At 67.4% G+C, this 55,309-nt stretch carries 55 protein-coding genes (1 of these 55 cut by a window edge); 21 read left to right on the top strand and 34 right to left on the bottom strand.

The genetic code is table 11. The features are described from left to right. Positions 1–118 carry the end of a TetR/AcrR family transcriptional regulator gene (locus tag HMPREF2886_RS23485; protein WP_003087183.1) on the top strand. It extends 533 nt beyond the left edge of the window, so 118 of the gene's 651 nt are visible here — the last part of the coding sequence; the start codon falls outside the window, past its left edge; the stop codon is at positions 116–118. A 383-nt stretch (positions 119–501) separates the two neighbouring features. Here the strand turns inward: HMPREF2886_RS23485 and HMPREF2886_RS23480 are convergent, their stop codons facing one another. Beyond that, positions 502–933, bottom strand: a complete 432-nt coding sequence (locus HMPREF2886_RS23480) for a GlcG/HbpS family heme-binding protein (protein ID WP_003083199.1) — start codon at positions 931–933, stop codon at positions 502–504. Positions 934–1,260: 327 nt separating this feature from the next. Between HMPREF2886_RS23480 and gcl the strand changes: the two genes are divergently transcribed. From gcl to HMPREF2886_RS23430, 10 genes are all read left to right on the top strand, one after another. After that, entirely contained in the window at positions 1,261–3,036 is a 1,776-nt protein-coding gene (gene gcl, locus HMPREF2886_RS23475; protein ID WP_033976263.1) for a glyoxylate carboligase, read from the top strand. Positions 3,037–3,131: 95 nt separating this feature from the next. Then, the gene (gene hyi / locus HMPREF2886_RS23470; RefSeq protein WP_042169389.1) at positions 3,132–3,914 is read left to right on the top strand and encodes a hydroxypyruvate isomerase; all 783 of its coding nucleotides are present in this window, start codon (positions 3,132–3,134) and stop codon (positions 3,912–3,914) included. A 74-nt stretch (positions 3,915–3,988) separates the two neighbouring features. Next, positions 3,989–4,879, top strand: coding sequence for a 2-hydroxy-3-oxopropionate reductase (locus HMPREF2886_RS23465; protein WP_003087180.1), 891 nt, complete (start codon positions 3,989–3,991; stop codon positions 4,877–4,879). A gap of 296 nt (positions 4,880–5,175) precedes the next feature. Next, positions 5,176–6,441 (top strand): glycerate kinase type-2 family protein, encoded by a 1,266-nt coding sequence (locus tag HMPREF2886_RS23460; protein WP_070748484.1) that lies wholly within the window; start codon positions 5,176–5,178, stop codon positions 6,439–6,441. Between the two features lies 1 nt (position 6,442). Further along, entirely contained in the window at positions 6,443–7,876 is a 1,434-nt protein-coding gene (pyk, locus tag HMPREF2886_RS23455; RefSeq protein ID WP_003110700.1) for a pyruvate kinase, read from the top strand. A gap of 366 nt (positions 7,877–8,242) precedes the next feature. Further along, entirely contained in the window at positions 8,243–9,157 is a 915-nt protein-coding gene (locus HMPREF2886_RS23450; RefSeq protein ID WP_070748482.1) for an urea transporter, read from the top strand. A gap of 65 nt (positions 9,158–9,222) precedes the next feature. Continuing rightward, positions 9,223–10,074 carry an ion transporter gene (locus tag HMPREF2886_RS23445; RefSeq protein ID WP_033972740.1) on the top strand — a complete coding sequence of 284 codons (852 nt, stop codon included), beginning with the start codon at positions 9,223–9,225 and terminating at the stop codon, positions 10,072–10,074. Further along, positions 10,061–10,687 carry an HD domain-containing protein gene (locus HMPREF2886_RS23440; RefSeq protein ID WP_033976259.1) on the top strand — a complete coding sequence of 209 codons (627 nt, stop codon included), beginning with the start codon at positions 10,061–10,063 and terminating at the stop codon, positions 10,685–10,687. The genes HMPREF2886_RS23445 and HMPREF2886_RS23440 overlap by 14 nt, the downstream gene beginning before the upstream one ends. 123 nt (positions 10,688–10,810) lie before the next feature. Continuing rightward, positions 10,811–12,466 carry a mucoidy inhibitor MuiA gene (gene muiA / locus HMPREF2886_RS23435; protein ID WP_070748480.1) on the top strand — a complete coding sequence of 552 codons (1,656 nt, stop codon included), beginning with the start codon at positions 10,811–10,813 and terminating at the stop codon, positions 12,464–12,466. Between the two features lie 128 nt (positions 12,467–12,594). Continuing rightward, the gene (locus HMPREF2886_RS23430) at positions 12,595–13,593 is read left to right on the top strand and encodes a sulfate ABC transporter substrate-binding protein (RefSeq protein WP_003087175.1); all 999 of its coding nucleotides are present in this window, start codon (positions 12,595–12,597) and stop codon (positions 13,591–13,593) included. An 81-nt stretch (positions 13,594–13,674) separates the two neighbouring features. On the opposite strand, the gene HMPREF2886_RS23425 is transcribed toward HMPREF2886_RS23430, so the two are convergent. Then, a complete protein-coding gene (locus HMPREF2886_RS23425) occupies positions 13,675–14,031 on the bottom strand; it encodes a DUF1937 family protein (RefSeq protein WP_033972743.1) in 357 nt (118 codons plus the stop codon). Positions 14,032–14,091: 60 nt separating this feature from the next. Next, a complete protein-coding gene (gene eutH, locus HMPREF2886_RS23420) occupies positions 14,092–15,321 on the bottom strand; it encodes an ethanolamine utilization protein EutH (RefSeq protein ID WP_034007623.1) in 1,230 nt (409 codons plus the stop codon). 346 nt (positions 15,322–15,667) lie between these two features. Between eutH and HMPREF2886_RS23415 the strand changes: the two genes are divergently transcribed. The 4 genes from HMPREF2886_RS23415 (at position 15,668) to HMPREF2886_RS23400 (ending at position 20,699) form a co-directional block, all read left to right on the top strand. Continuing rightward, complete coding sequence (locus tag HMPREF2886_RS23415) at positions 15,668–16,444, top strand: DeoR/GlpR family DNA-binding transcription regulator (RefSeq protein ID WP_033972746.1); 777 nt, start codon at positions 15,668–15,670, stop codon at positions 16,442–16,444. A 184-nt stretch (positions 16,445–16,628) separates the two neighbouring features. Further along, positions 16,629–18,038, top strand: coding sequence for an NAD(P)/FAD-dependent oxidoreductase (locus HMPREF2886_RS23410; RefSeq protein WP_033972748.1), 1,410 nt, complete (start codon positions 16,629–16,631; stop codon positions 18,036–18,038). After that, the gene (locus tag HMPREF2886_RS23405; RefSeq protein ID WP_070748478.1) at positions 18,025–19,263 is read left to right on the top strand and encodes an NAD(P)/FAD-dependent oxidoreductase; all 1,239 of its coding nucleotides are present in this window, start codon (positions 18,025–18,027) and stop codon (positions 19,261–19,263) included. The genes HMPREF2886_RS23410 and HMPREF2886_RS23405 overlap by 14 nt, the downstream gene beginning before the upstream one ends. A gap of 20 nt (positions 19,264–19,283) precedes the next feature. Continuing rightward, positions 19,284–20,699 carry a glycerol kinase gene (locus HMPREF2886_RS23400; RefSeq protein ID WP_033972752.1) on the top strand — a complete coding sequence of 472 codons (1,416 nt, stop codon included), beginning with the start codon at positions 19,284–19,286 and terminating at the stop codon, positions 20,697–20,699. A gap of 7 nt (positions 20,700–20,706) precedes the next feature. Here HMPREF2886_RS23400 and HMPREF2886_RS23395 read toward each other — a convergent pair whose 3' ends face one another. Next, entirely contained in the window at positions 20,707–21,807 is a 1,101-nt protein-coding gene (locus tag HMPREF2886_RS23395) for a DmpA family aminopeptidase (protein WP_042169405.1), read from the bottom strand. A 13-nt stretch (positions 21,808–21,820) separates the two neighbouring features. Then, positions 21,821–23,188, bottom strand: coding sequence for an APC family permease (locus HMPREF2886_RS23390; RefSeq protein ID WP_003110692.1), 1,368 nt, complete (start codon positions 23,186–23,188; stop codon positions 21,821–21,823). 200 nt (positions 23,189–23,388) lie between these two features. Between HMPREF2886_RS23390 and HMPREF2886_RS23385 the strand changes: the two genes are divergently transcribed. After that, a complete protein-coding gene (locus HMPREF2886_RS23385) occupies positions 23,389–24,195 on the top strand; it encodes a helix-turn-helix transcriptional regulator (RefSeq protein ID WP_003083150.1) in 807 nt (268 codons plus the stop codon). Between the two features lie 3 nt (positions 24,196–24,198). On the opposite strand, the gene HMPREF2886_RS23380 is transcribed toward HMPREF2886_RS23385, so the two are convergent. The 10 genes from HMPREF2886_RS23380 to ccmA form a co-directional block, all read right to left on the bottom strand. Then, positions 24,199–24,615: a hypothetical protein gene (locus HMPREF2886_RS23380; RefSeq protein ID WP_070748476.1), complete on the bottom strand. Its 417-nt coding sequence runs from the start codon at positions 24,613–24,615 to the stop codon at positions 24,199–24,201. 26 nt (positions 24,616–24,641) lie between these two features. Beyond that, on the bottom strand, positions 24,642–25,865 hold the full coding sequence (ccmI, locus tag HMPREF2886_RS23375; protein WP_070748474.1) for a c-type cytochrome biogenesis protein CcmI: 1,224 nt from the start codon (positions 25,863–25,865) through the stop codon (positions 24,642–24,644). Next, complete coding sequence (gene ccmH / locus HMPREF2886_RS23370; RefSeq protein ID WP_003114292.1) at positions 25,862–26,329, bottom strand: cytochrome c maturation protein CcmH; 468 nt, start codon at positions 26,327–26,329, stop codon at positions 25,862–25,864. The genes ccmI and ccmH overlap by 4 nt, the downstream gene beginning before the upstream one ends. Further along, positions 26,326–26,868: a thiol:disulfide interchange protein DsbE gene (gene dsbE, locus HMPREF2886_RS23365; RefSeq protein WP_023086437.1), complete on the bottom strand. Its 543-nt coding sequence runs from the start codon at positions 26,866–26,868 to the stop codon at positions 26,326–26,328. The genes ccmH and dsbE overlap by 4 nt, the downstream gene beginning before the upstream one ends. Before the next feature lie 3 nt (positions 26,869–26,871). Continuing rightward, positions 26,872–28,845: a heme lyase CcmF/NrfE family subunit gene (locus tag HMPREF2886_RS23360; protein ID WP_003107324.1), complete on the bottom strand. Its 1,974-nt coding sequence runs from the start codon at positions 28,843–28,845 to the stop codon at positions 26,872–26,874. Then, a complete protein-coding gene (gene ccmE / locus HMPREF2886_RS23355) occupies positions 28,846–29,334 on the bottom strand; it encodes a cytochrome c maturation protein CcmE (RefSeq protein ID WP_003083137.1) in 489 nt (162 codons plus the stop codon). It abuts the gene before it with no gap. Beyond that, positions 29,331–29,507, bottom strand: a complete 177-nt coding sequence (gene ccmD, locus HMPREF2886_RS23350; RefSeq protein ID WP_003083136.1) for a heme exporter protein CcmD — start codon at positions 29,505–29,507, stop codon at positions 29,331–29,333. The genes ccmE and ccmD overlap by 4 nt, the downstream gene beginning before the upstream one ends. Further along, positions 29,504–30,262 (bottom strand): heme ABC transporter permease, encoded by a 759-nt coding sequence (locus tag HMPREF2886_RS23345; protein WP_003083135.1) that lies wholly within the window; start codon positions 30,260–30,262, stop codon positions 29,504–29,506. The genes ccmD and HMPREF2886_RS23345 overlap by 4 nt, the downstream gene beginning before the upstream one ends. Before the next feature lie 122 nt (positions 30,263–30,384). Beyond that, positions 30,385–31,056: a heme exporter protein CcmB gene (ccmB, locus tag HMPREF2886_RS23340; RefSeq protein WP_024917065.1), complete on the bottom strand. Its 672-nt coding sequence runs from the start codon at positions 31,054–31,056 to the stop codon at positions 30,385–30,387. After that, entirely contained in the window at positions 31,053–31,757 is a 705-nt protein-coding gene (gene ccmA, locus HMPREF2886_RS23335) for a cytochrome c biogenesis heme-transporting ATPase CcmA (RefSeq protein WP_033972759.1), read from the bottom strand. Before ccmA ends, ccmB begins: the two co-directional genes overlap by 4 nt. A gap of 285 nt (positions 31,758–32,042) precedes the next feature. On the opposite strand from ccmA, the gene HMPREF2886_RS23330 reads away from it, so the two are divergent. From HMPREF2886_RS23330 to HMPREF2886_RS23315, 4 genes are all read left to right on the top strand, one after another. Then, positions 32,043–33,521: a flagellar hook-length control protein FliK gene (locus tag HMPREF2886_RS23330; RefSeq protein ID WP_003083123.1), complete on the top strand. Its 1,479-nt coding sequence runs from the start codon at positions 32,043–32,045 to the stop codon at positions 33,519–33,521. Then, positions 33,518–33,853 (top strand): EscU/YscU/HrcU family type III secretion system export apparatus switch protein, encoded by a 336-nt coding sequence (locus HMPREF2886_RS23325; RefSeq protein ID WP_070748472.1) that lies wholly within the window; start codon positions 33,518–33,520, stop codon positions 33,851–33,853. The genes HMPREF2886_RS23330 and HMPREF2886_RS23325 overlap by 4 nt, the downstream gene beginning before the upstream one ends. Positions 33,854–33,953: 100 nt before the next feature. Beyond that, complete coding sequence (locus tag HMPREF2886_RS23320; protein WP_033972761.1) at positions 33,954–34,508, top strand: GNAT family N-acetyltransferase; 555 nt, start codon at positions 33,954–33,956, stop codon at positions 34,506–34,508. 107 nt (positions 34,509–34,615) lie between these two features. After that, complete coding sequence (locus HMPREF2886_RS23315) at positions 34,616–34,969, top strand: hypothetical protein (protein ID WP_023464436.1); 354 nt, start codon at positions 34,616–34,618, stop codon at positions 34,967–34,969. Positions 34,970–35,034: 65 nt separating this feature from the next. Here HMPREF2886_RS23315 and HMPREF2886_RS23310 read toward each other — a convergent pair whose 3' ends face one another. From HMPREF2886_RS23310 to HMPREF2886_RS23295, 4 genes are all read right to left on the bottom strand, one after another. Further along, the gene (locus tag HMPREF2886_RS23310; protein WP_057388112.1) at positions 35,035–35,772 is read right to left on the bottom strand and encodes an SDR family oxidoreductase; all 738 of its coding nucleotides are present in this window, start codon (positions 35,770–35,772) and stop codon (positions 35,035–35,037) included. A gap of 133 nt (positions 35,773–35,905) precedes the next feature. After that, a complete protein-coding gene (locus HMPREF2886_RS23305) occupies positions 35,906–36,634 on the bottom strand; it encodes a purine nucleoside phosphorylase YfiH/LACC1 family protein (protein WP_070748470.1) in 729 nt (242 codons plus the stop codon). A gap of 59 nt (positions 36,635–36,693) precedes the next feature. Then, on the bottom strand, positions 36,694–37,110 hold the full coding sequence (locus HMPREF2886_RS23300; RefSeq protein ID WP_033972765.1) for a hypothetical protein: 417 nt from the start codon (positions 37,108–37,110) through the stop codon (positions 36,694–36,696). Between the two features lie 90 nt (positions 37,111–37,200). Next, the gene (locus HMPREF2886_RS23295) at positions 37,201–38,172 is read right to left on the bottom strand and encodes a helix-turn-helix transcriptional regulator (RefSeq protein ID WP_033972767.1); all 972 of its coding nucleotides are present in this window, start codon (positions 38,170–38,172) and stop codon (positions 37,201–37,203) included. Positions 38,173–38,280: 108 nt separating this feature from the next. Here HMPREF2886_RS23295 and HMPREF2886_RS23290 point away from each other — a divergent pair, with 108 nt between their 5' ends. Continuing rightward, a complete protein-coding gene (locus tag HMPREF2886_RS23290) occupies positions 38,281–38,967 on the top strand; it encodes a glutathione S-transferase family protein (RefSeq protein WP_033976252.1) in 687 nt (228 codons plus the stop codon). Between the two features lie 27 nt (positions 38,968–38,994). Here HMPREF2886_RS23290 and HMPREF2886_RS23285 read toward each other — a convergent pair whose 3' ends face one another. From HMPREF2886_RS23285 to HMPREF2886_RS23215, 15 genes are all read right to left on the bottom strand, one after another. After that, a complete protein-coding gene (locus HMPREF2886_RS23285; RefSeq protein ID WP_017001822.1) occupies positions 38,995–39,402 on the bottom strand; it encodes a DUF2802 domain-containing protein in 408 nt (135 codons plus the stop codon). 30 nt (positions 39,403–39,432) lie between these two features. After that, positions 39,433–39,912 (bottom strand): chemotaxis protein CheW, encoded by a 480-nt coding sequence (locus HMPREF2886_RS23280; RefSeq protein WP_003083098.1) that lies wholly within the window; start codon positions 39,910–39,912, stop codon positions 39,433–39,435. Between the two features lie 45 nt (positions 39,913–39,957). Beyond that, entirely contained in the window at positions 39,958–40,854 is an 897-nt protein-coding gene (locus HMPREF2886_RS23275) for a CheW domain-containing protein (protein ID WP_033976251.1), read from the bottom strand. Positions 40,855–40,945: 91 nt separating this feature from the next. Then, on the bottom strand, positions 40,946–41,734 hold the full coding sequence (locus HMPREF2886_RS23270; RefSeq protein WP_003083092.1) for a ParA family protein: 789 nt from the start codon (positions 41,732–41,734) through the stop codon (positions 40,946–40,948). A gap of 94 nt (positions 41,735–41,828) precedes the next feature. Then, positions 41,829–42,719: a flagellar motor protein MotD gene (gene motD, locus HMPREF2886_RS23265; RefSeq protein WP_033976249.1), complete on the bottom strand. Its 891-nt coding sequence runs from the start codon at positions 42,717–42,719 to the stop codon at positions 41,829–41,831. A 12-nt stretch (positions 42,720–42,731) separates the two neighbouring features. Then, complete coding sequence (locus HMPREF2886_RS23260; protein WP_033972774.1) at positions 42,732–43,472, bottom strand: flagellar motor protein; 741 nt, start codon at positions 43,470–43,472, stop codon at positions 42,732–42,734. Between the two features lie 88 nt (positions 43,473–43,560). Further along, positions 43,561–44,667 carry a protein-glutamate methylesterase/protein-glutamine glutaminase gene (locus HMPREF2886_RS23255; protein WP_042169432.1) on the bottom strand — a complete coding sequence of 369 codons (1,107 nt, stop codon included), beginning with the start codon at positions 44,665–44,667 and terminating at the stop codon, positions 43,561–43,563. A gap of 53 nt (positions 44,668–44,720) precedes the next feature. Next, the gene (locus HMPREF2886_RS23250; protein ID WP_070748466.1) at positions 44,721–46,982 is read right to left on the bottom strand and encodes a chemotaxis protein CheA; all 2,262 of its coding nucleotides are present in this window, start codon (positions 46,980–46,982) and stop codon (positions 44,721–44,723) included. A 201-nt stretch (positions 46,983–47,183) separates the two neighbouring features. Then, entirely contained in the window at positions 47,184–47,972 is a 789-nt protein-coding gene (locus tag HMPREF2886_RS23245; RefSeq protein ID WP_033972777.1) for a protein phosphatase CheZ, read from the bottom strand. Positions 47,973–47,991: 19 nt separating this feature from the next. Continuing rightward, on the bottom strand, positions 47,992–48,366 hold the full coding sequence (locus tag HMPREF2886_RS23240) for a chemotaxis response regulator CheY (RefSeq protein WP_003083073.1): 375 nt from the start codon (positions 48,364–48,366) through the stop codon (positions 47,992–47,994). 101 nt (positions 48,367–48,467) lie between these two features. Continuing rightward, entirely contained in the window at positions 48,468–49,211 is a 744-nt protein-coding gene (fliA, locus tag HMPREF2886_RS23235) for an RNA polymerase sigma factor FliA (RefSeq protein ID WP_003083070.1), read from the bottom strand. Further along, positions 49,208–50,050 (bottom strand): flagellar synthesis regulator FleN, encoded by an 843-nt coding sequence (fleN, locus tag HMPREF2886_RS23230; RefSeq protein ID WP_003083064.1) that lies wholly within the window; start codon positions 50,048–50,050, stop codon positions 49,208–49,210. Before fleN ends, fliA begins: the two co-directional genes overlap by 4 nt. Before the next feature lie 137 nt (positions 50,051–50,187). Beyond that, positions 50,188–51,477, bottom strand: coding sequence for a flagellar biosynthesis GTPase FlhF (gene flhF, locus HMPREF2886_RS23225; protein ID WP_023099769.1), 1,290 nt, complete (start codon positions 51,475–51,477; stop codon positions 50,188–50,190). A gap of 83 nt (positions 51,478–51,560) precedes the next feature. Beyond that, positions 51,561–53,684, bottom strand: coding sequence for a flagellar biosynthesis protein FlhA (gene flhA / locus HMPREF2886_RS23220; protein WP_033972778.1), 2,124 nt, complete (start codon positions 53,682–53,684; stop codon positions 51,561–51,563). 139 nt (positions 53,685–53,823) lie between these two features. After that, positions 53,824–55,176 carry a TPM domain-containing protein gene (locus tag HMPREF2886_RS23215; RefSeq protein WP_070748464.1) on the bottom strand — a complete coding sequence of 451 codons (1,353 nt, stop codon included), beginning with the start codon at positions 55,174–55,176 and terminating at the stop codon, positions 53,824–53,826. Positions 55,177–55,309 lie beyond the last annotated feature (133 nt).

The raw sequence follows: 55,309 nt of genomic DNA, 5'->3' as shown, positions 1-55,309 counted from the left end.
CAGCGACGCCGACTACGACGCTGCGGTGGAAACCATCACCCGCCTGGTCCTGAAAGGCTGCACGCCCGACGGGCAATCCGGCAAGAGCGCCGGCCGGCTTCGGCCGCTGCCGCTCTGACCCGCCGCGGCGCGCTCAATCGCGTGCCGCCCCCCTGCGCCGGCCTCGCACCGAGCGGCGTGAGGCGGTATTCGACCCGCGGCGGCAGCTCCGCATACACCTCGCCTGGACGCTATCGGCGGAGTTGCTCGAGCGCGTTATCCGGGTCAACGCCCTGAGCCCGGGGCCGGCCCGGACGCCAGCGCTGGACAAGGCCGCTACCGATCTCGAGGGCGCCCAGGCGCTGAGGGAGAAGATTGGCCGGGACGCCTGGGGGAACCGCTGGAGATCGCCAGTACCGCGGCATTCCTGGCCTCGGACGAGCCCCGCTGCGGTATGGGATGGCGGCGTACGCCACCTGAAGAAGGGAGCGAAGGCCCGGTCCTGGTGAGCGGGCCGCAAGCTCAACCGGCGTCGGGCACCAGCCCGACCGCCAGCACGCCCTGGATCGCGCATTGCTCGTCGATATCCGATGTGTCGCCGCTGATACCGACCGCGCCGACCACCTCTGCCTTGTCGTTGCGAATCAGCACCCCGCCCGGCGCCGGAACCAGATTGCCATGGGCCAGGGTGTTCACCGCGGAAATGAACGAAGGCCGCTGCTGCGCATCCGCCGCCAGCAGCCGCGACGACTTGCCCAGGGCCACCGCGCCCCAGGCCTTGCCGATGGCGATCTGCGGTCGCAGCATGCTGGCGCCGTCCTCGCGCTGCAGCGCCACCAGGTGGCCGCCAGCATCGAGCACCGCGATGGTCAGGGGCGCGGTGGACAGCTCGCGCCCCACCGCCAGCGCCTGGCGGGTAATGCCCAGCGCGGTTTCCAGACTGATGGTGGTCATGGTCGTTCCTCTCGAGTTGTTAAGGCTGAAATCGGGAAACCACCCGCGAGGCGGGCGCGTTCGAAAATTTGTACCCAATCTAGTAGCCGACCGGCCCTACGAAAGCAACATTCCAGAACAATATGAACATAATTTTGTATACATTTTTTCAAACGCTGGTTTTATAAGCCTGCTAACAAGCATTTCAACTAATTGTTTTTATTATGAAAAAATGAATTTCAGCGGCTTTTTCCAGCGTATACAACCCATCTTGACCTTGCGCTCCCCCTCTGCCTAGAATCGCTCCAACTTTTGTACACAATTAGTATAAGAACGAGGAACAAAACGATGGCCAGAATGAGAGCAATCGAAGCCGCCGTGCTGGTGATGCGCCGCGAAGGCGTGGATACCGCGTTCGGCGTCCCCGGTGCCGCGATCAACCCCATGTACGCCGCGCTGAAGAAGATCGGCGGCATCGACCATGTCCTGGCCCGTCACGTCGAAGGCGCCTCGCACATGGCCGAGGGCTACACCCGTACCAAGGCCGGCAACATCGGCGTCTGCATCGGCACCTCCGGCCCTGCCGGCACCGACATGATCACCGGCCTCTACTCCGCCTCCGCCGACTCCATCCCGATTCTCTGCATCACCGGCCAGGCCCCGCGCGCGCGCCTGCACAAGGAAGACTTCCAGGCGGTCGACATCTCCAGCATCGCCGCGCCGGTGGCCAAGTGGGCGACCACCGTGCTGGAACCGGCCCAGGTCCCCTACGTATTCCAGAAGGCCTTCCAGCTGATGCGCAGCGACCGGCCCGGCCCGGTACTGATCGACCTGCCGTTCGACGTACAGATGGCCGAGATCGAGTTCGACATCGACGCCTACGAGCCCCTCCCGGTGAGCAAGCCGAAGGCCACCCGGGTCCAGGCCGAGAAGGTCCTGGCCATGCTCGACGAAGCCGAGCGCCCGCTGCTGGTGGCCGGCGGCGGCATCTTCAACGCCGACGCCGCCGAGCGCTTCCGCGAATTCGCCGAGCTGACCGGCATCCCGGTGATCCCGACCCTGATGGGCTGGGGCGTAATCCCCGACGACCATCCGCAGATGGCCGGCATGGTCGGCCTGCAGACCTCGCACCGCTACGGCAACGCCACCCTGCTGGAATCCGACCTGGTGCTCGGCATCGGCAACCGCTGGGCCAACCGCCACACCGGCAGCGTCGAGGTCTATACCGAAGGTCGCCGCTTCATCCATGTCGACATCGAACCGACCCAGATCGGCCGGGTGTTCATGCCCGACCTGGGCATCGTCTCCGACGCCGGCGCCGCCCTCGACGCATTCCTCGAAGTGGCCCGCGAGTGGAAGGCCGCCGGCAAGCTGAAGTCGCGCGCCGCCTGGCTGGAAAGCTGCCAGCAGCGCAAACGCACGCTGCAGCGCAAGACCCACTTCGACAACGTGCCGGTGAAACCGCAGCGCGTCTACGAAGAGATGAACGAGTTCTTCGGCAAGGATGCCTGCTACGTCAGCACCATCGGCCTGTCGCAGATCGCCGGCGCCCAGTTCCTCCATGTCTACCAACCGCGCCACTGGATCAACTGCGGCCAGGCCGGTCCGCTGGGCTGGACCATTCCCGCCGCGCTGGGAGTGGTCAAGGCCGACCCGAGCCGCCAGGTGGTGGCGCTCTCCGGCGACTACGACTTCCAGTTCATGATCGAGGAACTGGCGGTCGGCGCGCAGTTCAAGCTGCCCTATATCCACGTACTGGTGAACAACTCCTACCTGGGCCTGATCCGCCAGGCGCAGCGCGGCTTCGACATGGACTATTGCGTGCAGCTGGCCTTCGACAACATCAACGCCCCCGAGCTGGAAGGCTACGGCGTCGACCACGTCGCGGTGGTCGAGGGCCTGGGCTGCAAGGCGATCCGGGTGTTCGACCCGAACGAGATCGGCGCCGCCCTGGCCAAGGCCCGCGAACTGATGCAACAGCACCGGGTGCCGGTGGTAGTCGAGGTGATCCTGGAGCGCGTCACCAACATCTCCATGGGTACCGAGATCAACGCCATCAACGAGTTCGAGGAACTGGCCGAGAAAGGCGCCGACGCGCCGACCGCCATCTCGCTGCTCGACTGATCGCCGGCCTTTCCCGGAGGCGCGGACGGTGCGTGCGGCACCCCGCCCCCGGCGAAAGGCCTCCCGAACGTTTGACCGAACGATAGGAGCAAGACATGCCCCGTTTCTGCGCCAACCTGTCCATGCTGTTCACCGAGGTGGATTTCCTCGATCGCTTCGACGCCGCCGCCAAGGCCGGCTTCGCCGGCGTCGAGTACCTCTTCCCCTATGACGTCGAGGCCGAGGCGATCAAGGCCCGCCTGGAAGCCAACGGCCTGGAGCAGGTGCTGTTCAACCTGCCGGCCGGCGACTGGGCCAAGGGCGAGCGCGGCATCGCCTGCCACCCGGATCGGGTCCAGGAGTTCCGCGAGGGGGTCGACAAGGCCATCGCCTACGCCAGGGTGCTGGGCAACCGCCAGGTGAACTGCCTCGCCGGGATCCGGCCGCAGGGGCACGACTGCGCCAGCGTCGAGAAGACCTTCGTCGACAACCTGCGCTACGCCGCCGACAAGCTGGAAGCCGCAGGCATCCGCCTGGTCATGGAGATGATCAACACCCTCGACATCCCCGGTTTCTACCTGCAGAACACCCGCCAGGCCCTGGAGATCCGCGACAAGGTGGGCAGCGCCAACCTGTTCCTGCAATACGACATCTATCACATGCAGATCATGGAAGGCGACCTGGCCCGCACCCTGGAAAACCAGTTGGCGGCGATCAACCACGTGCAACTCGCCGACAACCCCGGCCGCCACGAACCGGGCACCGGCGAGATCAACTACCGCTTCCTCTTCGAGCACCTGGACCGCATCGGCTACCAGGGCTGGATCGGCTGCGAGTACAAGCCGGCCACCACCACCGAAGCCGGTCTCGGCTGGATGAAGACGCACAACGTCGTCTGATCCGCACCCACGAACAAGACGCTCCCGCCTCCCTGCGCGGAGCCACTCGACAGACAGAACCAGGAGACACTCTCATGGCCAAGATCGGATTCATCGGCACCGGAATCATGGGCAAGCCCATGGCGCAGAACCTGCAGAAGGCCGGCCACAGCCTGTTCCTTTCCACCCACCACGACGCCGCTCCGGCCGACCTGCTGGAGGCCGGCGCCATTGCCCTGGCCAACCCGAAGGAAGTGGCCCAGGAAGCCGAGTTCATCATCGTCATGGTGCCGGACACCCCGCAGGTCGAGGATGTGCTGTTCCGCAAGGACGGTATCGCCGAGGGCGTCGGCCCGAACAAGGTGGTGATCGACATGAGTTCGATCTCCCCCACCGCCACCAAGGGCTTCGCCGAGAAGATCAAGGCTACCGGCGCGCAGTACCTGGACGCCCCGGTCTCCGGCGGCGAGGTCGGCGCCAAGGCGGCGACCCTGAGCATCATGGTCGGCGGCTGCCCGAACACCTTCGAACGCGCCCTGCCGCTGTTCCAGGCGATGGGCAAGAACATCACCCGCGTCGGCGGCAACGGCGACGGCCAGACCGCCAAGGTGGCCAACCAGATCATCGTCGCGCTGAACATCCAGGCGGTCGCCGAGGCCCTGCTGTTCGCCGCCCGCAACGGCGCCGACCCGGCCAAGGTGCGCGAGGCGCTGATGGGCGGCTTCGCCTCCTCGCGGATCCTCGAGGTACATGGCGAACGCATGGTCAAGGGCACCTTCGACCCGGGCTTCCGCATCAGCCTGCACCAGAAGGACCTCAACCTGGCCCTGGCCGGCGCCCGCGAGCTGAACCTGAACCTGCCCAACACCGCCAACGCCCAGCAGGTGTTCAGCACCTGCGCGGCCATCGGCGGCAGTAACTGGGACCACTCGGCGCTGATCAAGGGCCTGGAGCACATGGCCAACTTCTCGATCCGCGACGAGTGATCCGCAGTCCGCGCGGGCCGTCACCCCGCGCGGAGCGACGAACCCCTTTTCGAAGGGCTCGGGGAGAGGAACGGTCGGCGAACTCCGGTGTTCGCCGCCGCCCTCTTCCTTCCCCGCCCACAAGGCGGGGTAAAGGAAGCGAACGCCCGGCCGGGAGATTCACGGCCTCTGCGTCCGGGCGCCTCGCTTCCATTCCGTAGCTCCCGCCGGCGCGGGTGCTGCGGAATGGAAGCGTCGACGACGCTGCGACCGCCGGCCCGACCGGCGGCACGACAACAAGAAATTCGGAGCCTGTCATGAGTACCGATCCACGCGCCTTTCTCACCGAGCTGTTCAATACCGCGGTGGCAGCCGGCCATCCCTACCAGGTGCTGGCCGACCACCTGCCGGAAGATCGCAGCGGGCGCGCCATCGTCATCGGTGCCGGCAAGGCCGCCGGAGCCATGGCCGAAGTGGTGGAGAAGCACTGGCAGGGCGAGATCCAGGGCCTGGTAGTGGCGCCTTACCGCTACGGCGCGCAATGCAGTCGCATCGAGGTGGTGGAAGCCTCCCATCCGGTGCCCGACGACGCCGGCGAGCGCGTCGCCCGTCGCGTGCTGGAACTGATCGGCGGCCTGAACGAGAACGACCGGGTGATCTTCCTTCTCTCCGGCGGCGGTTCCGCACTGCTTTCGCTGCCTGCCGAAGGCATCGGCCTGGCGGACAAGCAGGCGGTGAACAAGGCGCTGCTCAAGTCCGGCGCAGCCATCGGCGAGATGAACTGCGTGCGCAAGCACCTCTCGGCGATCAAGGGCGGTCGCCTGGCCAAGGCCTGCTGGCCGGCCAGCGTCTATACCTACGCGATTTCCGACGTTCCCGGCGATGAGGCCACGGTGATCGCCTCCGGTCCCAGCGTCGGCGACCCGACCACCTCCGCCGATGCCCTGGCGATCCTCAAGCGCTACGCCATCGACGTGCCGCAGAACGTCCTCGACTGGCTCGCCGACCCGCGCTCGGAAACCGTCAAGCCCGACGACCCGTGCCTGGCGCGCAGCCACTTCCAGTTGATCGCCACGCCACAGAACGCCCTCGACGCGGCAGCGGTGAAGTGCCGCGCGGCCGGTTTCTCGACGCTGATCCTCGGCGACCTGGAGGGCGAGGCGCGGGAAGTCGCCAAGGTCCACGCCGGCATCGCCCGGCAGATCCGCAAGCACGGCCAGCCGCTGGCGGCGCCCTGCGTGATCCTCTCCGGCGGCGAGACCACCGTCACCGTGCGCGGCAACGGTCGCGGCGGACGCAACGCCGAGTTTCTCCTCAGCCTCACCGCCGAGCTCAAGGGCGAACCGAACATCTGGGCCCTGGCCGGCGACACCGACGGCATCGACGGCTCGGAAGACAACGCCGGCGCGCTGATGACGCCCTGCTCCCATGCGCGCGGCGAAAAGGCCGGGCTGAAGATTCGCGACGAGCTCGACGACAACAACGGCTACGGCTATTTCCAGGCCCTCGGCGACCTGCTGGTGACCGGACCGACCCGCACCAACGTGAACGACTTCCGCGCCATTCTCATCCTCGAGTCCTGACATGACAGCCGACAAGAAAGCCAAGATCCTCGCCACCCTCGGCCCGGCCACCCGCAGCCGCGACGATATCCGTGCCCTGGTGGAGGCCGGCGCCAACCTGTTCCGCCTGAACTTCAGCCATGGCGACTACGCCGATCACGCGCAGCGCTTCGCCTGGGTGCGCGAGGTGGAAGCCGAACTGAACTACCCGATCGGCGTGCTCATGGACCTGCAGGGTCCGAAGCTGCGGGTCGGTCGCTTCGCCGCCGGTGCCGTGCAATTGCAGCGCGGGCAGACCTTCACCCTCGACCTCAGCGACGTCCCCGGCGACGAGCGGCGGGTCAACCTGCCGCATCCGGAGATCATCCATGCCCTGGAACCGGGCATGAGCCTGCTGCTGGACGACGGCAAGATCCGCCTGGAAGTGGTCAACTGCCACAGCGACGCCATCGAGACCCGCGTGGCGGTGGGTGGCGAGCTATCCGATCGCAAGGGCGTCAACGTGCCAGAAGCGGTGCTGCAGCTCAGCCCGCTGACCGACAAGGACCGCCGCGACCTGGCCTTCGGCCTGGAACTGGGGGTCGACTGGGTGGCGCTGTCCTTCGTGCAACGCCCGGAGGACATCGACGAGGCCCGTGGGCTGATCGGCGACAAGGCCTTCCTCATGGCCAAGATCGAGAAGCCCAGCGCGGTGAGCGCCATCGAGGCGATCGCCGAGCGCGCCGACGCGATCATGGTGGCGCGCGGCGACCTCGGCGTAGAGGTGCCGGCGGAGAGCGTGCCGGGCATCCAGAAACGCATCGTCCAGGTCTGCCGCCAGCTCGGCAAGCCGGTGGTGGTGGCCACCCAGATGCTCGAGTCGATGCGCTTCTCCCCCGCCCCGACCCGCGCCGAGGTGACCGACGTAGCCACCGCGGTGGGCGCCGGCGCCGACGCGGTGATGCTCTCGGCGGAAACCGCCTCCGGACAATACCCTCGCGAGGCGGTAGAGATGATGGCGAAGATCGTCCGCCAGGTGGAGGCCGAGCCGGACTACCACGTCCAGCTCGAGGTCAACCGTCCGCAGCCCGACGCTACCGTCTCCGATGCGATCAGCTGCGCGATCCGCCGGGTCAGCCGGATCCTCCCGGTGGCGGTGCTGGTGAACTACACCGAGTCGGGCAACTCGACCCTGCGCGCCGCCCGCGAGCGGCCCAAGGCGCCGATCCTCAGCCTGACCCCGAACCTGCGTACCGCGCGGCGACTGACCGTGGCCTGGGGCGTGTATTCGGTGGTCAACGAGCAACTGGCGCACGTCGACGAGATCTGCTCGACCGCCCTCGACATCGCCCTGGCCCAGCGCATGGCGCGCCGCGGCGACACCGTGGTGGTCACCGCCGGCGTGCCGTTCGGTCGCCCCGGCTCGACCAACATGCTGCGCATCGAGACCGTGGCGCCGCCGCTGGGAGATCTCTGAAGCAACGAGTTCGGTCCGGCTCGCGCCGTCCCCCCGGGCATGCGGGTCGGGCCACCCTTGTCTCTCTCGGATGGATGGGGCCGGAAATACGGGGCCGCGTCTCCATCCATCCGGGAAAGACCTTCTTGTCGGACCATGGCCTCCCTCGCGCACTCCCATGCAGGCCATGGACATTCAAGGCCTCCGGTTCAACTCCTGCCGGAGGTCTTTTTTTCTTCCCGGGACACCCTGCATGCATGACCCTCGCCTGGCCCCCTCGTCCGGGATGCACCGCCTCCGCTACCGGCCGTACAATGACCACCCCCGCCCCTCGCGCAGGCCTGGCATCCCCGTGCCTGCCGAGCGGCCCCTGCCGCGCTGACCGCCATGCCCCTGCAATCTCTCCTCAATGCAACCCGAATCCTCCTGCGCGGCATCAGCCAGGTGTTCCTCCAGGGCGACCCATGCCTGGGCCTGGCCTGCCTGCTGGCGATCGCCGTCGGCGCGCCGCCGCTGCTCGCCGGCGCCCTCCTTGGCGGCGCCCTCGGCCCGTTGCTGGCGCGCCTGTTGCGCTGCGCCGACAGCGACATCGAGGCCGGGCTGTATGGCTACAACGCCGTGCTGATCGGCATGCTGCTGGCATTCCGCTTCGCCTGGTCGCCGGGGCTGGTGTCGCTGGTAGCGCTCGGTTGCCTGGCCAGCGTGGCGTTGCAGCGCCTGTTCCTGCATGGGCTGCGTCGACGCCGCTGGCTACCGCCCTATACCCTGGGCTTCGTCCTCAACGGCTGGTGGCTGGTGCCCCTCGGCGCCTGGCTAGGCCTGGCCCCGGCGACCCATGGCAGTTGCTTCAGCTGCGCCTGGAGCGGTACGGCGGAGCTGGCGGCGCTAGCGCGGGGGATCGGCGAGGTCATCTTCCTCGGTGAACCGCTGGCAGGGCTGCTGGTCTGGCTCGGCCTGCTGCTGGTCTCGCGTCCCTCCGCCGCCTGGGCCCTCGCCGGCGCCGCGGCCAGCCTGCCGCTGGCCTGGCTGCTGGGCTACGACTGGGCGAACGCGCTCGCCGGGCTCTACGGCCTGAACGCCGCCCTTGCCGGGCTGGCCCTGGCCTTGCGCTACCGCAGCGCCTGGCCGCCACTGCTCGGCATGGGCCTGGCGGTGGCGCTGCAACCGCTGTTCGGCCTGCTCGGCCTGCCGGCGCTGACCGCACCATTCATCCTCGCCTGCCTGCTTTGCATCGGCGGCGAGCGCCTGTACCTGCGCCTGGCCGGCAGCCTCGGTCCGCGCCTCGGCCGGCGACGCTCCTGAGCGGGGGAACGCTGGCGCCGGCGGGCTAGTCTGGTAAGGTGCCGCATCCATCATCAGGAGCCACGATGAGCGCACCCGACAGCTGGCGCGAACGCCTCTACATCGTCATCTTCCAGACCGACACCCGCGACGGCCGGCGCTTCGACAGCGCGCTGCTGCTGGTGATCCTGGCCAGCCTGCTGGTAGTGATGATCGACAGCATCGACGAGATCCACCAGGACTACGGCGACCTGCTGGCCTACATCGAATGGGGCTTCACCGGTATCTTCCTGGTGGAATACCTGCTGCGCCTGTACTGCTCGCCCAAGCCGCTGCGCTATGCCTTCAGCTTCTACGGCCTGGTCGACCTGCTGGCGATCCTCCCCGGCTTCCTCGCCCTGCTCTACCCCGACGCCCAGTACCTGCTGATCGTCCGGGTGATACGCATGCTGCGGATCTTCCGCGTACTCAAGCTGCGCCAGTACCTGAGCCAGGCCAATTTCCTGCTCACCGCCCTGCGCGGCAGCAGGCAGAAGATCATCGTGTTCTTCCTCACCGTGATGACCCTGGTCACCGTGTTCGGCGCGCTGATGTACGTGGTAGAAGGCCCGCAGCACGGTTTCACCAGCATCCCCCGCGGCATCTACTGGGCGATCGTCACCCTGACCACGGTCGGCTTCGGCGACATCACCCCGAAGACCCCGCTCGGCCAGGCCATCGCCAGCCTGGTGATGCTCACCGGCTACTCGATCATCGCGGTGCCCACCGGGATCTTCACCGCCGAACTCGCCACCGCGATGCGCCAGGACCCGGCCAACCTGTTACAGCGGGATTGCCCGGTGTGCCGCAAGGCGACCCACGAAGCGCAGGCGGCATTCTGCTGCCGGTGCGGCAACCCGCTGTTCCCTCGCGAGGAAGGCAACCATGGGAAGTCTTGACCGGCAGCGCTGGGACGCCCTCTGGCAGCGACTCGGCGGCAACCCGCCGGCGGATGCCTTCGACGCGCTGCTGGCGGCCTATGGCGGGGCCGACCGGCACTACCACAGCGATCGCCACATCCTCGCCTGCCTGGAGCACTTCGACCGCTGGCGCCAACTGGCGCGGCGGCCGGACCTGGTGGAGCTGGCGTTGTGGACCCACGACCTGGTCTACGACACCCGGCGCCAGGACAACGAGGCCGCAAGCGCCGCCAGGACCGAGCACTGGCTCGACCAGGCCGGGCTGGCGGCGCTGCGGCCGGCCCTGCGCGAACTGATCATGGCCACCTGTCACCAAGCGCCGCCGGGAGACGCCGACGCAGCCCTGGTGGTGGATCTCGACCTCGCCATCCTCGCCGCGCCGGCGCCGGTCTACGCGCGCTACGAGGCGGACGTCCGCGCCGAATACGCCTGGGTGCCGGAGCCACTGTTCCGCGCCGGGCGCGGCAAGCTGCTGCGCCAGTTGCTGGGGCAACCGGCGCTGTATCACTGCGAACCGCTGCGACAGCGCTGGGAGACCGCCGCCCGCGCCAACCTGCGCGTTGCCGTGGAGCGCCTGGAACAGCCGGCCTGAGCCGCACGGGAAAATTTCTTCGCGCCGCTTAACCCGTCTTTCGCCGCGCTTGCGTCTCAGGCAGCAGGAAGGGACCGCACGCACGGGTTCCCCGCCCCTCCATTCGCCCAAGGAAGAGATATCGTGAATCGACTCGCCGCCTCTCCGCTCCTGTTCGCCGGCCTGTTCACCAGCGCTCCGCTGCTGGCCGCGCCACAAGCGGTCGACAGCCGCATCAGCGCGGTCACCGTCTACGCCGACCGCGCCGTGGTCACCCGCACCGCCCGCCTGCAATTGCCCAAGGGCCAGCATGAGATCGCCCTGGAACAACTGCCCTTCCAGCTCGACGACGCCAGCCTGCGCGCGTCCCTCGGCGCCAGCGCCGCCGCCACCCTGCTCGACGTCAGCAGCGCCGCGCAACGGGTCGAGCGCCCGGACGACAACCGTGTGCAGCAACTCGACCAGCAACTGCGCGAGATAGACCGGCAACTGCGGGAAATCCATGACCGCGGCAGCGTGCTCGAAGCGCAGAAGAAGTTCCTCGCCGACATCCAGAGCGGCAGCACCCAGCCCGGCAAGGATCGCCCCCTGCCCGGCATCGACGAGCTGAAGAGCCTGCTGCAACTGACCGAAGGCAACCTCGAACGCCTGCTCGCCGAGCAGCGCCAACTGGACGACCGCGCCGCCGAACTGGAGCAGCGCAAGCAGCAGTTGCAGGAGCAGCGCGGCACCCTCAACGGCGACGGCAAGCGCTTCAAGCGCGCGGTCCTGCGGGTCGCCCTGGAGCAACCGGCGCAGGTCGAGGTGAAGCTCGACTACACCCTGCGCGACGCCTCCTGGCAGCCGACCTACGACGCACGCCTGCGCGACGGCGCGAAGACCATCGAACTGACCTACCAGGGCCTGGTCCGGCAGAGCAGCGGCGAAGACTGGACCGACGTCGACCTGACCCTCTCCACCGCCCGTCCGGCCCTGGGCGGCAACGTACCGCGGCTGAATCCCTGGATCGTCGACATCGACGCGCCCAACGCCTACTACGGTGCCGAGATGGCCATGCAGGACGTTCCGGCGCCCATGCCGCAAGCCGCTCCCATCACCAGGACCTCGGCGAAGATGGCCATGCCGGCACCTGCGCCGAAGCTGGCCGAGGCGCGGCTCGCCACCGCGGAGGTCAGCAGCGGCGCCGCCAGCGCCTCTTTCCACATCGCCGTGCCGGCGACCCTGAACAGCGACGGCAGCGCGCAGAAGGTCACCATCGCCCGCCTGGACATGCCGGCCAAGCTGCGCTACCTGGCGGCCCCGGCCCTGCGCGAAACAGCCTACCTGGAGGCGGAGACCCGCAACGACAGCGACTACCCGCTGCTCCCCGGCACCCTGAATACCTTTCTCGGCAACAGCTTCGTCGCCAGCGGCCATCTGCGCGGGGTGATGCCCGGCGAGAGCTTCGAACTGGCACTGGGCGCCGACGAGGGCATCGGCATCGAACGCAAGCTGGTCAAGCGCTATACCGACAGCAGTGGCCTGATCGGCAACCGCACGCGGGTCAACTACGAATTCCGCATCGACGTGCGCAACAACCACAAGAACGCCGAACGCGTGCAGTTCGAGGACCAGTTGCCGGTCTCGCGCAACGAGCAGATCCAGGTCACCTTGCTGGAACCCAAGGCGCAGGAAGTCAAGCGCGAGGACGACGGCAAGCTGAAGTGGGACTGGACCCTGCAACCCGGCGAGAAACGCAGCGCCACCCTGAAGTTCAGCGTGGAGTATCCCAAGGACCTGGCGGTCAGCGGCCTCGACTAGCGCTGGCCAAAGCGCCGGCCGCGGCATAGGCTCGGGTGGGTAATAAGCAAAGCAGTTTTTGATATTTACCCTGCATATAACCCGACGTTATAGTCGAGCCACTACAACATGCCCAAAGGAACTGCCCTGTGAAACGACTGTTCAGCGCCTCCCTGCTGGCCGCCGGCCTGGCGCTCGGCGGCGCCGCTCACGCCGCCCAGCCCCTGCTCAACGTCTCCTACGACGTAATGCGCGACTTCTACAAGGAATACAACCCGGCCTTCCAGAAATACTGGAAAGCGGAGAAAGGCGAGAACATCACCATCCAGATGTCCCATGGCGGTTCCAGCAAGCAGGCGCGCTCGGTGATCGACGGCCTGCCCGCCGACGTCATCACCATGAACCAGGCCACCGACATCGACGCCCTCGCCGACAACGGCGGCCTGGTGCCGAAGGACTGGGCGACCCGCCTGCCGAACAACAGCGCGCCGTTCACCTCGGCCACCGTGTTCATCGTTCGCAAGGGCAACCCCAAGGCCCTGAAGGACTGGCCGGACCTGCTCAAGGACGGCGTCCAGGTAGTGGTGCCGAACCCCAAGACCTCCGGCAACGGCCGCTACACCTATCTCTCCGCCTGGGGCTACGTGCTGAAGAACGGCGGTGACGAGAACAAGGCCAAGGAATTCGTCGGCAAGCTGTTCAAGCAGGTACCGGTGCTCGACACCGGCGGCCGCGCCGCCACCACTACCTTCATGCAGAACCAGATCGGCGACGTACTGGTGACCTTCGAGAACGAAGCCGAGATGATCGCCCGCGAATTCGGCCGAGGCGGCTTCGAGGTGGTCTACCCGAGCGTGTCCGCCGAGGCCGAGCCTCCGGTGGCGGTGGTCGACAAGGTGGTCGAGAAGAAAGGCAGCCGCGCCCAGGCCGAGGCCTATCTGAAGTACCTGTGGTCGGACGAGGGCCAGACCATCGCCGCCAACAACTACCTGCGCCCGCGCAACCCGGAAATCCTCGCCAAGTTCGCCGACCGCTTCCCGAAAGTCGACTTCTTCTCGGTGGAGAAGACCTTCGGCGACTGGCGCAGCGTGCAGAAGACCCACTTCATCGACGGCGGCGTATTCGACCAGATCTACAGCCCCAACTGATCCCTCGCCGCTCGACGAAAAAGCCGGAAGCGCTCGCGCTTCCGGCTTTTTCATTCGGCTTGCAGTGCAGCTACTGTCGCCTCAGCGAAACTCGTGCTCCACCTCGGACCAGAGGCTCACCCGCTGTCCGCCGGCCTCGAAGAACTCCATCTCGCGGCGAATGCCGGCGCTGTCTCGCCAGCCCGGCAGGTCGAGGACGATCAGCTCTTCCAGGTGATCCATGTAGAAGGCGTCCACCGGCGCCCACAACCTGCCGATCGCCGCGCGGTCGAGATCGGTCAGGCACAGGTTGATCGGGTGGGACATGGAGACCTGGCTGAATACCACGTGGCCGGCGCGGACGATGGTCGCCGCGACCTCGTTGCAGGCACGGAAGCGCTGCTCGACCACCTCGGCGTCGGCATGGCTGTAGGGACAGGCTAGGAATATCTTGCGCATGGTTACCTCGTTGCGGAAAAGCGACGCCGCGATGGCTCGCGGCGCTCGTCGGGGGATGTTTCAGGCTGCGTGCAGGGCGCTTTTTTCCGCCTCGTCATGCTCCTGCCGGGCATAGCGCTCGGCGGCAGGCACCGAGATGCGGATGGCGATGAATACCGCCAGCAGGCCACCGAACAATTTGCCGAGCAGGATCGGCAGGATCAGCGTCGGCTGGAAGTTGGCGGTGAATGCCAGGTGATCGCCGATGGTGGCCTGGGCGCAGACGCCCAGGGCCACGCAAAGCACCTTGTCGCGGGCATTCATGTATTTGAACAGGTGGTAGGTGGCGATGATGTTCGCCAGCACCATGACAAAGGCGGTGGCGCCCGGCTGAGACAGCCCCAGGTAGCGGCCGAGGACCGCCATCGGGCGCTTGCAGTAGCGCTGGAACAGGTAGCAGATGGGGAAGGTCCCGGCCAGCATGATGCCGATGTAGCCAGCGATCTCGATGGCGCGGAACAACTCTTTCTCGTCGGCGAACATCGGGTCGAAACCCCAGCCGCCGAAGACCTTGGTGAAGACTCCGGTGAAGTGCTGGACGATGGAAAGCGCCAGGGCCATCTTGATGAACGCGTCCATCACCTTGCCGAATACCAGGAACCCGGTGACCATCGCCGTCGCCCGGTACTTCAGGCCGGCGGCCAGCAGGAAGCAGAAGACGAACAGCGGCGCCAGCAGCCGAAGCATGCCGAGGAAGTCCAGCGACAGGTAGTGCAGGGCCGGCGAACCGGTCGATACCAGTTCGCGCACCGGGATGTGGTTGAGGGTAATCAGCAGCAACGCCGCCAGCACCGCGAACGGAATGCTGATCAACCCGGCCATCGCCCCCAGCGCCAGGTACTTGTGGTCCTTGCGCTCGAGCATGGTCAGGCCGACCGGGATCAGGTAGACGATGGTCGCCCCGGAGGTGTAGCCCACCAGCATGGCGGTAATCCACATGTCGCGGTTGGCGGTCAGGGCATCGGCCAACTGGTAGCCGCCCATGTCCACCGCGATGATCGACAGCGCGGCGATGGATACGTCGGAACCGAGGGTCTGGAAGAACGGGCCGAGGGCATGGGAAATCGCCTTCGACAGATAGGGAATGGCTACCATGATGCCGGCCTGGGCGAGGAACACCGGACCGATGGCGTGGATGCCGTTGACGAACTCGCGGCCCAGACCGCTTTCCGGGCGCAGGATGGAGGCCAGCGCGCCAAGTACCGCACCCAGCATGATCAGGTAAATCACATAGTTTCCGAACTCGGCCATCTGCGTCGTTCTCCCCTCGGCAGGCTCCCGTAGCGGGATGCGTTCTTCTGGTTGTCTGGTCGGGAGGCCGGCCATGCCGGTCGCTCCGCCCAGGCGAACACTCGCATTTCGCGTGCCACAATTTGGTTTTCGTGTTGATTTGAAGGTTCGTTTTACCTAAATTGGTCACCCATACGGTCAAGTAGGCGCCCAATCCAAGAGCGGATCTGCCTTACGGACCTGTGGGTTTTTCCGCCGGGCCTGCGCAAAGCCTCGCCCCGCCCCCTTCCGCCCAGCGCCGCCAGGCGCTACCGGGCGATTCACGGTAACAATCGCCGCACCAGGATGCGGCCCATGGGAGAACACGATGCGCCCCGAGGAACGCCGCCGCCACATTCTCGAATTGCTGCGCCAGCGCGAGCGGATCTCGGTGGACGAACTGGCGCGGACCCTTTCCACCTCCCAGGAAACCATTCGCCGCGACCTCGCCGCGCTGGCCGAACAAGGCCTGGTCAGCAAATTCCACGGAGGGGCCGCCCTGCCACCCAGCGGCGAGCACGAGAACGCCTTCCAGACGCGAATGAACGAGCACGCCCAGGAAAAACGCGCAGTCGCCCGCTACGCCGCCGGCCTGTTCGGCCCCGGCGACAGCATCTTCATCGACACCGGCACCACCACCCTGCTGTTCGCCCGCGAACTGGCGCGCCAGAGCCATTTGACGGTGATCACCAACTCGCTGTTGATCGCCGGTAGCGTCGGCGCCTCCGGCAACCGCGCATTCATGATCGGCGGCGAGTACCGCCCGGAGTCCGAACAGAACGTCGGCGCCCTGGCCATCGAGCAGATCGCCCGGTTCAACGCCGAGCATGCGGTGATTACCGTCGGCGCGCTGAACGGCGATGGCGCCATGGATTTTTCCATCGAGGAAGCCGAGATCGCCCGCGCCATGATCGCCCAGGCCCGTCAACTGACGGTTATCGCCGACTCCTCGAAGCTCGGCCGGCGCGCCCTGTTCCAGGTCTTCCCGCTGAGCCGGATCAACCGCCTGGTGGTCGACCGCAAGCCTACCGGGGAACTCTGGGAAGCCCTGCAACAGGCACAGGTGGAAGTCCACGAAGCCCCCCTGCGCGCCGCGCAGGCCTGACTCCCCTCGCGCGCAGCCCCGGAGCCAAGCCGGGGCTGTGCCGGTAGCTGCCCGTCGATTAATCGATTGACTGTTTCTCTTTCAGTTGCCACATTAAAACAACAAATTTCACATAAAATTCTGTGTGAAAATCAGTGTTACGGTCAAAAAAGCAAACTGATACCAAAAGAAACAGGCAGAAACGATGACTGAGCCGCTTGCGACAAAGACCGCGATCTTCGACGTTGCAGTGATCGGCGCTGGCGTGGTGGGTTGCGCCATGGCCCGCCGCTTCGCCCTGGAAGGTGCGCGGGTGGTCCTGCTGGAAAAAAGCACCGACATCCTCTCCGGTGCCAGCAAGGGCAACAGCGCGATCCTTCATACCGGCTTCGACGCGCCGCCCGGCAGCATCGAACTGGCCTGCATGCAGGAGGGCTATCGCGAATACCGCGACATCCATGCGCGCCTCAACCTGCCGCTGCTGGAAACCGGCGCCCTGGTGGCGGCATGGAGCGACGAGGATCTGGCGCGCCTGCCGGCCATCGTCGAGCAGGCCCACGGCAACGGTGTCGATGACGTCCGCCAGGTCGGTCGCGACGAGGTCCTGGCGCTGGAGCCGCAGTTGGCCGGCAATGTGCTCGGCGCGGTGCGAGTCCCCGGGGAACATCTGGTCGACCCCTGGTCCGCGCCGCTCGCCTATCTGCAACAGGCGCTGGCCCATGGCGCCGAAGCCTGTTTCGACGTCGAGGTGCTGGACGGTGTCTTCGGCGGCGGCGAATGGCTGCTGCATACCCGCCGCGGCGACCTGCGCACACGCCAGGTAATCAACTGCGCCGGACTCTTCGGTGACCAACTGGAACAGCGCCTGCTCGGCGCGGCGAGCTTCGCCATCCATCCGCGCAAGGGCCAGTTCGTGGTCTTCGACAAGGCCGCCGCGGCGCTGCTGCGGCACATCCTGCTGCCGGTACCCAACGAGCGGACCAAGGGGGTGGTATTCACCCGTACGGTCTTCGGCAACCTGCTCGCCGGCCCCACCGCCGAAGAACAGGACGATCGCGAACACGCACGGGTCGACAGCGACACCCTGCAGCGACTGATCGACGCCGCCGTCGAGCGGATCCCCGGCCTGCGCGGCATGCCGGTCACCGCCACTTACGCAGGATTGCGGCCGGCCAGCGAAAAGAAGGAATACCGCATCCGCCAGGTCGACGGACGCAACTGGATCAGTGTCGGCGGCATCCGTTCCACCGGTCTCACCGCGGCGCTGGGCATCGCACGCCACGTCTATCGTCTCTACCAGGGCGAGCGCTTCCACGAAGCGGTTCGCGAGCCGCTCTGGCCGCAGGTACCGAACCTCGCCGAACACCTGCCGCGCGACTGGCAGCGTCCCGGCTACGACGAGATCGTCTGCCACTGCGAGATGGTCACCCGCCGGGAGATCCTCGCTGCTCTGGAAGGCCCTCTGCCAGCCGGCGACTTCGGCGGTCTGAAGCGTCGCACCCGCGCCTGCATGGGACGCTGCCAGGGTTTCTACTGCAACGCGCGGGTCGCCGAGCTGAGCGCCGGCCGCCTCGCCCACCCCCTCGCCACCGGGAGTTGCCATGAGCATCACTGAACAGGTCGACGTCGCCATTGTCGGCAGCGGTCCCGCCGGATTGGCAGCCGCCATCGAACTACGCCGCCAGGGCGTCGCCCGGGTCTGCGTGCTGGAGCGCGACGGCGAGGCCGGCGGTATACCCCGGCATTGCGCGCATCCGCCCTTCGGCCTGCGCGAGCACGGCCGCCTATTGACCGGCCCGGCCTATGCACGGCGTAACGTCGAACAGGCCGAACGGGCCGGGGTGGATATCCGCCTGCGCCATAGCGTGGTCGCTCTCGCCACCGCCGGCCTGCTGCAACTGGCCACCCCCGAAGGCCCGCGCAGTCTGCGCGCGACACGCGTGCTGCTGGCCACCGGCGCACGCGAGACACCGCGCTCGGCGCGCCTGCTGGGCGGCGATCGGCCGCTGGGCGTGATCAATACCGGCGCGCTGCAAGCCTACCTCTATCTGCAAGGCCTGAAGCCGTTCGAACGACCGCTCATCGTCGGTACCGAGCTGGTCAGCCTGTCCGCCGTGATGAGCTGCCGGCGTGCCGGCATCCGCCCGGTGGCCATGCTCGAACGCAACGCACGGGCCACCGCGCGTTGGCCGCTGTCGTTGTTTCCCAGGCTGTGCGGAGTGCCGATGCACTTCTCCAGCGAGCTGCTGGAGATCGAAGGCCGCGGCCGGGTCGAGGCGGCGCGGGTACGCCTGGGCGACGGGCGCGTCGAACGGATCCCCTGCGACGGCATCCTCCTCAGCGGACGCTTCGTTCCCGAATCGAGCCTGGTCCGCCTCAGCCACCTGGAACTGGACCCGGCCAGCGGCGGCCCGCGCATCGATCAGTTCGGCAGATGCTCCGACCCCGCCTATTTCGCCGCCGGCAACCTGCTCCGGCCGATCGAGACCGCCGGGTGGTCGTTCCGCGAGGGACGAAGGATCGCCGGCCTGCTGGCCGCCGACCTGCGGGCCGAACTGCCGGTCGCCGCGCCTGGCATAGCCATCGATTGCAGTGGTCCGCTCAAGCTGTGCGTGCCGCAGCGGCTGCTGGCCGACCCGACACCCGGCCTGGCGCACCTGCAGCTACGCGTAAGCGAGGCCGCCAGCGGCCGCCTGCGGATACTGGCCGATGGTCGCCCGGTGTGGGAGCGCGCCCTGTCCTGCCTGCCGGAGCGCCGCCTGCTGGTGCCGCTGACCGCCCTGCGCCTACCGCCGGACACCCGGCGCCTGGAAGTCGCCTTCCTCACCTCCGGCCACTGAACCCGCGAAGAGAACCGACCATGCGAATCGCCGCCCTCGACCAGGGAACCACCAGTACCCGCGTGCTGGTCGCCAGCCAGGACGGCAGCGCCGATATTCAGTTGGCGCTGCGTCACCAGCAACATCATCCGCAGTCCGGCTGGGTCGAACACGATCCGCTGGAATTGCTGGCCAACCTGCAACGCTGCCTGGAGGCCAGCGGCCGGGTCGACGCCATCGGCCTGGCCAACCAGGGCGAAAGCTGCATGGCCTGGGACGCCCGCAGCGGCGAGCCGTTGTCGCCGCTGATCGTCTGGCAGGACAACCGCACCACCCCGCACATCGAGCGTCTACGCGCCAGCGGCGCCGAGGCGTTGGTCCTGGAACGCAGCGGCCTGCCGCTCGACGCCTATTTCTCGGCCAGCAAGCTGGGCTGGATCGTCGAGCACCTCCCTGCCGCTCGCAGGGCCTTGAAGGCAGGCCGCCTGCGCCTGGGAACCAGCGATGCCTGGTTTCTCGACCGCTTGTGCGGCACCTTCGCCACCGACGTCACCACCGCCTCGCGCACCGCATTGATGAACCTCGCCGAGGGCCGCTGGGACCCCGAGCTGTGCGCCCTGTTCGGCGTGCCGATCGAGTGCCTGCCGGAAATCCGCGATACCGTCGGCCATTTCGGGGTGATCGGCAACACCCCGCTGACGGCCTCGGTGGTCGACCAGCAGGCCTCGCTCTACGGTCACGGCTGTCGCCAGCCGGGTGATGCGAAGATCACCTTCGGCACCGGCGCCTTCGCCCTGACTCTCAGCGGCGAGCGGATCATCCGCTCGCCGGAGACAGGCCTGCTCGCCACCATCGCCTGGCAGATCGATGGCAAGCCGGTGTACGCCATGGACGGCGGGGTCTACGACGCCAGCGCCGCGGTCGAGTGGGCCGGGCGTCTCGGCCTGTTCAGCGACTTCTCGGAACTGGCCGGCTTCGACCGTCCGCCGGCCATCGACCGCGGCCTGGCCTTCGTCCCGGCCTTGTCGGGACTCGCATGCCCGCACTGGGACCGCAGCGCCGGCGCGATGTGGCTGGGAATGGACGCCGGCACCCGCCGCGAGGACCTCTGCCAGGCCCTGCTCGAAGGCGTGGTGCTGCGCAGCGCCGAGGTGATCCAGGCGATGGACGGCTACCTGAAGGTCACCGACCGCCTGTCCATCGACGGAGGCCTGGCGCGCAGCCCCTACTTCGCCCAGTTCCTCGCCGACAGCCTGCAACGGCGCATCGTCACCCAGCGCTTCGACGAACTCACCGCCTTCGGTTGTGCCGCCCTTGCCGCGCGTGGCCTCGGCCACGAACTGGCGGAGCCGCGCAACACCCGCACGGAGTTCCAGCCGCGGGTCGACGCCGGCACCGCCCGGCGCTGGCACGTGCGTTTCAGCGAAGCGGTGGCGCGCACCCGCGGCTGGCGCTGAGCCGCTTTCAGCGTCCCGGCCAGCCGGTCTCGCGCAGCGCCGCCAGGAGCGTCTCCCCCTTCAGCGCGGGCACTAGCCGGCCGTCCTCGGTGCACATGTCCTCGCCGGCCAGCAGCACGTTGACGATGGCTTCTTCCACTGCCTCCGCCGCCGCGGCGAACAGCGGCGAGATGTGGTCGTTGTTGAGCATCCGCAGCGGCGTGCTCTGCGGCAGGCCCTTGCGCGCATAGTCGGCTGGCGGCAGGTCCTGGTTGCCGGTGGCGAAAGCGAGGAACACGTCGCCGCTGGAGTCCTCGGTGCCGCCGCCGGTACGAGCGATGCCGATCGAGGCGCGCTGCGCCAGGCGCTGGCACTGGTGCGGCAGCAGCGGCGCGTCGGTGGCCAGGATCACCACGATGGAACCCATACCCGGGGTGCCTTCCTCGCTGAACGGCGAGGGGATTTCGCCCAGCCGGCGGCCGACCGGATAGCCGTCGACCCGCAGCTCGCGGCGCTGGCCGTGGTTGGCCTGGACCAGCGCGCCCACCGTCCATCCCCCCTGCTCCGCCGGCAGCCGCCGCGATGCGCTACCGATGCCACCCTTGAACTCGTGGCAGATCATCCCGGTGCCGCCGCCCACCGAACCTTCGCGGACCGGTCCGGACTCGGCGCAGGCCAGCGCCTCGCCGACCTGGCGGGCGCCGACGTGCTGGCCCCAGATATCGTTGAGCAGGCCGTCGAAGGTCTCCATCACCACCGGCATGCACCAGTACAGCCCACTGTCGCCGAGTTCGGCGCGCTCCTCGGCGATCAGCGCGTCGCGCACCGCGCCGACGCTGTGGGTATTGGTGATGGCGATCGGGGTGGTCAGCAGGCCGGCCTCGCGGATCCACTCCAGGCCCGTGGCGTCGCCGTTGCCGTTGAGCACATGGCAGCCGGCGAAGCAGGGTTGCAGGCGCGCCGCACCGGCGCGCGGCTGGACCAGGGTGACGCCGGTGCGAACCAGCCTGCCGTCGATCCGCTGGTTCAGGGTACTGTGGCCGACGCGCACGCCGGCAACGTCGGTGATCGCGTTGAACGGGCCGGGAGTGCCCAGGCCGAGGGTGATGCCAAGTTGTCGAGCGCGCATGCGGACTCCTGTTTCAAAGCTTCTGGAACGCCGGACTGAGCTTGCCGTAGGTGCAGTAGAGAATCACCGACACCGCCAGCAGTCCGACAATGATCATCACGTCCCTGGCCGAGGCCGCCAGGAACAGGTTGAGCAGCAGGTATCCCGCCCCGCTCACCGCCAGCAGCGCCGGCAGCGGCCACAGCGGCATCCGGTAGGGATGCTCGCGGTCGCGCCGCAGCACCCGGCTGAACAGCGCGCAGAGGGCGACGATCAGGTAGACCATGACGATCAGCAGCACGGTGAACGAGGTCAGTTCGGCCAGGTTGGAGCTGAAGCTCAGCGCCGCCGAGGGAATGGCGAGGAACAGCGTGGCCAGCCAGGGCGATTCCCAGCGCGGATGGATACGGGTGAAGGCACGGTTCAACGCCGGCATCCAGAGCGCGTCGCGACCGCTGCTGAAGATCACCCGGGCGCTCTGGATGACGATGGCGACGATGGCGTTGAACACCGAGAGGAAGATCCCGGCGCTGACCAGGCGCGACAGTGTCTCGTTGCCGTGGCTGTTCAACAGGTAGCCGATCGGATCGGGGCTGGCGAGCATCGCCGGGAGCGACGGCGCGCCGATCAGCAGCGCGGCGAGCGGGACGATCTCGATCAGCACCACCAGCGCCAGCGACCAGAGCACCGCGCGATGCACGCTGTGACCGCCGTCCTTCATGTCCTCGGCGAGCAGCACCGCGCCGCCGAAACCGTTGTAGGAGAACAGCGCGGTACCGACCGCTCCGATCACCAATGCCCAGGGTGCAATCGCCAGCAGCCCGCCGTCGCCGACTACCTGCGGCTGCAGAAGGACGCTCGCCGGTTGCTGTGCATGGCCGAAACCGAGGCCGACGATCACCAGCAGCGCCGCCACTTCCAGCAGCAGGCAGGTACCCGTGACCCAGGCGTTGACGCGGATGTTGAGGATGCCCAGCAGGTAGCTGAAGGCAACGATCGCCAGGGCCACGGTCTGCGCATCGAAGTGGGTGCCGAGGGCAGCGTTCAGGTAAGTCGCCGCGCCGGTGGCGAGCACCGGCGGGATGAACAGCAGCATCGCCAGCACCGTGAGGAAGGTGGCGTAGCCGGCCAAGCCGCCGAACACGCGCTTGGCGTAGACATACTCGCCGCCGGCGGTGCTGTGCGCCCTGCCCAGCTCGGCATAGCACCAGGCGAACATCAGCGCCAGCACCCCGGCCAGGGCGAAGGCCCAGAACGCGCCGGTGCCGGCCTGCTGGATGGCGAAAGGGGCGATGACGAAGACGGAACTGGCGGGAGTGACCGCGGAAACGGTGATGGCGACCACGTCGAACACGCCCAGCGTGGGTTTCAGCGCACTTTCGGGCGCGGGGGAAGAGCTCATGTCGTTGTCCTCTGATTGTTATTGAAGTTGAGGCAGTAACGGAGACTCGCGGCGGCCCCTTGCCGGGGCGCTGGTTATGCGCCGACTCTAGGAGCGCGGAACCGGCGGGCCAATCACCCTTTGGGGTTACGCCCCTTGACGCGGCGGGTGGAAAAGCCGCAAACCGGAGCCTGCGAAAACCCACCGTGGAGCGAATACGGATGCACACCCTGTTCCGGGACATCGGCATGCACGCCAGCCTGGGCCGCGCCATCGAACAGATCGGCGGCAACCGCTTCTGGAAGCAATTGATCCTGCTGCTGCGCCAGCACCTGCCGTTCGACAACGCCCTGGCGATCTTCTACCCCGCCAACGGCGTGCCGGTGGCCCTGGAGGAATACGACGCCGAACCGCACGCCGGGCCGGCCTCGATGCTCGCCTACCTGAACGGGCTGTACCTGCTCGACCCCTTCTACCAGGCTTGCCGGGAAGGCCTGGCCAGCGGCCTGTACCGCCTCGAGGAGATCGCCCCGGACCATTTCCGGCAGAGCGAGTACTACCTCAGCTACTTCCACGACAACGTTCTGGAGGACGAGGTGCAGTTCATCCTCCAGGTGCCTGGCCAGGGCGCGCTGTCGCTGTCGTTGGGCATGCAGAGGATGTTCGCCGACGAGGAATGCGGGATGCTCGGGTTGCTCTCGAGCTGGGTCCTGGCGCTGATGCAGCAGCACTGGCAGCAACGCAGCCAGCGCCTGTTGCCGGCTGCACCGCAGGAAGAGATGGCCACGCAGATACGCGACGCCCTCAGCCACTTCGGCGCCAGCGTGCTATCGGAACGGGAACTGGAGATCGCCCGCCTGATCCTTCGCGGCTACTCGTCGAAGGCCATGGCCGAGCGCCTGGCGATCTCGCCGGAGACAATCAAGGTCCATCGGCGCCACCTGTACGCCAAGCTGGACATTTCCTCGCAACCGGAGCTGTTCTCGCTGTTCATCCAGTCGCTCGGGCACGACCCGGAGAACCCCTAGGGATCATGGATTGGCGTAGCGCCGGCTGAGACCGGGCGGGATGCCGCGAGCGTCGGTCTCGGTCCATGGTCCCTGCGGGCCGGTGGACCAGAACCAGCCGCCGTCCCACCGGTAGTAGGTGCGCTGGCGGTAGTAGAGATCGCGCTCGCCACGGATCACGTAGACCCCCAGGCTGCCGTCCCAGACGCCCTTGCCGCCTGGCGGCGGGGCGAACTGCGGACGCGAGCGGCTGGGCTGCGCCGGAGTCTGCGGTTGCGGGGTGATGCGCGGCGGGGTCGCGCCGGGCGCGCTGGACGGACCGGGCTGCGGCTGGCTCTGCGGCGGCAGCGAGGCCGGCGGTTCGCTGGTCTGCGGCGGATGCACCACGCACCCGCCGAGACCGCCCAGGAGAATCGCCAGACCCAGATACTTCGCCTTCACCGCCGCACCTCCCCAACCGATTGTCGTTATGGCCGGGCCGCCTGGGGCTGGTCCGGGCCGTCGATGGTCAGCGCTTGCGCCGACGACTGGGCAGTAGACAACGGTTTGCCGCGTCCGATCCACTCGCCGGAGATGGCGTTACCGGCGCGGGATACCCGTGCCACCAGCTCGACCTGCGGGAAACCGCTGAGCTTGAGCTGCGGCATCATGGCGTCGGCATCGCTCAGGCTGACCTCGGCCGGCAGGTCGGCGACGGTCAGGCGCTTCACTGCCAACGGCATCGGCGGGCCGCCGACGGCGCGGGCGAAGACGAACACGCTGTCGTCGGCCTTGACCTGGCCCTTCACCGCGTCGCTGATATCCACCTTCACCGTCAGGGTCACCTGGGCGGCGACGGGCGCGGCAGGCGCCGGCGGGGTCTGCCCGGCCTCGGTCATGCGCTCGCGGGCGCGCTGGATGCCGCCCTGGATCGCCGAGCGCGCCGGGTCCTCGTTCGGCAACACCGACACCAGGCGCTCCCAGAAGCCGATTGCGTCGGCGTAGCGCTGCTCTTCGAAGGCGGCGATGCCGAGCAGGCCGAGGGTGGTCACTTCGGCCGGGTCGCCCTTCAGCGCCTCGTCGGCCAGGCCCTTGATCTGCGCGGTCATTTTCTTGCCGCCGGAGAAATACAGTGCCTGCGCCCACTGGCCGAGCACTTCCGGCTGCCGCCCGCTGAGTTCGGCGGCGCGTTCGAAGGCCCGCGCCGCATCGGCGCCGCGTTCCTGGGTCATGTAGGTGCGACCGAGGAAGTACCAGCCCTGGGCGGAATCCGGCTGGGCCTGTACCGCGCGCTCCAGGCGCGCAGTCATCTCTTCCATGGAGTGCGGCGCCTGGGCGAATTCGCGGGCCAGCTCGACCTTGTCGCTGGCGCCCCAATGCAGGTACAGGCCGAGCGCGACCAACGGCACCAGCAGCGCCGCGACCAGCGGGACCGCCCGGCCCAGGCGCGAGCTACGCTCCTCGCCGCTGCCCTCGGTGTCGGCGAGCAGTTCGCGGGCAGCCTCGGCGCGGCCATTCTCCAGTTGCTCGGCGGTCAGCGTGCCGGCGGCCTGCTGGCCGGCCAGCTCGGCGATCCGCTCCTGGTAAAGCGCGACGTTCAGGGCGGTACGGTCTTCCTCGGCCTGGGCGCGACGGCCACGCAGCAGCGGAATCAGCAGGAATGCCAGGGCCGCCAGCAGCAGCAGGCCGGCAGCGAGCCAGAAATCGATCATTTGTCGTTCTTCAACAGGTTGGCGAGGCGCGCTTGCTCCTCGGCGGACAGGGTGGTTTGCACCTTGGCAGCGGTGCGCCGGCGGCGCAGGACGATCACGCCGATCACCAGCACGCCGAACAGCAGCAAGGCGCCCGGACCGAACCAGAGCAGCCAGGTACGCTCGTTGACCGGCGGCTTGTAGCGAACGAAATCACCGTAGCGGGCAACCATGTAGTCGACGATCTCGCCGTCGCTCTTGCCCTGCTGCAACTGGCCGTAGATCTGCTTGCGCAGGTCGGCGGCGATCGGTGCGTTGGAGTCGGCGATGTCCTGGTTCTGGCACTTCGGGCAGCGCAGTTCCTGGGTCAGGTTGCGGAAGCGCTCGCGCTCGGCGTCGCTGGCGAACTCGTAGGTGTCGATGGCGGCCCGGGCCACGCCGCAGAGGGCGAGACCGAGCAGCGCGGTGGCGAGGAAACGCTTCATCGGGCCTCCGGCTCGTCCAGCAGTTGCTGGTACAGCGGCGCCAGTTGCTCGCGCCAGACTTTCTGGTCGACCACCCCGACGATCTTGTGGCGGATGATGCCCTGTTTGTCGATCAGGTAGGTTTCCGGCGCACCGTACACGCCCAGATCCAGGCCCAGGGTGCCGTCGGTGTCGCTGATGCTCAGCAGGTAGGGATTGTGCAGCTCGTTCAGCCACTTGATGGCGGCGGCGTTGTCGTCCTTGTAGTTGATCCCGTAGATCACCACGCCCTGCTCGGCCAGTCGGGTCAGTTCCGGGTGCTCGACCCGGCACGACGGGCACCAGGTGCCCCAGACGTTGACCAGCGCCGGCTTGCCCTTGAGGTCGGCCTCGGTCAGGCGCCGGGCCGGGTCCTGCACGCTGGGCAGGTCGAAGGCCGGGAACGGCTTGCCGATCAGCGCCGAGGGCAGCTCGCTGGGGTCCAGCCAGAGGCCGCGGAAGAGGAACACCGCGACGATCAGGAAGATCCCCAGCGGCAGCAGCAGAATCGCTCGTTTCAAGACTCAGGCTCCCTGACCGGCGAGGCCCAGGGCCTCGCGCACACGTGTTTTCACCTTCACCCGGTAGCGCCGATCGAGCGCCGCCAGGGCGCCGCCGAGGCCCATCAGCAGGCCACCGAACCAGATCCAGCGGACGAACGGCTTGACGTGCACGCGCACCGCCCAGGCACCGTTCTCCAGCGGCTCGCCGAGCGCCACGTAGAGGTCGCGGGTAAAGCCGGCATCGATCCCGGCCTCGGTCATCATCGAACTCTGCACGGTGTACAGGCGCTTCTCCGGATGCAGGGTGGCGATCTCCTTGCCGTCGCGGCTGACGTGGATGCTGCCCTTGTCCGAGGTGTAGTTCGGCCCTTCGTGGTGCTTCGCGCCGTCGAAGAGGAAGTGGTAGCCGCCCAGTTCGACGGTGTCGCCGGGCGACATGCGCAGGTCGCGCTGGGCGCTGTACTGGCTGCTGAGGACGATACCGATGGCGCACACGGCGATGCCCAGGTGTGCCAGTTGCATGCCCCAGTAGCTGCGGGTCAGGCTGCGGGCGCCGGCCAGCACGCCCTTGTGCCGGGTCTTGTCGAGGAAGTCGCGGAAACCGGCCAGGACCACCCAGGCGGACAGCAGGAACACCGCCAGCACCGCCCAGTTGAAATCGCCGAAGTACATCGAACCGGCCGCCGCCAGGACCGCGCTGGCCACCAGCACCGGGGTCAGCATGCCGAGCAGCCAGCGGCTCGGGGTGTCCTTCCAGCGCACCAGCACGCCGACCGCCAGGGCCGCCATCAGCGCCGCCATCAGCGGTAGGAACATGGCGTTGAAGTACGGCGGGCCGACCGACAGCTTGGCGCCACTGAGGGCATCGAGCAGCAGCGGGTAGAGGGTCCCGAGGAGGATCATCGAGGCCGCCACCACCAGCACCAGGTTGTTCAGCAGCAGCAGGGTCTCGCGCGACCACAGGGCGAAGCCGACCTGGCTCTTGACCACCGGCGCGCGCAGGGCGAACAGGGTCAGCGAGCCACCGACCACCAGCAGCAGGAAGGCGAGGATGAACACCCCGCGCTCCGGGTCGGAGGCGAAGGCGTGCACCGAGGTGAGCACGCCGGAGCGGACCAGGAAGGTGCCCAGCAGGCTCAGGGAGAAAGCGGCGATCGCCAGCAGCACGGTCCAGCTCTTGAACACGCCGCGCTTCTCGGTCACCGCCAGCGAGTGGATCAGTGCAGTGCCGACCAGCCAGGGCATGAAGGAGGCGTTTTCCACCGGGTCCCAGAACCACCAGCCCCCCCAGCCCAGCTCGTAGTAGGCCCACCAGGAGCCGAGCACGATGCCGATGCCGAGGAAGGCCCAGGCCACCAGGGTCCAGGGCCGCGACCAGCGCGCCCAGGCGGCGTCCAGGCGGCCGCCGAGCAGTGCGGCGATGGCGAAGGCGAAGGCCACCGAGAATCCGACGTAACCCATGTAGAGCATCGGCGGGTGGACGATCAGGCCGACGTCCTGCAGCAGCGGGTTGAGGTCGTTGCCGTCCATAGGGGTCTGCGGCAGCAGGCGGCTGAACGGGTTGGAGGTGATGATCAGGAACAGCAGGAAGCCGGTGCTGATCATGCCCATCACCGCCAGCACGCGGGCCAGCATGACCTCCGGCAGTTGCCGGGAGAAGATCGACACGGCGAAGGTCCAGCCACCGAGGATCAGCGCCCAGAGCAGCAGCGAACCTTCGTGGGCGCCCCAGACGGCGCTGAACTTGTAGTACCAGGGCAGCGCGCTGTTGGAGTTGCCGGCCACGTAGGCCACCGAGAAGTCGTCGCGCAGGAAGGCCCAGGTCAGGCAGCCGAAGGCGAAGGCGAGGAAGGCGAACTGCCCCCAGGCCGCCGGGCGCGCCAGGCTCATCCACTGGCGGTCGCCGCGCCAGGCGCCGACCAGCGGCAGGCTCGACTGCACCAGGGCCAGGCAGAGGGCGAGGATCAGGGCCAGGTGGCCGAGTTCGGGGATCATCTACTTGCCCTCCTGGTTGTACGAGGTCTCGCCGGCGGCCTTGCCGTTCTCGTAGTGCTTCAGTTGGCCGCTGTCCTTGAGCGCCTTGGTGACTTCCGGCGGCATGTAGTTCTCGTCGTGCTTGGCCAGCACTTCATCGGCCACCAGCACGCCGTCGCCGCCCAGCTTGCCGAGGGCGACGATGCCCTGCCCCTCGCGGAACAGGTCGGGAAGGATGCCATGGTAGGCGATGGTCACTTCCTTGGCGCCGTCGGTGACCACGAAACGCACGTTCAGCGAATCCTCGCTGCGTTGCAGAGAACCCTTTTCCACCAGGCCGCCGGCGCGGATACGGGTGTCGGTCGGCGCTTCGCCGTTGGCGATCTGGGTCGGGGTGTAGAACAGGTTGATGTTCTGTTGCAGGGCCGACAGCGCCAGGCCCACCGCGGCACCGACCCCCACCACGATGGCGAGGACAATGATCAGACGTTTCTTGCGGACCGGATTCACTGCTGGGCCTCCCGGCGCAGACGACGCGCCTCTTCTTGCAGGTAGCGGCGCCGGGCCAGCAGCGGCTCGGCGACATTGATCGCCAGCACCAGCAGGCTGATGCCGTAGGCCGACCAGACGTAGGGGCCGTGATGGCCCATGGCGAGGAAGTCGCCGAACGATTCGAAGCTCATCGTGCCTTCTCCACCAGGGCCTTCACCTCGGCTTTCGCCCAGGCGGTGCGGGACTCGCGCTTGAGCACTTCCAGGCGCATGCGCACCAGCAGCATGGCCGCGAAGAAGCAATAGAAGCCGAGGACCATGATCAGCAACGGCAACCACATCTCCACCGGCATCGCCGGTTTCTCGGTGATGGTGAAGGTGGCCGGCTGGTGCAGGGTGTTCCACCACTCCACCGAGTACTTGATGATCGGGATGTTCACCACGCCGACGATGGCCAGTACGGCACAGGCCTTGGCCGCGCTGTCGCGGTTACTGATCGCCTGGCCGAGGGCGATGATGCCGAAATAGAGGAAAAGCAGGATCAGCATCGCCGTCAGGCGCGCGTCCCAGACCCACCAGGCGCCCCAGGTCGGCTTGCCCCAGACGGCCCCGGTAAGCAGCGCGACGAAGGTCATCCAGGCGCCAATGGGGGCGGCGCACTGCACCGCCACGTCGGCGATCTTCATCTTCCAGATCAGCCCGACGGCACCGGCCACGGCCAGCATGACGTAGCAGGACTGGGCGAGGAAGGCCGCCGGCACATGGATATAGATGATGCGGAAGCTATTGCCCTGCTGGTAGTCCGGCGGCGCGAAGGCCAGCCCCCAGACGCAGCCGGTGACGATCAGCAGCGCCGCCGCCACGGCGAACCAGGGCAGCCAGCGGCCGCTGATCTCGTAGAACCACTTGGGCGACCCAAGCTTGTGAAACCATGTCCAATTCATCATCAGGCTCTGTTTACAGGGCTCTTTGGAAATACCGGGCAGGCCTTCCGCTGCCAGCCCGGGTCAAGCGTGGGCGACGCAGCCGCCCGGTACCGCACGCCCGCCGATGCCTTCGGCGGGCGGACTCACTCGCCTACGCTGATCTTCAGGCCGGCAGCGATGGCGAATGGCGTGAGTGTCAATGCTAGCGCCGTCAGGCTCGCCAGCCACAATAAATGTCCGCTGTTGGGCAGTCCCTGCAGCGAAGCCTGCAGCGCCCCGCTACCGAGAATCAGCACCGGGATGTACAGCGGCAGGATCAGCAGCGCCAGCAACAGGCCGCCGCGCTTGAGGCCCACGGTCAAGGCCGCGCCGACGGCGCCGAGCAGGCTCAGCACCGGCGTACCGAGCAACAGGGAAAGCAGCAGCACCGGTATGCAACGGGCCGGCAGGCCCAGCATCAGCGCGAACAGCGGCGACATCAGGACCAGGGCCAGCCCGGAAAACAGCCAGTGTGCCAGCACCTTGGCCAGCACCAGAAGAGCCAGGGGGTGCGGCGAAAGGACCCACTGCTCCAGAGAACCGTCCTCGAAATCGCTGCGGAACAGCCCTTCCAGCGAGAGCAGCACGGCCAATAGCGCCGCCACCCAGACCAGGCCGGGCGACAAGGTTTGTAGCAATTGGCTCTCCGGCCCGACCGCCAGGGGAAACAGGGCGATGACGATGGCGAAGAAAACCAGCGGGTTGGCCAGCTCCGCCGGACGGCGGAACAGCAGGCGCGCCTCGCGCGCCAGGAGCAGGCTGAAGACGTTGCTCATGCCGGATCGCCCGCCAGCGCCGGCTCGACCGTCGCGCCGCTGGCCGCCTTGAACACGCCGAGGTCCAGCTCGCGGTAGCCGACGGGCACCTGCTGCAGGCTGTGGTGGGTGGTCAGCACCACCATCCCGCCGCGCTGGCAATGCCCGGCCAGGTGCGCTTCCAGTTGCGCCACCCCCTGTTTGTCGAGGGCGGTGAAGGGTTCATCGAGGATCCACAAGGGTGGTGCGTCCAGGTACAGGCGGGCCAGCGCCACGCGGCGTTGCTGGCCGGCGGAAAGGGTGTGGCAGGGAACGTCCTCGAAACCACGCAGGCCGACGTCGGCCAGGGCTTGCCAGATCGCCTCGCGGCTGGCCGGCTGGTGCAGCGCGCAGAGCCAGGTGAGATTCTCCTCGGCGCTGAGCAGGCCCTTGATTCCCGCGGCGTGGCCGATCCACAGCAGGCTGCGTGCCAGTTCGCCGCGCTGTTCGGCGAGCGGCCGGCCGTTCAGGCGGACTTCCCCGGCGGTCGGCTGCATCAGCCCGGACAGCAGGCGCAGCAGGCTGGTCTTGCCGCTGCCGTTGGGACCCACCACCTGCAGCATCTCGCCGGCGGCCAGGCGCAGGTCGAGGCGCTCGAACAGCATGCGCCAGTCGCGCTCGCAGGCGAGCCCGACGGTTTCCAGCAAGGGGCTGGCTGTGGGGACTTCAGCAGGATCGGACATCGAACAACATCGCCAAGCGTCTCTCCTCGTCGCGGCGCCGGAGGCCTTCACGGAACAGACCCTAAAGTCGGGATAAACACGGCCGCTATACTGGTGACGACGCGGCCAGCCTGTTTGACAGGCGCGGCATTATACACGCCCTTCCCCAGCCTCCGCAGGGTCGTTTAAGACAGGTTGTTACCCATGCCAGCCGAGATAGGCGCTTCCCCGCCACTACCCCCGGTCTCCGCCCCGCGCCCGCTGCCGCCGGCGCAATCGCAGGGCAACGCCCAGGCCGACGCCGAGATGACCCTGAAGCTGGTGCAGACCCTGGCCGGCCTGCTGGGCGAAGGCGAGTCGGGCAAGGCCGAGGTGCTGGCGGTCAAGGAAGGCCTGGCGAACAATTTCCAGGTCCTGCTCAAGCTGACCCTGGCGAACAGCGGGCAGAGCCTGGTGGAAGTGCAGAGCAATCGGCCGCTGGTGCCGGGCAACCTGCTCAATGTCAGCGCCACCAGCAATACCAGCGTGGTTGCCACCCTGCTCGACAGCATGGCCGGCGCTGGCCCGCTGAGCAGCCTCGACCTGGAGCAACTGCCTCCCGGCACCCTGCTCCAGGGCAAGGTTCTGTCCAGCACCGCGCTGCCGGCGGACAAGGCCCAGCAGGTGGTCTACCGGGTCCTGCTGAACCTGCTCAATACGCCGCTCGCCGGCAGCAAGCTGAGCCTCGATTCGCCCCAGGCGCTGCCGGTCGGCAGCCTGCTCACGGCGCTGGTGAAAAACAGCCAGCAGATCGACTTCCTGCCGCTCAGCGGACGCCTCGACCAGCTTGCGCTGGGCCAGCAACTGGCCGGGCAGAGCGCCCGCCAGGCTTCCCTGGAAGGCCTGTTCGCCGCCCTGCAGGGGCTGAACGGCCGCAACGACCTGCCGGACAGCCTGCGCCAGGCCGTGGAGCGCCTCTTCGCCGGCCTGCCGGAGGCGCAGAAGATGGGCGATTCCAAGCTGCTCGGCCAGGCCCTGCAGCAGAGCGGCCTGTTCCTCGAGGCGCGCCTGATGCAGGGCGCCACCGATCATCTCGGCCAGGACCTGAAGGCCAACCTGTTGCGCCTGTTCGCCCAGCTGTCGCCGCTACCGCCGACCGGCGCCCAGGCGCCGGGCATGTTCGCCGGCAACACGGCGAACCTGGCCCAGGCGCTGCCGGCCTTTGTCCGCAACGCCCTGGGCAACCTGGGACAGAGCGCCAACAAGACCCAGGCACTGAACTTTCCCCTGCCGAGCAAGGTTCTCCAACTGTTCGACGAGGACATGGAACTGGAGTCGCTGCTGCGCCTTGCCGCCGCGGCGATCTCCCGCCTGCAGACCCATCAGTTGTCGAGCCTGGCGCAGACCAGCACCCTGCCGGATGGCACCCAGCTGGCGACCTGGCAGATGGAGGTGCCCATGCGCCATCAGCACTCGGTGGTGCCGTTGCAGGTGAAGTTCCAGGAAGAACAGCGCAAGACCGGCGAAGAGGCCCGCGAAAGCCTCTGGCGCGTCGAACTGGCCTTCGACCTGGAGCCGCTGGGACCGCTGCACGCCCAGGCGACCCTGCTGCGCGGCAGCCTGTCCAGCCAGCTTTGGGCCGAGCGCGACGCGACCGCGCGGCTGGTCGAGCATGAACTCGGCCACCTGCGCCAACGCCTGCGCGACGCCGGCCTGACCGTTGGCGAGATCACCTGCCAACGCGGCCGCCCGCCCCAGGGCCCGCGAGCGACCATCGAACAACGCTGGGTAGACGAAACCGCATGAACAGAAAGCAGGCACCCGCCCCGCGCCAGGCCATCGCCCTGAGCTACGACGGCCAGGCCGCGCCGACCCTTTCCGCCAAGGGCGACGCCGAACTGGCCGAGGCGATCCTGGCCATCGCCCGCGACTACGAGGTACCGATCTACGAGAACGCCGAGCTGGTCCGCCTGCTCGCCCGCCTGGAACTCGGCGACGCCATTCCGGAAGCGCTGTATCGCACCATCGCCGAGATCATCGCCTTCGCCTGGCACCTGAAAGGCAAATGTCCCGAGGGCTTCGCGCCGGACGCCGCGAATGGCAACGAGTTGCTGCTGCTCGGCGGTCCCGGCGACTGAGCCAGCCCGCACGGCGAAACATCCGCACGCACATCAGCTCCAGGACCTCGCCGCTGCGCGCTAAGCTGCGCAGCCTCCGACCTCGGCAAAGGAGCGCCCGATGAACTTCGTCTTTCCCCACCCGTTGGACACCCCGCGCCTGCGGCTACGCACTTTCCGAGAGGAAGACGCCGCGCCGCTGTTCGCCATGATGTCCGACCCGGAAGTCATGCGTTACTGGAACACACCGCCGTGGACGACCCCTGCGCAGGCCCGCGAGGCGATCCTGCGGGACAGCCAGGCGCTCGTCGACGGTGAATACCTGAACCTGGCCATCGAGCGTCGAGAAGACGGCCAATTGCTCGGCAGTTGTACCCTCTTCCATTTCGAGAAAGGCTCGCGCCGCGCCGAACTCGGCTACTGCCTGGCACGTGCAGCCCAGGGCCGGGGCTATATGGGCGAGGCGCTGCGCAGGCTGCTGGCGTTCGCTTTCGATGAAATCGACCTGAACCGCCTGGAGGCGGAGATCGATCCGCGCAACCGGCCTTCGGCCGCCAGCCTGGAGCGCCTGGGCTTCCGCCAGGAGGGCCTGCTCGCACAACGCTGGATCGTTTCCGGAGAAGTCTCCGACTCGGCGCTCTACGGATTGCTCGCCGAGCACTGGCGCAACCGCTGAAGGAGGAACCACCGGCAGGGCCCGCCATCCGTCGCTTTGCACAGAACCTGTCGTTCGCGCCACGGTCTTTAGACGGCACACCACATGCCTGCGGAGGCATCCCTCAAATGAAAAAACATACCCTGTTCGCCGTAGCCGCTCTCGGCCTGCTGTTCGCGGGCAGCACCCTGCTGCCTGGCGAGCTTTCTCCTGTCGGCTCCGCTTATGCCAAGGGCGGCAATGGCGGCGGAAATGGCGGCGGCAACGGTGGCGGTCATGGCGGCGGCAAGGGCGGCAGCCATGGCGGCAACCTCGGCGGCCACTCCAGCAAAGGCCATGGTTCAGCCACCTCCGGCATCGCCAGCTCCCGCGACAGCCGCGGGCTGTCGCAGGCCAGCGCGATCTCCGCCACCACCCCCGGCGATCACAACAGCAAGGGCTTGAGCAACGCCATCGGCTCCTCGACCAAGAACGACCGCTGACCGCCAGTCGCGACCACGAAAAAGCCGGCCTTCGCGCCGGCTTTTTCGTGCCCCGCCCACACGGCTCAGGCGAAACCGCCGTTGACCCGCAGCACCTGGGAATTGACCCAGGCCCCGTCCGGCCCGGCGAGGAAGGACACCGCCGCGGCGATTTCGTCCGGTTCGCCGAGACGCTCCAGCGGCGCCAGCCTGGCGATCTGGTCGATCTGTTCGGCGCTCTTGCCGTTGAAGAACAGCTCGGTGGCCACCGGGCCGGGCGCCACCGCGTTGACCCTGATGTCCTGGCCGCGCAACTCGTTGGCCAGAACGTGCACCAGCCCCTCGACCCCGGACTTGGACGCGATGTACGGACCGTAGCTGGGCAGCGCCCGGGCAATCACGCTGGTGGACAGGGCGATGATCCGCCCGCCGCGCTCGACATGCCGGGCAGCCAGGCCGAGCACGATGAAGGCGCCACGCAGGTTGGTGCGGATCACCCGGTCGAAGCCCTCCAGGTCGCCGTCGGCGATCTTCAGGTAGGGCATCGTGCCGGCGCTGTTGACCACCACGTCGATGCGGCCGAAGGCGCCCCTGGTGGCTTCGAACAGCTTGTCCATGTCCTCCGGGCTGGCCACGTCGCCCTGTACGGCGATGGCCGCGCCGCCGGCGGCGGCGATTTCGGCCACGACCTCGTCGGCCATGGTCTGGTTGCCGGCATAGTTGACCGCGACCGCGAAACCGTCGGCGGCCAGCCGCCGGGCAATGGCACGACCGATGCCGCGGGAGGCGCCAGTGACGATGGCGGCTTGGGTGATGTCAGGCATGCTGGGGCTCTCCTGGAATGAGCATGGCGACAGCCACGCATCGACAAGGAAAGTCTAGAAGCCGGGTATTGGCGGATAAACAGCCGACAACCGTCATGACTATCCAGGATTTCCGGACAATACCGATACGCAGTCACGGCTTGCGCGCGATCCAGGCGTACTGCTGGCGCTTCTCCTCGCCCAGGCGCTGGCGTCGGCGATGACTGGCGAACGCATCGCCGGAACAGTAGGTGCAGATGGCGCTGGCTTCGATCTGCGCCGGCCCGACGCCGGCGGCCTGGAACAACTGGCGACAGAAGGCCACCAGGTCCAGCCAGGCGCCCTGCTCCGCCTGCCTTGGCTCGGGCGGAGCGAACCGGGGTGGCCGCTCGGGGAGCGGACGACGCTGGCTCCAGGGCGGCGCCGTGCCCTCCCAGAGGCGGCCGTGGCCGACCTGCAACGCCTCGATGAACCCGGCACTCACCTCGTAGCAGCAGGCTTTGATCCCGGGACCGATAGCGACCCGGATATCCACGCTGGCGACGCCGCGCGCATTGAAGCGCGCCACCGCCGCGCCGACGATACCGGCGACGAGCCCCTGCCAGCCGCCATGCAGGGCGGCCACCACCCGACCGTCGCGGCTGCTCATGAGAATCGGCAGGCAGTCCGCGGTGACCACCGCAACCGCCAGCGGCCCTTCGCCTTCGCTGAAGACGCCGTCGGCGGCATGCCGTCCCGATTCCGACAGCGAGCGCGCGTCGACGATCTCGGCGCCATGCACCTGCCGGCAATGGAATATCCGCTCGGAGAGTGCCTGGCCGGCTTGCTGGAAGCCATGCTCGATGCCTTCGATCGCCTTGAGGATGTCGGCCTGGACGGTCATGCGCTGTCTCGCCATGGAAGGTTGGAAAACGACCTTACCTCATCTTCCCAGGAACCGCTTCAGGCGATGCCGCGCAGGAGGTCGGGGGAGCCGCGATCACGCTTGATCAACGCGGCCAGGGCGACCTGGCCCAGGGGCCGGTCGGACACCGCGCCGATGCTCAGGCCATGGCCCCTGCTCCACTCGAACAACAGGCGCTTCTCGCGGCAATCGAGCTCGCCCACCAGCAGGAAGCGCCGGATGCTGCCGCTGCGTCCCAGCATCGTCAGCGTGCCCTTGCAGCCCTGGTCCAGGCGGAATCCGTCGTAGAGGCAATAGTCGTACGGGTGGCCCTGGTCCAGGGAGCGCCGCAGCTCCCGTCGGTCCAGGCACAGGCTCAGGTGGAAGTAGCCGCAGCGGTTGAACAGCGCTCCGTACCTGAGCAAACGGCCGGGGTTGGCGCACAGCACCATCGCGCGCAGGGGTATTGCAGGCATCCTTGTGGCCTCCTGGAAACGTGCTGGTTGACCAGGACCGATTCTAGAAAGCGGCAGTCGCACAATTAATAGGACTTTTCCTCTAAATGCCTACCTGTGATCTGAAGCTTCCTCCTGGCCCAGGTTACGCAGGACACGCTCGGCCTGGCGCCTCAACGGCTCGCGCAACTCCAGCGGCTGCCTGACCTCGAAGTCGAACGGCAGGCCGCACAGGCGCCGGGCGAACCAGTCCAGGTCGTCGGTGCTGGCGCGCAACAGCGTACCGCCATCGACCTCGGCGAGCAGACCGAGGGGCTCGCCGAGCACCGCGACCACCTGCTCTCTCGCCGCCCGCATCAGGATTTCCACCGGGTAGGCGCGCGGCATCCGGGCGAAGCTCTCCCGCAGGTGGCGGAGGGTATCGAAATCCGCCGGTCGCTCGAAGCGCTCCGCCAGCATGCGCGGCGCGTCCAGGCGATCGAGACGGAACGAGCGCAACGCCTGGCGCAGGTGGCAGAAACCGCTGACGTACCAGCAGCCGTTGCGATAGGCCAGGCCGTAGGGATCGAGTTGGCGGAGGGTTTCGGCTCCCTGCGGGTCGCGATAGCGGAACTCGACCCGCGCACGGACCTGGGCGGCTTCGGCGAGGGTCGCCAGCGCCGCCACACTGGTTCCCGCCCGGGCGCGGGCCAGGTCCAGGCTGGCGGTCTCGCGGAGCGCCACGAGGCGCCGCCGCAGTGCAACGGGCATCACCCTGCTCAGCTTGGCCTGCGCACTTTCCAGGGCCAGCTCGCTTTCGCCCAGGCCGAGACTGCGCACCGCCAGCAGGCCGAGGGACACGGCCAGGGTTTCCTCCGCGCTGAACATCAGCGGCGGGAGCTTGAAACCGGCCACCAGGCGGTAACCGCCATGGCGTCCGCGCTCCGCCGAGATGGGAATGCCCAGCTCCTCGAGGGCGACGATATAGCGACGCAGCGTCCGTCCATCCACCTCCAGGCGCCTGGCCAGCTCGCTACCGCTGAGCTGGCCGTGGCTCTGCAGCAGTTCGAGCAGGGCGAGCACGCGCACCGTGGGCTTGGCCATTTTTCGATCCGTCGGAAAAATCAGGACCGAATATAGCCTATATAACCCCTACCCTGCGTTCAGCCCGGTTGCGATGCGCAACGTGCGTTACCTGAACGGAGATGGAAAATGGAACCTGTACTGTTTTATGGCGTACCCCACGGCTGTTCCTTCGGCTCGATCGTGGCCCTCGAGTGGCTCGGCCGCCCCTATCGCCTGTGCCGGATCGAGATGCCGCTGGAGACCGGCGAGCGCACCTACGTGCGCCTGAACCCGGCTCGACAGACGCCCACCCTGCTCCTGGAGGACGGCCGCGCACTCAGCGAAAGCCTGGCCATTCTCCAGCACCTGGCGGCGCGCGACCTGTGCAGGAAGCTCGGCTATCCGCAGGGCAGCGCCGAGTTCGACGAACTGAACTTCGCCCTCGCCCTCCTGCATACCGAATGCCATTCGGCCTGGGGGGCCCTGTTCTATCTGGAGGACGCCGACGTAACCACGACGGCAAGGGCTCTGGCGCGCGCGGCGCGAGCCTATGGCCGGATCGACAAGCTGCTCGGCGACCGCAAGTGGCTGGCCGGCGAAGGGCCGAGCGTGGCCGACGCCTACCTCGCGGGTACCGCTCGCTGGGGACGGGAGCTGGGCTACTTCGACCTGCAACACGACTTTCCGCGCCTGCATCGACACCTGGAGAAGCTGGAGCAGGACCCGGCGGTGCGCTTCGCCCATGCTATCGAGGATCGCCTGCCGGCGCAGAGCTGCGGGGAGTTCAGGGGAGAGGTGACACTGGCAGAAGTGGCGAGCCGCCTGCTCGCCTGAAAAGCGCCAGCGCCGGGCCGGCGGCCGTCACTTGCCCTTGGCTTCGTGCAGGCGCGCCACCAGCTCGGCCTCGGCCTGCGACAGACCGCAGGCCTGGGTCAGGTCTTCGGCGCTGGCGCCGAGCCCGACCAGGCGTGCGGCCTGGCTGAACGACAGCGTGGTCGGATCGCGCTGCTCCAGGCGCGCGACCCGGTCGGGAAGCGGCGCGAGTTGCTTGCCCAGGTCCTGCAAGGCCTCGCCCATGCGCACGTTGACCTGCTGGTAGGACTCGATGCGCTTGCTCAGCTCCTTGAGCCGGCGCTCGCGCGCGGCGCCCTCCTCCGCCTGCTGCGCCAGCGCAGCTTGCAGGCGGCGCAATTCACGGCGCAGCCACAGGCACGCCGCCGCCAGGCCGAGGCAGGCGGCGACCGCCAGTGCCAGCGCGACGACCTCCATCTCAGCAGGCCCTCGTGTCGGTCGAACGCATCAGATGCTGCCCAGCTCCGACCATTCTTCCTCGGTCATCATCTTGTCCAGCTCGACCAGGATCAGCAGCTCGCCGTTCTTGTTGCAGACCCCCTGGATGAACTTGGCCGACTCTTCGTTGCCGACGTTCGGCGCGGTCTCGATTTCCGACTGCTTCAGGTAGACCACCTCGGCGACGCTGTCGACCAGGATGCCGACCACCTGCTTGTCCGCCTCGATGATGACGATCCGCGTGTTGTCGCTGACCGGCGCAGGGTCCAGGCCGAAGCGCTGGCGGGTGTCGATCACCGTGACCACGTTGCCGCGCAGGTTGATGATGCCCAGCACGTAGCTCGGCGCGCCCGGCACCGGGGCGATCTCGGTGTAGCGCAGCACCTCCTGGACCTGCATCACGTTGATGCCGTAGCTCTCGTTGTCCAGGCGGAAGGTGACCCACTGCAGGATCGGATCTTCGGCGCTTTGCGCGGTGGCTTTGCTCATTCCTCTAACCTCTCGAAAACCGCCGCAAGCGGCGGAAGCTGTCTATCAATGGTCGCCGTGCAGGCGCTTGACGGCGCCGCTGGCGATCAGTTCGGCGAGCGCCGCCACATCCAGCAGCGCACACATGTGTTCGATGACCGTGCCGGCCAGCCAGGGCCGCTGGCTGCGCTGGCTGCGCCATTTCACCTCGGCCGGGTCGAGGCGGATCGAGCGGCTCACCTGGTGCACCGCCAGCCCCCACTCGTAGCCCTGGACCGAGATCACGTACTTGAGGCCGTCGCGATAGTCGTCGCGGTAGCGTTCGGGCATCACCCAGCGTGCGGTGTCCAACACCTTCAGGTTGCCCGCCTGCGACGGCAGGATGCCGAGGAACCAGTCGGGCTGGCCGAACAACGGGGTCAGCTCCTGGTTCTCCAGCGGATAGATCGAGCCGAGGCATACCAGCGGCACCGCCAGGGTCAGCCCGGCGACGTCGAACAGCAGGCACTCGAAGGGCTCCGCCGCCCAGGCCGGACGACCGTCGTCGAGCAACGGCAGGTCGAGCAGCGGCGGCTCGCCGACGCTCGCCGGGGCGCTCGGCACGCGCAACTCGATGACTTCGTGGGGCCGTGGCTCGACCGGCAACTCGCGCAACGTCGTCGGTTCGTCGAGCAGGGCCGCCGGCACCGGCGGAACCAGTCGCGCATCGCGGACCTGCTCCTCGAGCACCGCGGCCTCGAACTCGTCGAACCCGTGGTCGACCGGCAGCGTTTCCAGCGCCGGGACCGGGGCCGGTGTCGCCACTTCGGCGACCGCCAGCGCGACAGGCTTCAACGGCGCGGGCGCAGGCGCTGGCGGCGTCTCGACGGGAGGTTCCAGGTCCTCGAAAGTGGCCTCCTGGAGCAACGCATCCAGGTAGGACTGCAAGGCCAGTTGCGAACGGGTGGCGGTGGCGGCGCTCATGTGGGTATTCCGCGACAGGGGTCTACAACGGTTATCGGCCGCACTCCGGTGCGGCTTGAATGCGCCTGTCGGCGCGGCGACCGGCGTGCCATCAGGCCACCCGGGTGGCCGGCTGCTGCGCCAGCAGATGCTTGAGCAAGGCGCGGTAGGCGATCACCCCGCGACTCTTGCCGTCGTGCTGCGACGGCGTGACCCCGGCCCGGCTGGCATCGCGCAGGCGGGTATCGATGGGAATGAACGCCTGCCACAGGTTGTCCGGGTAGTTCTCGTTGAGAATCCGCAGCGTGCTCAGCGAAGCCTGGGTCCGCCGGTCGAACAGCGTAGGTACGATGGTATAGGGCAACGCCTGTTTGCGCGACCGGTTGATCATCGCCAGGGTGTTGACCATCCGCTCCAGCCCTTTCACCGCGAGGAACTCGGTCTGCACCGGGATCACCAGGTGCTGGCTGGCGGCCAGGGCGTTGACCATCAGCACGCCGAGCAGCGGCGGGCTGTCGATGATCGCATGGTCGAAATCCTGCCAGAGCTGCGCCAGGCTCTTCGAGACCACCAGGCCGAGACCGCTCTTGCCCGGCGACTGGCGCTCCAGGGTGGCCAGCGCGGTACTCGACGGCAGCAGGGAAATGCGTTCGTTGCTGGTGCTGCGCAGCAGCGAGGCCGGCAGCCCCTCGGGGACGTTGCCCTGGTGCAGGAACAGGTCGAAGGCGCTGTGCTCGAGGGTGTCCGGGTCATAGCCGAAATAGCTGGTCATCGAGCCGTGGGGGTCCAGGTCGACCACGACCACGCGCTTGCCGGCATCCGCCAGCAGGCCGGCCAGGGCGATGGACGAGGTGGTCTTGCCGACCCCTCCTTTCTGATTGGCGACTGCCCAGACTTTCATTGCTCTACTCTTCCTGGCATGGGTCTACCCGGTTGGGGCCGCACTAATGGCCAGTTCGGCCCCGGCGCCCGTACGCAAACCATGGTTCGCACGCTCATGGCGAAGGCGACGGGGAATTGACGGTTGCCGGCGCGGGCGCCGGCGTACCGCCAGTATCTGCAGCTTGCGTGCCAGTTGCCGAGCCTGCGTGGCGAAGCGCCGAATCCGGCTGCGCCTTGCCGCTGCCGACCCCGCTGACGCTGCGCCGTACCTCCAGGTTGCGCGAGATCACCAGCACCACCCGGCGGTTCTTCGCCCGCCCCTCGGCGCTGGCATTGTCCGCCACCGGCTGAAATTCACCATAGCCCACCGCAGCCATCCGCGACGGCTCGACCCCATCGTTGCCGAGCAGGCGGACGATGCTCGCCGCCCGCGCCGCCGACAGTTCCCAGTTGGTGGGATAGCGCGGGCTATGGATCGGCACGTCGTCGGTGAAGCCCTCGACATGGATCGGGTTCTTGTAGGGCGCCAGGATCTTGGCGACCTTCTCGACGATATCGAAGGCGGCATCGTTGGGCAGCGCATCGCCGCTGGGAAACAGCAGGCTGGAATTGAGAGTGATCTCGATCCACAGCTCGTTGCCGCGCACGCTCAACTGGTCGGAGGCGATCAGGTCACCGAAGGCGCTACGTACGCTGTCGGCGATCCGCTCCAGCGAGTCGGCGCTGGCCGCGTTGTCGCTGGGCTGCTCCTCGACGCTGGTGCGCTCCGGCTCGGTGGTGCGCGGCCGCTCTTCGCCGATGGGAATCGGCTTCAACGAGCGGTCGGGCTGGTTGAACACGCCGGTGAGGGTCTCCGAAAGGATCTTATACTTGCCCTCGTTGATCGAGGAAATCGAATACATCACCACGAAGAAGGCGAACAGCAGGGTGATGAAGTCCGCATAGGAAACCAGCCAGCGTTCGTGGTTCTCGTGTTCCTCCTGGTGGCGACGGCGGCGCTGCATGCTCGGCTCCGGTCAGTCCATGAAGCCTTGCAGCTTCAACTCGATGGAACGCGGGTTCTCGCCCTCGGCGATGGACAGCAGGCCCTCCAGGAGCATCTCGCGGTAGCGCGACTGGCGCAGCACCAGGGTTTTCAGCTTGTTGCCGACCGGCAGCAGGAGCAGGTTGGCGAAGCCGACGCCATAGATGGTGGCGACGAAGGCCACGGCGATGCCGCTGCCGAGCTGCGCCGGGTTGGCCAGGTTGCCCATCACATGGATCAAGCCCATTACCGCGCCGATGATGCCGATGGTCGGCGCATAGCCGCCCATGCTCTCGAACACCTTGGCGGCCTGCAGGTCGCGACTTTCCTGGGTGAATAGGTCGACCTCGAGGATGCTGCGGATGACTTCCGGCTCGGCGCCGTCCACCAGCAGTTGCAGGCCCTTGCGCGCATAGGGATCGGGCTCCGCGTCGGCGATGCTCTCCAGGCCGAGCAGGCCTTCCTTGCGCGCGGTCATGCTCCAGGAGACGATCCGGTCGATTCCCCCGGAAAGATCCTCGCGCGGCGGGAAGAACACCCAGCCGAGCATGCCCAGGCCGCGCTTGAGCACGTTCACCGGGGTCTGCAACAACGCCGCGGCCAGGGTGCCGCCGATCACGATCAGCGCCGCCGGACCGTTGAGCAGGGCCCCCGCGTGGCCGCCCTCGAGAAAGTTGCCGCCGACGATGGCGACGAACGCCAGGATGATCCCGACCAGGCTGAGCACATCCATCAACGCGTCCCCTCGGCTCGGCGAAGGCGCGCGCAGCTCGTCACGTGGGTGGCCATCGAAGGCAGTCTCCTCATTCCTGCACGCACGCTTACTGGCACGCCTCGACCAGGTGCCGGCCGATGTCATCGAGCCCGTACACCGCGTCCGCCAGGTTGGCCTTGACCACGGCCATCGGCATCCCGTAGATCACGCAACTGGCCTCGTCCTGCGCCCACACCTGGCTGCCGCCCTGCTTGAGCAGGCGCGCACCCTCGCGTCCGTCGGCGCCCATGCCGGTGAGGACCACCGCCAGGACCTTGTCGTTGTAGGCCTTGGCCGCCGAGCCGAAGGTCACGTCGACGCAGGGCTTGTAGTTCAGGCGTTCGTCGCCGGGGAGGATGCGCACGGTGCCGCGGCCGTCGACCATCATCTGCTTGCCGCCCGGCGCCAGCAGCGCCAGGCCGGGACGCAGGATGTCGCCGTCCTCTGCCTCCTTGACGTTGATCCGGCACAGCTTGTCGAGGCGCTCGGCGAAGGCCTTGGTGAAGGCCGCCGGCATGTGCTGGATCAGTACCAGCGGCGCCGGGAAGTTGGCCGGCAACTGGGTCAGCACCCGCTGCAGGGCAACCGGTCCACCGGTGGAGGTACCGATCGCGACCAGCCGGTAGGCCTTGCGCTTCGGCGCCGCCGAGGTCGACGCCGGGGCCGGCGAAGCGCCGGCACCGGCGCGCGCGCTCGCGCCGACGCTGGAGGACGACGCCGGCGCATGGCTGGACGAGGTGGCCGAAGGCAGCGGCGGCAGGCTGATCGAGCGACGATTGCTACGGGCGATGGTCAGGACCTTCTCGCAGAGCAACTGGCGGACCTTGTCCGGGTTGCGCGAGATGTCCTCGAAATTCTTCGGCAGGTAGTCGACCGCTCCGGCGTCCAGCGCATCCAGGGTCACCCGCGCGCCCTCGTGGGTCAGCGAGGAGAACATCAGGACCGGGGTCGGGCAACGCTGCATGATGTTGCGCACCGCGGTGATGCCGTCCATCAGTGGCATCTCGTAATCCATGGTGATCACATCGGGTCTCAGGGCCAGCGCCTGCTCGATGGCCTCGCGGCCATTGGTGGCGGTGCCGACCACCTGGATCTGTCCATCGGCGGAGAGAATCTCCGAGACACGGCGGCGGAAGAACCCCGAATCGTCCACCACCAGGACTTTGACTGCCATAGCTACTCCTCAGAGGGCGACGCTCCTGCGCCGCCGGAAACCCATACGCGGCGTCAGATGCGCCGTGCGTAACGCTTGAGCATGCTCGGCACATCGAGGATCAGGGCGATGCGCCCGTCCCCGGTGATGGTGGCGCCCGCCATGCCGGGGGTGCCCTGCAACATCTTGCCGAGTGGCTTGATCACCACTTCTTCTTGTCCCACCAACTGGTCGACGACGAAACCGATGCGCTGGGTGCCGACCGACAGGATCACCACGTGCCCCTCACCCTGCTCTTCGTGGGCCGCACTCGGCACCAGCCAGCGCTTGAGATAGAACAGTGGCAAGGCCTTGTCACGGACGATCACCACTTCCTGGCCATCCACGACATTGGTGCGCGACAGGTCAAGATGGAAGATTTCGTTGACGTTGACCAGCGGGAAGGCGAACGCCTGGCTGCCCAGCATCACCATAAGGGTAGGCATGATCGCCAGGGTCAGCGGCACCTTGATGACGATCTTCGAGCCGGACCCCTTCTGCGAGAACACGTTGACCGTGCCGTTGAGCTGGGAAATCTTGGTCTTCACCACGTCCATGCCGACGCCGCGGCCGGACACATCGGAAATCTCGGTCTTGGTCGAGAAACCCGGGGCGAAGATCAGGTTGTAGCACTCCAGGTCGGTCAGGCGGTCCGCCGCATCGCGCTCCAGCAGGCCCTTCTCCACCGCCTTGTTGCGCAACACCTCGGCGTCCATGCCCTTGCCGTCGTCGGTGATCATCAGGAGGATGTGGTCACCCTCCTGCTCCGCCGACAGCACCACCTGGCCGACCCGCGGCTTGCCGGCGGCCTCGCGCTCCTCCGGACTCTCGATGCCGTGGTCGACGGCGTTGCGCACCAGGTGCACCAGCGGATCGGCGAGGGCCTCGACCAGGTTCTTGTCGAGGTCGGTCTCTTCGCCCACCAGCTCCAGGTTGATCTCTTTCTTCATGTTCCGTGCCAGGTCGCGGACCAGGCGCGGGAAGCGGCCGAAGACCTTCTTGATCGGCTGCATGCGGGTCTTCATCACCGACATCTGCAGGTCGCCGGTGACCACGTCGAGGTTGGCCACGGCCTTGGCCATGGCCTCGTCGCCACTGTTCAGGCCCAGGCGCACCAGGCGGTTACGCACCAGCACCAGCTCGCCGACCATGTTCATGATCTCGTCGAGACGCGCCGTATCCACCCGCACGGTGGTCTCCGCTTCGCTCGCCGCCGGCCTGTCGGGCGCCGCCGGACGCGCGGCGGCGGCCTTGGCCGGAGCGACCGGTTTCGCCGCGGGACTCTTCGCCGCGATGTTCTTGGCTACCGCCGCAGCGGCCGCCACGGCCTCGGAGGCGCCGTTGAACTTGCCCTTGCCGTGCAATTCGTCGAGCAGCGACTCGAACTCGTCGTCGCTGATCTCATCGCCGCCCGCAGCGGCCGGCGCCTTGCCCTGCTCCGCCGGCGCAGCCGCTGGAGCCGCGGCAGCCGGTGCGGCGGGTGTGCCGGCGGCTTCCGGGACATCGCCGAACTTGCCCTTGCCGTGCAGCTCGTCGAGCAGCGCCTCGAACTCGTCGTCGCTGATATCGTCACCAGCGGCAGCCCCGGCCGGCTCGACCGCCTCGGCGGGAACTTGCGCAGGCTCGGCCGAGACCGCCGGCGGGACGAACTTGCCCTTGCCGTGCAACTGGTCGAGCAACGCCTCGAACTCGGCGTCGCTGATCTCGTCGCCAGCGGGAGCCGCGGGCGCTTCTGCAACGGCGGAGGCCGGCGCTTCGTCGCCCTGCAGAGCATCCAGCAACTGCTCGAACTCGTCGTCGGTGATATCGCTGGAGGCACTCTGCGCGGGCGCTTCCGGCGGCGGCGCAGGCTCGGCTGGCGGAACGGCCGCCGGCGACGCTTGCACAGGTTCCGCGGGCGCGGCGCCCTCGGGCTCGGCCAGGCGGGCAAGGGCCGCCAGCAGCTCGGGCGTCGCCGGGGTCGGTTCGGACTGCTCGCGCACCTGATCGAACATCGCGTTGACCGTATCCAGCGCCTGCAGCACCACATCCATCAGTTCGGAGCTGACGCGCCGCTCGCCCTTGCGCAGGATATCGAAGACGTTTTCCGCAATGTGGCAGCATTCCACCAGCGCGTTCAGCTGGAGGAAGCCGGCACCGCCCTTGACCGTATGGAACCCACGGAAAATGGCATTGAGCAGGTCCATGTCGTCCGGCCGGCTCTCCAGCTCGACCAGTTGCTCGGACAATTGCTCGAGAATCTCGCCGGCCTCAACCAGGAAGTCCTGGAGGATTTCTTCATCGGCGTCGAAGCTCATTCGGCTGCTCCCAGAGACGTGTTACTCGAAAGGATCGGCAGGACCGCTGTCCTGCCGGAAATACCGGCCCGGCGCTTCCGGACCGACTTCAGCCCGCCCGCCGGGATCACCGGCATGACGAAGGCTGTGCCGGCAGCCCGCGGATGCCAGCGTTCAATGCTTACTTAACGGCAGCGATGCCGCAGTCTTGAGCCGGGCGGGTCAGAAACCCAGGCTGGACAGCAGATCGTCCACGTCATCCTGCCCAGACACCACATCCTCTCGTTTTTCCGCGGCGACCTGCGGCCCCTCGCCCTTGGCCGAACGCTCCAGCGCGGCCTGGTGGCGCATGCTCACGTGGTCGTGCTCGATCCCGGCGTAACGGTCCACCTGGCCGGCCATCCAGACCAGCTTCACGAGGTTGCTCTCGACCTCGGTGACCAGCTTGGTGACACGCTTGATCACCTGGCCGGTCAGGTCCTGGTAATCCTGCGCCAGCAGGATGTCATTGAGCTGCGAGGACAACTGGCCGGCGTTCTCGCCGCTGCGCATGAGGAACTGTTCGATGCGCTTGGCCAGCTCGCGGAAGCCGTCAGCGTCGATTTCCCGGCGCATGAAGCGTTGCCACTCCTGGTGCAGCTCCCGCGAATCGTCGCCCAACTGGTTGACCAGCGGGGCGCTCTGCTCCACCAGGTCCATGGTCCGGTTGGCGGCCTTCTCGGTCATTTCCACCACGTAGGAAAGACGATCGGTGGCATCGGCGATCTGCGACATTTCCTGCGCGTGGGGGGAATGCGGGTCGATCTGGAAATCGACGATGGCGTTGTGCAGTTCGCGGGTCAGCTTGCCCACTTCCTGGTAGAGGCCACGGTCCCTGGCCTGGCTGAGCTCCTGGATCAATTGCACCGCCTGCTGGAAGTGCCCCCGTTCGAGACAGTCCACCAGTTCGCGCGCATGTTTTTTCAGGGTCGATTCGAATTCGTCGCCCGTGGAATCGTTACCAAGCACCATGACACCCTCTTGGCCGGCTTCAGCCGTTGACCCGCTCGAAAATCTTCTCGATCTTTTCCTTCAGGACCTGAGCGGTGAAGGGTTTGACCACATAGCCGTTGACCCCGGCCTGGGCCGCTTCGATGATCTGGTCGCGCTTGGCCTCGGCGGTGACCATCAGCACCGGCAGGTGCTTGAGGCGCTCGTCGGCGCGAACCGCGCGCAGCAGATCGATGCCGGTCATGCCCGGCATGTTCCAGTCGGTGACGAGAAAGTCGAAATTGCCGCTGTGCAGCATCGGCAGCGCCGTGGTGCCGTCGTCGGCCTCGGCGGTATTGGTGAAGCCCAAGTCCCGCAAGAGGTTCTTGATGATGCGTCTCATCGTGGAAAAGTCGTCCACGATGAGAATTTTCATGTTCTTGTCCAAGTAAACCTCCGTACAGACCAGAGCGCGCCCCAGGGGACGCGCCACACATTCTTTTGCGTTAACGGTTACAAGCTGCGGTCGAGGCCGGTTCAGGCCGACCGCCAATCGGCCAGGCGCGCGCGCAAACGCGCGGCGCACTGGCTGTGCAACTGGCTGACCCGCGATTCGCTGACGCCCAGTACCTCGCCGATCTCCTTGAGGTTGAGTTCCTCGTCGTAATACAACGCCAGCACCAGGCGCTCGCGCTCCGGCAGCTTGGCGATGGCATCCGCCAGGGCCGCCTGGAAACGTTCGTCGAGCAGGCCGTGGATCGGTTCGTTGTGGCTGAGGCTGGTGTCTTCCGGCAATCCATGTTCGCCGTCCTGCAACAGGTCGTCGAAGCTGTACAGGCGGCTACCCTGCGTGTCGCTGAGGATGCCGTAGTAATCTTCGAGGCTCAATTGGAGTTCGGCAGCAACTTCGTGATCTTTAGCGTCGCGTCCGGTTCTCGCCTCGATCGCGCGGATCGCGTCGGTCACCATGCGCGTGTTGCGGTGCACCGAACGCGGCGCCCAGTCGCCCTTGCGGACCTCGTCGAGCATGGCCCCGCGGATGCGGATGCCGGCATAGGTCTCGAAGCTGGCGCCCTTGCCGGCGTCGTATTTCTTCGCGGCCTCGAGCAGGCCGATCATGCCGGCCTGCATCAGGTCCTCCACCTGCACGCTGGCCGGCAGGCGGCCGAGCAGGTGATAGGCGATGCGCTTGACCAGTGGTGCGTAACGCTGGATCAGTTGCTCCTGGGAGTTCTGCGCTTGCGCCTTGCTATACATACGCACTCCAGAGGCCGCTGTCATACGGCCGAACCTGTCGCGGGGTGTTGGACCAGTCGTTCGACGAAGAACTCCAGGTGCCCGCGCGGGTTGGCCGGCAGCGGCCAGCTATCGACCTTCTGCGCGACCGCCTTGAAGGCCAGGGACGCCTTCGAGCGGGGGAATGCCTCGTATACGGCTCGCTGTTTCTGCACGGCCTTGCGTACCGACTCGTCGTAAGGGATGACACCTACATACTGTAGTGCGACGTCGAGGAAACGGTCAGTGACCTTGGTCAGTTTGGCGAACAGGTTGCGTCCTTCCTGCGGGCTGTGGGCCATGTTGGCCAGGACCCGGAAGCGGGTCATGCCGTGGTCGCGGTTGAGCAGCTTGATCAGGGCGTAGGCATCGGTGATCGAGGTCGGCTCGTCGCAGACGACCAGCAGCACCTCCTGCGCGGCGCGGACGAAACTGACCACCGAATCGCCGATCCCGGCGGCAGTGTCGACGACCAGGACATCGAGGTTGTCGCTGATATCGCTGAACGCCTGGATCAGCCCCGCATGCTGCATCGGCGAGAGGTGCACCATGCTCTGCGTGCCGGAGGCCGCGGGAACGATGCGCACGCCACCGGGACCGAGGAGGAGGACATCGCGCAGTTCGCAGCGTCCCTCGATCACGTCGGCCAGGGTGCGCTTGGGCGTGAGTCCCAGCAGGACGTCGACGTTGGCCAGGCCGAGGTCGGCATCCAGCAGCATGACGCGACGGCCGAGATCGGCCAGAGCCAGTGCCAGGTTCACCGACACATTGGTCTTGCCGACGCCGCCCTTGCCGCCAGTTACTGCGATCACCTGTACGGGATGCATGCTACCCATCTGCTTCATACCTTGTGTTGTCGTCTTCCCGGAACGCCCTTCCAGCGCTCTCCGGTATTGGCGGGAACGATGCGCCATCGCTCCCGGCCCGGCGGAAGCCACCTTCGCTTCCGTCACCCGCGCCACGCGCGGTTCTTCCCACGTCCTCAGCCGGCACGCCGCGCCGGTTGCTGGTAGAGCCCGGCGAACATCTCGGCCATGGCGTCCTCGCTGGGCTCTTCCGGTGCCTGCAGGCTCACCGCCCGGCTGACCAGTTGGTGACTGCGCGCCACCTGCAGGTCGTCCGGAATCCGCGGCCCATCCGCCAGATAGGCTACCGGGAGACGCTGGGCGATAGCCAGCGCCATCGATTCACCGAGGCTGCCCGCCTCGTCCAGCTTAGTCAGGATGCAACCCGCCAGCCCGCAGTGCCGATAGGTCTGGTAGGCCGACTTGAGCACCTGGCTCTGGCTGGTGGTGGCCATCACCAGGTAATTCTTCACATTCAGGCTCGGCGACGCCAGTGCCTCGAGCTGCATGCGCAATGCCGGGTCGCTGGCCGGCAGGCCGGCGGTATCGATCAGCACCATGCGCTTGCGCGCCAGCGGCGCCAGGGCCTGGATCAGCGACTGACCGGGATCGACCAGGGTCACCGGTACGTTGAGGATCCGGCCGAGGGTCTTGATCTGCTCCTGGGCACCGATCCGGTAGCTGTCCATGCTCACCAGCGCCAGGCTCTGGGCGCCGTACTTGAGGACGTAGCGCGCGGCCATCTTCGCCAGGGTGGTGGTCTTGCCGGCGCCTGCCGGGCCGACCAGGGCCAGTACGCCGCCCGCGTCGAGCGGGTCCTGCTCGGGGGTCTGCACGGCACGCGACAGGTGCGCCAACAGCATGCGCCAGGCCTGGCGCGTATCGCCCACCGCGGCGACCCGCTCCAGCAACGGCTTGCTCAGCTCCGCCGGCAAGCCCATGCGCTGCAGGCGCCGCCAGAGGTTGGCCTGCTGCGGACGCTGGTGCTGCAACTGGCCCCAGGCGATGGAACCCAGTTGTACCTCGATCAGCTCGCGCAGGCCGTTCAGTTCGAAACGCATTGCCTCGAGAGTCTGGCCGCCCGCCTGGGGCTTGGCCTGCGCCGCCGCCATGGACTCGGCCAGGGACGGACGCGCCGGCTTCTCCTCGGCGAACAATTGACGGTCCTTGCGCTGGTTTTCCGCCGGACGCGCCGTCAACTCGGCGCGCGCCTCGGCGATCCGCGCCTGGGTCTTGCGCAGCTCCACTTCCAGCGCCGGGTTGGGCTTGCTCGGCGCCGGCGGGGCCTGGTAATCCAGCGCCGCGGTCAGCTCGATGCCGCCGGCGACCCGGCGGTTGCCGAGAATCGCGGCGTCCGGACCCAGTTCGTCGCGGACCAGTTTCATGGCCTGGCGCATATCGGCGGCGAAGAAGCGTTTGACTTGCATTGCCCGAACCCCTCAGTTCAGTAGTCTTGCCGGCAACCTCAGGTTGCCCGGTGTGCCGGCCCTGGAGCCGGCGCAGCCCTCGTTCAGTTCTGTCCCACCGTCGCGACGATGGTGACTTGCTTGTTGTCCGGGATTTCCTGGTAGGCCAGCACATGCATGCTGGGCACCGCCATCCGCGCGAAGCGCGACATCATCGCGCGGATCGGTCCGGCAACCAGCAGGATCGCCGGCTTACCGAGCATTTCCTGGCGTTGCGCGCTCTCGATCAGCGAGCGTTGCAGCTTCTCGGCCATCCCCGGCTCCAGCAACATGCCGTCCTCGGAGCCTTGTCCGGCCTTCTGCATGCTGTTCAGCAAAATCTGTTCCAACCTCGGTTCGAGCGTGATCACAGGCAGCTCCGGCTCAAGCCCGACAATGCTTTGCACGATTGCGCGGGACAACGCGACGCGAACCGCGGCGACCATCGCGCCGGGATCTTGACTCCGCGGAGCGACGTTGGCGATGGCCTCGGCGATGGTACGGATGTCGCGCACCGGCACCTGCTCCTGGAGCAGCGCCTGCAGGACCTTGAGCAGGGTGGACAGGGAAATCAGCCCCGGCACCAGCTCTTCCGCCAGCTTCGGCGAGCTGCGGGCGAGCAATTGCAGGAGCTGCTGCACTTCTTCATGGCCCAGCAGCTCGTGGGCGTGCTTGTGCAGCACCTGGTTCAGGTGGGTGGCGACCACAGTGCTCGCATCCACCACGGTGTAGCCCAGCGACTGCGCCTGGTCGCGCTGGCCGGGCTCTATCCATACCGCTTCCAGGCCGAAGGCCGGGTCCTTGCCGGCGATGCCGTTGAGGCTGCCGAATACCTGGCCGGGGTTGATCGCCAGCTCGCGATCGGGATAGATCTCCGCTTCGGCCACGCTGACCCCCATCAGGGTCAGGCGGTAGGCGTTGGGCAGCAGGTCGAGGTTGTCGCGGATGTGCACCGAGGGCATCAGGAAGCCCAGCTCCTGGGACAGCTTCTTGCGTACGCCCTTGATCCGCGCCAGCAGTTGCCCGCCCTGGTTGCGGTCGACCAGCGGGATCAGCCGGTAGCCGACTTCCAGGCCGACCATGTCCACCGGGGTGACGTCGTCCCAACCCAGCTCCTTGACCTCCTGGGCGCGCTGCGCCGGTAGCAGCTCCTGCTGGCGCTGCACCTCCTGCTCGGCGACCTGCTTGGCCTTGTTCTGCCGGTGCCAGATCCAGTAGGCGGCAGCACCGGCCAGGGCGCCGAGGCCGATGAAGGAAACGTGCGGCATGCCCGGCACGGCGCCCATCGCGATCAGGATCGCCGCGGAAATCGCCAGCGCCTTGGGCGAGGCGAACATCTGCCGGTTGACCTGCTGGCCCATGTCCTCGGAACTGGAGACCCGCGTCACCATGATCGCCGCCGCAGTCGACAGCAGCAGCGACGGCAGTTGTGCCACCAGGCCGTCACCGATGGTCAGCAGGGCGTAGACCTTGCCGGCGTCGCCGAAGGACATCGAATGCTGGATCATGCCGATGGCGACGCCGCCGATCAGGTTGATGAAGAGAATCAGCAGGCCGGCGATGGCGTCGCCGCGGACGAACTTGCTGGCACCGTCCATCGAACCGTAGAAGTCGGCCTCCTGGGCCACCTCGCTGCGGCGCTTCTTGGCTTCCTCCTGCTCGATCAGGCCGGCGTTGAGGTCGGCGTCGATGGCCATCTGCTTGCCGGGCATGGCATCCAGGGTGAAGCGCGCGCTGACTTCGGAAATCCGCCCGGCGCCCTTGGTCACCACCACGAAGTTGATGATCATGAGGATCGCGAACACCACCACCCCGACCACGTAGTTGCCGCCGATCACCACTTCGCCGAAGGCCTGGATCACCTTGCCCGCGGCGCCATGGCCGTCGTGGCCGTGGAGCAGCACCACGCGGGTCGAGGCAACGTTCAGCGCCAGGCGCAACAGGGTCGCCACCAGCAGGATGGTCGGGAACACGGCGAAGTCCAGCGGCCGCAGGGCATACACGCAGACCAGCAGGACGACGATGGACAGGGCGATGTTGAAGGTGAACAGCACGTCCAGCAGGAATGGCGGGATCGGCAGGGTCATCATCGCCAGCATGGCCAGCAGCAGGACCGGCACGCCGAGGCTGCCGCGCCCCAGTCCCGCCAGGTTGCTGCGCACATTGCTGATCAGTTGCGTGCGATCCACTCTCGACTCCCCTGCCCTGCGTATGGCGCCCGTAGCTGGGCGCCGAACAAACTTTTGACGCCGGAATGCGCGTCGGACGGGTCATTGCAGGAACCGTTCCAACTTTTCAATTCATTGATTGAAAAAGGGTTTTCGCCAATCACCAACTACCGGAGGCGCCACCGCCGCCACTCGAGCCTCCGCCGCCGGAGAACGAGTCCGAAGACGAACTGGACGAACTCGACGACGAGGAAGACGAGGAACCCGATGAGCTAGCGTAATCGCCGCCGCGCCGACGCCCTCCCCCCGAGCCGCCGGCGCTGAAATTGCAACCGATGAGCAGCGGCAGGCAAGCGGCGGGCAGGATGATCAGCGCCTCGATGCTGTTCAGCGGGTCGTCCACCAGCAACAGCAGGCACTCCAGGGCCAGGGTCAGCAGCAGGCCGAGCAGGCCCGGCAGGTAGGCCCAGCGCCGCCCTCTGCGCAGCCCCTGCCAGGCACCGGCCAGCATCAGCAGGGTCAGCCCCAGCGAAAGCGGCACGGCCAATCCGTAATGGAGCACCGGCAGGCCATAACGGCCGTAGGCCCAGAACAACCCCAGCGCATAGAGCACAAGAATGGCGAAGAACCAGCGGGCACCGCGCGAATACTTGAGCAAGGCGCCGAAGCCGACGCCCAGGACCGCCACCATCTCCGCCAGCGCCACCATCGCCCCTGCCGGCCAGTGCCGCCCCAGCGCCAGCGCCGCAGCGAGCGCCACTACCGCACCCAGGGTCCAGTACCAGGCACGCGGACGTACCAGCAGCGCCACCCCGCCGAGAGCGCCGAGCAGGAATGCGATAGCCAGGGTCTGCCGTACCGCGCCGGGCTCCAGCGGGTCGCGCGGCGGCGGCGGCAACGCCTCGCCGTCGATCAGTCGCACCAGGCGCTGTGCCGCCGCTTCCAGACCGCCGGCGTAGTCTTGCTGACGGAACGCAGGGGTCATGTATTCGCGGATGATCCGTCCGGCATCGATGTCGGTGATCGCTCCTTCCAGGCCATAGCCGACTTCGATGCGCATGCGCCGGTCGTCCTTCGCCACCAGCACCAGGACGCCGTCATCGATCCCCTTGCGCCCCAGCTTCCACGCCTCGAAGACCCGCGTCGCGTAGGCCTCGATGCTGTCCGGATAGGTGCTGGGCACCATCAGGATCGCCACCTGGGCTCCCTTCCGGGCCTCCAGTGCGGCCAGGGAAGCTTCCAGGCGGGCACGCTCGGCGGAGCCGAGGGTCGCGGTAAGGTCGGTCACCCGCCGCGCCAGCGCCGGAACCTCCGCGGACTCGTAGCCCGCATCGCGCGCTGCCTCGGCCTCGACGCCGACCGCCGATGCCTCCACGGCCTCCTCCTCGACATCGGACGCTGCCACCGCGGCGGTGACCGGCACCGTCGCAGTGGCTACGGACGGCATCGCGGCGGCGCAGAGCAGCATGCCGAACAGGCGAAGCATGGCGAGATAACGCGTGATTGCAGACATCCTTGTCTCCGAATGAAATGAACGGGAACCCATTACCAACTGCCGGAGGCACCGCCTCCGCCGCTGGAACCACCGCCCCCGGAAAAGCCGCCGGACGACGAGGAGGAAGAGGAGGAAGAGGAGGAAGAGGAGG

The organism is Pseudomonas sp. HMSC066A08 (assembly GCF_001813025.1).
Lineage (GTDB): Bacteria > Pseudomonadota > Gammaproteobacteria > Pseudomonadales > Pseudomonadaceae > Pseudomonas > Pseudomonas aeruginosa.
This window is presented reverse-complemented; position numbering and strand designations above follow the sequence as displayed.

Excerpts from the sequence above, each read along its gene's own strand:
- HMPREF2886_RS23275 (WP_033976251.1), bottom strand. The coding sequence starts at position 40,854 with ATGAGCGCCGCCACCGCCACCCGTTCGCAACTGGCCTTGCAGTCCTAC.
- HMPREF2886_RS23460 (WP_070748484.1), top strand. The coding sequence starts at position 5,176 with ATGAGTACCGATCCACGCGCCTTTCTCACCGAGCTGTTCAATACCGCG.
- HMPREF2886_RS23410 (WP_033972748.1), top strand. The coding sequence starts at position 16,629 with ATGACTGAGCCGCTTGCGACAAAGACCGCGATCTTCGACGTTGCAGTG.
- HMPREF2886_RS23295 (WP_033972767.1), bottom strand. The coding sequence starts at position 38,172 with ATGGCCAAGCCCACGGTGCGCGTGCTCGCCCTGCTCGAACTGCTGCAG.
- HMPREF2886_RS23415 (WP_033972746.1), top strand. The coding sequence starts at position 15,668 with ATGCGCCCCGAGGAACGCCGCCGCCACATTCTCGAATTGCTGCGCCAG.
- HMPREF2886_RS23450 (WP_070748482.1), top strand. The coding sequence starts at position 8,243 with ATGCCCCTGCAATCTCTCCTCAATGCAACCCGAATCCTCCTGCGCGGC.
- HMPREF2886_RS23390 (WP_003110692.1), bottom strand. The coding sequence starts at position 23,188 with ATGAGCTCTTCCCCCGCGCCCGAAAGTGCGCTGAAACCCACGCTGGGC.
- HMPREF2886_RS23320 (WP_033972761.1), top strand. The coding sequence starts at position 33,954 with ATGAACTTCGTCTTTCCCCACCCGTTGGACACCCCGCGCCTGCGGCTA.
- HMPREF2886_RS23285 (WP_017001822.1), bottom strand. The coding sequence starts at position 39,402 with ATGGAGGTCGTCGCGCTGGCACTGGCGGTCGCCGCCTGCCTCGGCCTG.
- motD (WP_033976249.1), bottom strand. The coding sequence starts at position 42,719 with ATGCAGCGCCGCCGTCGCCACCAGGAGGAACACGAGAACCACGAACGC.
- HMPREF2886_RS23315 (WP_023464436.1), top strand. The coding sequence starts at position 34,616 with ATGAAAAAACATACCCTGTTCGCCGTAGCCGCTCTCGGCCTGCTGTTC.
- HMPREF2886_RS23290 (WP_033976252.1), top strand. The coding sequence starts at position 38,281 with ATGGAACCTGTACTGTTTTATGGCGTACCCCACGGCTGTTCCTTCGGC.
- ccmB (WP_024917065.1), bottom strand. The coding sequence starts at position 31,056 with ATGAGCAACGTCTTCAGCCTGCTCCTGGCGCGCGAGGCGCGCCTGCTG.
- gcl (WP_033976263.1), top strand. The coding sequence starts at position 1,261 with ATGGCCAGAATGAGAGCAATCGAAGCCGCCGTGCTGGTGATGCGCCGC.
- HMPREF2886_RS23360 (WP_003107324.1), bottom strand. The coding sequence starts at position 28,845 with ATGATCCCCGAACTCGGCCACCTGGCCCTGATCCTCGCCCTCTGCCTG.
- HMPREF2886_RS23425 (WP_033972743.1), bottom strand. The coding sequence starts at position 14,031 with ATGCGCAAGATATTCCTAGCCTGTCCCTACAGCCATGCCGACGCCGAG.
- HMPREF2886_RS23395 (WP_042169405.1), bottom strand. The coding sequence starts at position 21,807 with ATGCGCGCTCGACAACTTGGCATCACCCTCGGCCTGGGCACTCCCGGC.
- HMPREF2886_RS23445 (WP_033972740.1), top strand. The coding sequence starts at position 9,223 with ATGAGCGCACCCGACAGCTGGCGCGAACGCCTCTACATCGTCATCTTC.
- HMPREF2886_RS23440 (WP_033976259.1), top strand. The coding sequence starts at position 10,061 with ATGGGAAGTCTTGACCGGCAGCGCTGGGACGCCCTCTGGCAGCGACTC.
- HMPREF2886_RS23300 (WP_033972765.1), bottom strand. The coding sequence starts at position 37,110 with ATGCCTGCAATACCCCTGCGCGCGATGGTGCTGTGCGCCAACCCCGGC.
- ccmD (WP_003083136.1), bottom strand. The coding sequence starts at position 29,507 with ATGAGCTTCGAATCGTTCGGCGACTTCCTCGCCATGGGCCATCACGGC.
- HMPREF2886_RS23325 (WP_070748472.1), top strand. The coding sequence starts at position 33,518 with ATGAACAGAAAGCAGGCACCCGCCCCGCGCCAGGCCATCGCCCTGAGC.
- HMPREF2886_RS23270 (WP_003083092.1), bottom strand. The coding sequence starts at position 41,734 with ATGAAAGTCTGGGCAGTCGCCAATCAGAAAGGAGGGGTCGGCAAGACC.
- eutH (WP_034007623.1), bottom strand. The coding sequence starts at position 15,321 with ATGGCCGAGTTCGGAAACTATGTGATTTACCTGATCATGCTGGGTGCG.
- HMPREF2886_RS23400 (WP_033972752.1), top strand. The coding sequence starts at position 19,284 with ATGCGAATCGCCGCCCTCGACCAGGGAACCACCAGTACCCGCGTGCTG.
- HMPREF2886_RS23245 (WP_033972777.1), bottom strand. The coding sequence starts at position 47,972 with ATGGTGCTTGGTAACGATTCCACGGGCGACGAATTCGAATCGACCCTG.
- fleN (WP_003083064.1), bottom strand. The coding sequence starts at position 50,050 with ATGAAGCAGATGGGTAGCATGCATCCCGTACAGGTGATCGCAGTAACT.
- hyi (WP_042169389.1), top strand. The coding sequence starts at position 3,132 with ATGCCCCGTTTCTGCGCCAACCTGTCCATGCTGTTCACCGAGGTGGAT.
- ccmI (WP_070748474.1), bottom strand. The coding sequence starts at position 25,865 with ATGATCGATTTCTGGCTCGCTGCCGGCCTGCTGCTGCTGGCGGCCCTG.
- HMPREF2886_RS23250 (WP_070748466.1), bottom strand. The coding sequence starts at position 46,982 with ATGAGCTTCGACGCCGATGAAGAAATCCTCCAGGACTTCCTGGTTGAG.
- flhF (WP_023099769.1), bottom strand. The coding sequence starts at position 51,477 with ATGCAAGTCAAACGCTTCTTCGCCGCCGATATGCGCCAGGCCATGAAA.
- HMPREF2886_RS23260 (WP_033972774.1), bottom strand. The coding sequence starts at position 43,472 with ATGGATGTGCTCAGCCTGGTCGGGATCATCCTGGCGTTCGTCGCCATC.
- HMPREF2886_RS23330 (WP_003083123.1), top strand. The coding sequence starts at position 32,043 with ATGACCCTGAAGCTGGTGCAGACCCTGGCCGGCCTGCTGGGCGAAGGC.
- HMPREF2886_RS23480 (WP_003083199.1), bottom strand. The coding sequence starts at position 933 with ATGACCACCATCAGTCTGGAAACCGCGCTGGGCATTACCCGCCAGGCG.
- HMPREF2886_RS23215 (WP_070748464.1), bottom strand. The coding sequence starts at position 55,176 with ATGTCTGCAATCACGCGTTATCTCGCCATGCTTCGCCTGTTCGGCATG.
- HMPREF2886_RS23240 (WP_003083073.1), bottom strand. The coding sequence starts at position 48,366 with ATGAAAATTCTCATCGTGGACGACTTTTCCACGATGAGACGCATCATC.
- HMPREF2886_RS23465 (WP_003087180.1), top strand. The coding sequence starts at position 3,989 with ATGGCCAAGATCGGATTCATCGGCACCGGAATCATGGGCAAGCCCATG.
- fliA (WP_003083070.1), bottom strand. The coding sequence starts at position 49,211 with ATGACAGCGGCCTCTGGAGTGCGTATGTATAGCAAGGCGCAAGCGCAG.
- HMPREF2886_RS23385 (WP_003083150.1), top strand. The coding sequence starts at position 23,389 with ATGCACACCCTGTTCCGGGACATCGGCATGCACGCCAGCCTGGGCCGC.
- HMPREF2886_RS23305 (WP_070748470.1), bottom strand. The coding sequence starts at position 36,634 with ATGACCGTCCAGGCCGACATCCTCAAGGCGATCGAAGGCATCGAGCAT.
- HMPREF2886_RS23345 (WP_003083135.1), bottom strand. The coding sequence starts at position 30,262 with ATGATGAATTGGACATGGTTTCACAAGCTTGGGTCGCCCAAGTGGTTC.
- ccmH (WP_003114292.1), bottom strand. The coding sequence starts at position 26,329 with ATGAAGCGTTTCCTCGCCACCGCGCTGCTCGGTCTCGCCCTCTGCGGC.
- HMPREF2886_RS23255 (WP_042169432.1), bottom strand. The coding sequence starts at position 44,667 with ATGGCAGTCAAAGTCCTGGTGGTGGACGATTCGGGGTTCTTCCGCCGC.
- ccmA (WP_033972759.1), bottom strand. The coding sequence starts at position 31,757 with ATGTCCGATCCTGCTGAAGTCCCCACAGCCAGCCCCTTGCTGGAAACC.
- HMPREF2886_RS23310 (WP_057388112.1), bottom strand. The coding sequence starts at position 35,772 with ATGCCTGACATCACCCAAGCCGCCATCGTCACTGGCGCCTCCCGCGGC.
- pyk (WP_003110700.1), top strand. The coding sequence starts at position 6,443 with ATGACAGCCGACAAGAAAGCCAAGATCCTCGCCACCCTCGGCCCGGCC.
- HMPREF2886_RS23280 (WP_003083098.1), bottom strand. The coding sequence starts at position 39,912 with ATGAGCAAAGCCACCGCGCAAAGCGCCGAAGATCCGATCCTGCAGTGG.
- HMPREF2886_RS23405 (WP_070748478.1), top strand. The coding sequence starts at position 18,025 with ATGAGCATCACTGAACAGGTCGACGTCGCCATTGTCGGCAGCGGTCCC.